This window comes from Mycobacterium persicum (genome assembly GCF_002086675.1).
Classification (GTDB): domain Bacteria; phylum Actinomycetota; class Actinomycetes; order Mycobacteriales; family Mycobacteriaceae; genus Mycobacterium; species Mycobacterium persicum.
Map to the genome: position 1 here is coordinate 1 of NZ_MVIF01000029.1, position 52,968 is coordinate 52,968.

Sequence of the window (52,968 nt, forward strand, 5' to 3'; positions counted from 1 at the left end):
GAGCGGGGAGCACGGGCCAAACAACAACGACCAACCCGGATCCACCTTTACGGGGGTCCCCAACACAGATAAGGGGGATGGGGAACCGGGTCTGCTCTGCGGACACCGCGCCCCTGACTGCCAATGCAGATCCGCCAGCACCTGGGAGATGCGAAAAGCGCCAACAAACCGGCTGTCATCCTGCATCCGTCCGGGACCATCGTGACCTTTGCAGACCTGGAAGCCCGGGCCAATCGACTAGCGCACCGATTCCGTCGGGCGGGGCTGCGGGAAGGCGACGTCGTCGCCATTCTGATGGAGAACAACGAACACATCCACGCGGTCATGTGGGCGGCACGCCGCAGCGGCCTGTACTACGTGCCGGTCAACACCCACCTGGCCCCGGCCGAGGCGGCCTACATCGTCGACAACAGCGGCGCCAAGGCGATCCTCGGGTCCGCGGCGCTTCGCGACACCTGCGCGGGTCTGGCCGGCCATCTTCCCGCAGGCCTGCCGGAGCTGCTGATGATCGCCGACGGCGACCTGGCGGGCTGGGAGCGATACCCGGAATGCGTTGCCGGCCAACCCGGCACACCGATCGACGACGAACGTGAGGGCGACCTGCTGCAGTACTCGTCGGGAACCACTGGCCGGCCCAAGGGAATCAAACGTGAATTACCCCATGTTCCACCGGATCAGGCGCCGGGGATGATGTCGGCGCTGATCGATTACTGGATGGACCGCGATTCGGTCTACCTGAGCCCGGCGCCGCTCTACCATACCGCCCCGTCGGTGTGGTCGATGAGCGCCCAGGCCGGCGGTATCACCACCGTGGTGATGGAGAAGTTCGATCCCGAGTCGGCGCTCGACGCCATTCAGCGCTACCGGGTGACGCACGGCCAGTTCGTACCGGCGATGTTCACCAGAATGCTGAAACTGCCTGATTCGGTGCGTAATTCGTACGACGTGTCCAGCCTGAAGCGGGTGATGCACGCCGCGGCGCCGTGCCCGGTCGAGATCAAGAAGCAGATGATCGACTGGTGGGGACCGATCGTCGACGAGTACTACGCGTCCTCCGAAGCCGTCGGATCCACGCTGATCACCGCCGAGGATTGGCTGGCGCACCCCGGTTCGGTCGGCAAGCCGATGCAGGGCGCGGTTCATATCCTGGGCCCCGACGGCAACGAACTCCCGCCGGGCCAGCCGGGTGAGATCTATTTCGAGGGTGGGTTCTCCTTCGAATACCTCAACGATCCGTCGAAAACCGCTGCGTCGCGCGACAAGCACGGCTGGGTGACGGTGGGCGACATCGGCTATCTCGACGACGAGGGCTACCTGTATCTGACAGACCGGCGCCATCACATGATCATCTCCGGCGGCGTCAACATCTACCCGCAGGAAACCGAAAACGTGTTGGTGACGCACCCGAAAGTGCTCGACGCCGCGGTTTTCGGTGTTCCCGACGGCGAGATGGGACAGCGGGTGATGGCCGCGGTGCAGACCGTCGACCCGGCTGACGCAACCGAGGAATTCGCTGCTGAACTGCTGGCGTGGTTGCGGGATCGCCTGTCGCACTTCAAATGCCCCAAATCCATCGCTTTCGAGGCGAAGTTGCCACGCACCGACACCGGCAAGCTCTACAAGGACGGGCTGATCGAGAAGTATTCGGCCTGACCGATGCTCCGTGTAGTTGACCTGTCGATCCCCGCGGATGAGCGGGACGTGGGTGTGGCGTCGCCACCCGGCGTGATCGTCGCCCACGGCTCGCCTACGGATGAATTCTGGCTGGAAACAGCGACTTTCACGCTGACTGACCAGCCATGTGGCGATCGCCGGGTGGTCACCGTGGCGTCGGTGTCCGAGGCGTTGGCGGACGTGACGCGGCGCTGCCGGCACTGGCCGCAGGCCAGCGCCATGTGCAACGACGTGCTGCGGGCCCTGGATCCCGCCGGTGCGACGCTGGCCGGCGTGGTCACCGAATCACTGGCGTATTCGACCCTGCAGGCCGGACCGGAGTTCGCACGCTGGCTCGACGATCGCGGCCCGGCCGCCGTTCCGGGCACGGCCGACGCGGTGCTCGTGGACCGCGACAAGGACACCCTGCGGATCCGGTTCAACCGGCCACGCCGACACAATGCGTTCTCCACCGATGTGCGCGCCGCGCTGCTGGAGGCGTTGACCGTAGCCCGGCTGGACCCGTCGGTCACCGGAATCGTGTTGAGCGGCAACGGCCCATCGTTTTGCAGTGGTGGCGACCTCGCCGAGTTCGGCGCCTTTGCCGATCCGGTAAGCGCGCACTTTGCCCGCACCCGGCATAGTCCAGCGCTGGTGCTCGACGAACTCAGAGCCAGGCTTGGCCGGGCATGCCGGGCCGAGGTCCACGGGCGGGTGCTGGGCAGCGGGCTGGAGATGGCGGCGTTCTGCGGATGGGTTGTGGCCCGGCCCGATTCGGTGTTCGGGCTGCCCGAACTGAGCCTCGGGCTGATCCCCGGCGCCGGTGGCACCGTCAGCATTACCCGACGGATCGGACGCTGGCGCACGGCATATCTGGTGCTCTCCGGCCGAACCATCGACGCCGCGACCGCCCTGGCCTGGGGCCTGGTGGACGCCATCTCGGCAGCCACCGGTTAGGCGCAAACCCGTTGGCGCACAACGTTGGAACGCCTCGATCAGTAGCCGGAATAGGTGGTGATGGTGGAAGGCATGTTGTGATCGACCGACACCGCCACAGCAATCAGGATCACGTAAATCACCCCGACGATCACACCAATGACCGCCCCGGCGATCGCGCTGATGATGGCCCACTTCTTGGCGTTGGCGGACGCGGCCTGCGCCTCGGCGTAGCGGCCTTGGGCCCACAGCCCGGAGACCTTGGTGGAGTACACGATCGACACGATGCCGAACGGCAGGCAGCACAAGATGGTGGCCAGAATCGCCCAGACGAGGTAGTTGTCCGGCTCGGGTGCGTAACCGGGTTGCGGGGCCGGCCAACCGGGTTGCGGTTGTTGACCCTGCCAGCCCGGCTGCTGGCCCTGCCACTCGGGGGAACCTCCGTACGGCCCTGGCGGATAACTCATGGCTGCCCTCCTTTGGTGCCTACCCTTGGGTTCCCTGGGCGAAGTCAGGCAAATATACAGCACCGGTCGCCGACATATCGGCTAGATGCCGCCCCGGGCCACCAGTTGTCCGGCGATCACATTGCGCTGGATCTCGTTGGTGCCTTCGCCGACGATCATCAGGGGCGCATCGCGAAAATAGCGTTCGACGTCGTATTCGGTTGAGTAGCCGTAGCCGCCGTGAATGCGCACCGCGTTCAACGCGATCTCCATCGCCACCTCGGAGGCGAACAGCTTGGCCATCCCTGCCTCCATGTCGCAGCGCTGGCCGCTGTCGTAGCGCTCGGCGGCGTAGCGGGTCAGTTGGCGTGCCGCGGTGAGTTTGGTTGCCATATCGGCCAGATAGTTGCCGACGGCCTGATGCTTCCAAATCGGCTGACCGAAGCTCTCCCGCTGCTGGGCATAGGCGAGCGCGTCTTCCAGTGCCGCGGTCGCCACCCCCAGGGCGCGGGCCGCCACTTGGATGCGGCCCGTTTCGAGGCCCTTCATCATCTGCGAAAAGCCTTCCCCCATACGGCTTCCCAACACTGCCGACACCGGCACCCGGTAGTCGTCGAAGGACAACTCGCAGGACTCGACGCCCTTGTAGCCCAGCTTGGGCAGGTCCCGCGACACCGTCAGGCCCGGTCCGGGCTGGACCAGCACGATCGAGATCCCCTTATAGCGCGGTAGGGCAGTGGGATCGGTCTTGCACAGCAACGCGATCAGCCCGGAGCGGCGCGCGTTGGTGATCCAGGTCTTGGCGCCGTTGATCCGCAAGCCGCCGGAGCCCTGCGCGGAGCCCTGCGCGGGATCCGGCAGCGCGGTGGTCGACATGTTCTGCAGGTCGGAGCCGCCGCCGGGCTCGGTGAGCGCCATGGTGGCCCGCAGCTCGCCGGTGGCCATCGGCGGCAGATAGGCCGTCTTCTGCTCTTCGGTGCCGAACAGCGTCAGCAGCTTGGCCACGACGGTGTGCCCGCCCATCGCCCCGGCCAGGCTCATCCAGCCCCGGGCCAGCTCCTGGGTGACCTGCACATAGCACGGCATCGACACCGGCGACCCGCCGTACTCTTCGGGGACGGCCAGGCCGAAGATACCGATCCGCTTCATCTGCTCGATCCACGCCTCGGGGTAGGCGTTGGCGTGTTCCACCTCGCGGACGCTCGGTCTCACGTCGCGGTCGATGAAGGCCCGAACGGTGTCGACCAGCATCGCTTCTTCGTGATTCAGCTCATTGCTCACCCGTGCCATATTGACCCTCGCTTTGACCGGCTGCCAGCATGTGGCGTTGTGACATACGCGGACACTCGCCCGGGCGGGCCCTACTTCGACGACCTCTCGCTAGGCCAGACATTCGACTGGGCGCCGGCGATGACGCTGTCGTCGGGGCTGGCCGCGGCCCATCAGGCGATCGTGGGTGACCGGCTGCGGCTGTCCCTGGACGCACAGCTGTGCGCGGCGGTGGTCGGCGCATCCGCACCCCTGGCGCACCCGGGCCTGGTCTGCGACGTGGCGATCGGGCAGTCGACCCTGGTGACGCAGCGGGTCAAAGCCAACCTGTTTTACCGTGGCCTGACGTTTCACCGATTCCCGGTGATCGGCGACACCGTCTACACCCGCACCGAAGTGGTCGGGTTGCGCGCCAATACGGCCAAACCGGGTCGTGCCCCAACCGGACTGGCGGCGCTGCGGATGACGACCGTCGACCAGGCCGATCGGTTGGTGCTCGACTTCTACCGGTGCGCCATGTTGCCGGCCGGCCCGGATTGGCGGCCTGACGGCGCCCCCGACGATGACGTGTCCACCATCGGCGCCGGGGTGACCGGACCGCCCGTCGACCCCACCAGCGGCTGGGACGCCGAGGCGTTCCGCAGTAGGGTGCCCGCTCCGCACTTCGACGACGGCATTGCGGGTTCGGTCCTGCACAGCACCGCCGACCTGGTCAGCAGCGCCCCCGAGCTGGCTCGGCTTACCCTCAATATCGCGGCAACACACCATGATTCGCGGGTCGGCGGGCAACGTCTGGTCTACGGCGGGCACACCATCGGGCTGGCGTTCGCGCAGGCCTGCCGATTGCTGCCGAACCTGGTGACGGTGCTGGGCTGGGAACACTGCGACCACACCGGGCCGGTGCGCGAGGGCGACACCCTCTACAGCGAACTGCACGTCGAGTCCGCCCGGCCCACCGGGAACGGCGGGGTGCTGGGGCTGCGGTCGCTGGTCTACGCCGCCGGCGACGCGGACGAGCCGGACCGGCAGGTGCTGGACTGGCGGTTCACCGCGCTGCAGTTCTGAACCGCCGCGCGCGCATTACGCTCGGCTGGGTGAGCTGCACCCTGGCCAGGTGGGGGAGTAGCGGGCTGGCCTACCTGACCGGTCTGCCCGGCGGGCCGCCCGACTTCTCCCGCGCCAACGTGTTGCGCCGGGCCGAGGCGCTCGCCGCCAATGCGGCCACACTGCTGACCGGGCGGGCCGGGTTGCTGGGACTGACCCGCCGGGGCCGGGTGTCGGCCGGCGGAGCCACCCGGTTGCTCGCGGCCGCCGACGGCTGCCTCGCGATCACGTTGTCGCGCCCCGACGACGTCGCCGCCGTTCCGGCGCTGCTGCAGGTCGATCGGCTGCCCGAAGACCCCTGGCCCGCCATCCAGCGGTGGGCCGCGACGTCGCGCGCGTCCACGATCCTCGAGCGGACCCAGCTCCTCGACATCCCCGCCGCGGGACTCGGTGAGGCAACGGCCGCACCGCCGCGGATTCGTCGCGCCGGGCCGCGCGGCGCTGCGCGCGGACCGGCCGGCCTGCTCGTCGCCGACCTGTCGTCGATGTGGGCCGGTCCGCTCTGCGGGCAGCTGCTGGCCCGAGCGGGCGCGACTGTCGTGAAAATCGAAAGCCCGAGCCGCCGTGACGGCACCCGAGCCGGCGACCGCTCCTTCTTCGACTGGATAAACGGTGAAAAGCTCTCGTACTGCCTCGATTTCGACGAACAGGCTGACGAGCTGCGACAGCTATTGACCGTCGCGGACATCGTGATCGAGGGTTCACGGCCCATTGCGTTGGCGCGACGACGCCTCGGGCCCGACCACATTGCGCCGCGGCCCGGGCGAATCTGGTTGCGCGTCAGCGGCTATGGCGAACAGTCCGGACGGCCGGCCTTCGGTGACGATGCCGCGGTGGCCGGTGGACTCGTCGGATCCGCTGCCGACGGGCCGGTGTTCTGTGGCGACGCCATCGCCGACCCGCTGGCCGGCATCGAGGCAAGCCGGGCGATCACCGAATCGCTGGGGCGCGGCGGCGGCGAACTCATCGACGTATCACTGGCAGCCGTCGCCGCCGGCTACGCCGCACTACCACTGACGGCATCGGCATCGACCTACCCGATTCGGCCACCGTCGCCGCCGCCGCCGTGCGGGGCCGCTGCCGAACTCGGCGCCGACAACGACGCCGTGCGCCGTCTGGTCGATCAAAGACGCGCGCTGCCATGCTGATTCGGCGGGCCACCTTGCTGGACGGGACGAGAGCCGATGTCCGGGTGGACGCCTTGATCGACGAGGTCGGCGACGGCCTGGTCGCGGCGCCGGGTGAACGGGTTCTCGACGCAGCCGGCGGGACGGTGCTGCCCGGCCTGCACGACCACCACGTGCACCTGCGCTCGGCGGCCGCGGCTCTGGATTCGCTACTCGTCGGGCCACCCGCCGTTTGCACCAAAGCGGTTCTGGTACAGGCACTGTCGGAGGCCAGGCCGAGCTCCGACGGGTGGCTCCGCGCGATCGGCTATCACGAATCCGTCGCCGGGCGGTTGGACCGCAACGTGCTCGATGCACTGGTGCCCGATATTCCGGTGCGCATCCAGCATCGCAGTGGTGCCCTGTGGATCCTCAACTCCGCGGCACTGGCCCGCATTGGCCTGGCCGGCCACCCCGATGGTCGGCTGCCCAGCGCCGCTTCCGATTGGCCGGACGGGTTGCCGCGGCGCGAAACCGACCTCGTGCGACTGAGTGACCGGCTCACCTCGATGGGCGTCACCGGAGTCACCGACGCCACCCCGGATCTGGGCGCCGACGACACGGAGTCGCTGCTGACCGCGCATCGCCGCGGCGAATTCCAGCCGCGGGTGCGGTTTTTGGCGCCAGGCAAGAAGATCCTGCACGACGACCGGCTGGATCTGGACGCCCTGACTGCCTGGATCACCGGCTGCCACCACGCCGGCCGCCCGGTGGCCGTGCACTGCGTGACCGCGGCTCAGCTGGTGGTGACCATCGCGGCGCTGCGCGGCGCCGGCAGCCATCCGCTCGATCGGATCGAGCACGCCGCCGTGGTGCCCGACGACAACCTGGCCGACCTGCGCGATCTCGGGGTGACCGTGGTGACTCAGCCCAATTTCGTTGCCGAGCGCGGTGATCAGTACCTTGCCGAGATCCCGGCCGTCGAGCATCATCAGCTCTGGCGAGTCGCGTCGTTCCTGAAAGCGCAAGTGCCGGTGGCATTGTCGACCGATATGCCGTTCGGTCTCGGCGACCCGTGGGCGGCCATGCGCGCCGCGGTGCATCGCGCGACATCCGGCGGGGCGGTGCTCAATCCCGATGAATGCGTTCCGGCGCGAACAGCTTTGACAATGTTTCTGGGTCACCCGGATGAGCCCGGGCGGGTGCGCACGGTTGCGGCGGGGCAACCGGGAGACCTGTGCGTGCTGTCGCAGCCGCCCGCAACGGCGTTGGCTCAGCTGGACGCCGGCCTGGTGACCGCAACCATCATTGGCGGCGAGATCGCCTATACCAGCGGTCCGGATTACCCGCGAGCGTAACGTCGCGGCGAAAATCCAGGATCCCACAACCGATAGCGCGCGTCGGCGGCGGCCGCGGAACTGCGGTCATCGAGCATCGGGTAGGTCAGCAGCTGAAATACCGGCGCGATTTCGCCGCGGTCGCGCGCCAGCAGGGCCAGCGCCGCGGCAAGACCGCCGCCCGCGCTGGCGCCGCCGATAGCGATCCGGCGCGGGTCCACCGCGGGCAGCGCGGCCAGCCAGCGCAGCGCCGAGTAGCAGTCTTCCAACGGCGCGGGGTAGGGGTGCTCGGGTGCCAGCCGGTACTCCACCGAGGCGACGGTGATGCCCAGCGTCCGGGCGAACCGGCGGCACAGCCGGTCATCCTGGGCGGCCTTGCCCAGCACATATCCGCCACCGTGAATCCACAGCAGGGCGGGTGTCGGCTCGGTGACACCGTGCCCCGGTAAAGCCGGACGCCGGCACCCGAGCCCAGCGTGATCACCTCGACATCGCCGGGCGTCGCGCGGCCGGTCAGCGCGATTAGCGCCCGGATTGCCGGCAATGTCCGGGGACCGACCAGTCGTCGTGGTGCGAAGCGGGCGGTTCGGCGCAGATCCGGATGGACGACGTCACCGTTGGCGCGCACCTACCCAGTATGTGCCCGGTCGCGGGCGCACGAGGTGGCGGCGGAGTTTCTGCCAAACGCTGAGTCCTTGCTGACCGTTCGGACACGGCAAGCCGTCGCTCTTGGCGAACTTTGGTGTAGCCGACCGGGGAACCGGGTACTGGTGGAGGTGCTGGCGCATGCGGTTCCTGCCGGCGCGTTTACCGGTCGGTGGAGCCGGCCATGGCCGGGCAGGATGCGAGGAGCGTGGAATGCTGGGGCATCTCTACGATCGGGCGCTCGGCGGCGAGCAATGCTGGATCCGTCATGACGACGGTGAGTTGCGTTTGCTACCGACCCACCGTTGGTTGGGTGGCCGGTCAATCGAGCAGAGCCCCCGCTCCGACGAGGCCTTCGACGAGGCCGTCGCGCAGATGTGCAGCGGGCCGACCATCGAGCTGGGCTGTGGGCCCGGGCGCCTGGTGGCCCGGCTCGTGCAGCGGGGTATCCCAGCGCTGGGCATCGACCGATCCGCGACCGCTATTCGATTAGCCGGCTGCGGCGGCGCCCCGGCCATTCTCGGCGATGTGTTCGAGCCGCTGCCCGGCATGGGCTGCTGGCAGACGGTCCTGCTGGTCGACGGAAATGTCGGCCTCGGCGGGGACCCGCTGCGGATCCTGGGAAGGGCCGCCGAATTGTTGTGCCACGGCGGGTGCTGCGTGGCCGAGTTTGACGCGCAGGCCATCGGTATCGTCGCACGCTGGGTTCGCCTAGAGTCAGCGCGGGAGGTCGGGCCGTGGTTTCGATGGGCATCGGTTGGCGTGGACAGCGCCGCCGCACTGGCCGCGCGGGTGGGTCTCACCCTCACCGGCGTGCGGCTGATCGGCGGGCGGGTGATCGCCACCCTGGCGGCCCGGTAAGCGGTGCCGTCGGCTTTCCCGCCGGCCTGTGGCGCGCCCTGCAGCGTCATCCACCACCGGGTGCTCACCGGCTGAACCGCTTTCGGAGCCCGCTGCGCGGCCCGTGGCTGACCTCGGTGTTCGGACTGGTGCTGTTGGTGACGTTGCCGATCGTGGTCATCACCGGGCTGCTGTCCTATAGCGCCTATGCGCCGCAGTTCGGTCAGGCGATCCCGCGCGACGTCGGGTGGCTGCGGCTGCCCACCTTCGCCTGGCCCACCCATCCGTCGTGGCTGTACCGGCTGACCCAGGGTGTCCACGTGGGGCTGGGTCTGCTGATCATCCCGGTGGTGTTGGCCAAGCTGTGGTCGGTGATCCCGAAACTGTTCGTCTGGCCGCCCGCGCGGTCGATCGCCCAGCTGCTGGAGCGGTTGTCGTTGCTGATGCTGGTCGGCGGGGTGCTGTTCGAGATCGTCACCGGCGTGCTCAACATCCAGTACGACTACATCTTCGGATTCAGCTTCTACACCGGGCACTACTTCGGGGCGTGGGTTTTCATCGCCGGCTTCCTGATGCATATCGCGCTGAAGATTCCGCGCATGATCACCGGGCTGCGGTCGCTGTCGATGCGAGAAGTGCTGCGCACCAACGTGACCGACACCCGGCCCGAACCACCGGATCCCGACGGGCTGGTGGCCGCCGACCCGGCGGAGCCGACAGTGAGCAGGCGCGGCGCCCTGGCCCTGGTGGGCTCCGGTGTGCTGCTAATCGCGGTGCTGACCGTCGGGCAGACCCTCGGCGGGCCGGCGCGCAGCGTGGCACTGCTCTTGCCGCGGGGACGAGGTCGAGATTTCCCGGTCAACAAGACCGCCGTAGCTGCCGGGATCACCCCCGAGAGCGTCGGCGATAACTGGCGCCTGGCGCTGCGCGGCGGTCCGGCGGAGGTGGTACTGGATCGCGCCGCCCTGGCCGGACTGCCGCAGCGCACCGCCAGGCTGCCGATCGCCTGCGTGGAAGGCTGGTCGACCGTGCAGACCTGGACGGGGGTCCGGCTGGCCGACCTGGCCCGAATGGCCGGGGTCCCGGCACCACGCTCGGCGCGAGTGGTATCGCTGCAGCGCGGCGGCGCATTCGGCACGGCGCGCCTGCAGGCCAACCAGATCAACGATCCCGACGCGCTACTTGCACTGCGGGTCAACGGCGACGCCCTACCCCTTGACCACGGCTACCCGGCGCGCATCATCGTTCCCGCGCTACCGGGGGTGCACAACACCAAATGGGTCACCGCCATCGAATTCGAGCCGAGCTGAAATGCTCAGAGCGACAAAGCGGTTTGCCCACTACTACGGCGCTCATCCACTACACCTGCTGACGATGCTGTCCGGCTTCGCGCTGCTCGGCTACCTCCTGGCCACCTTCAAGCCCACCACGCTGTGGAACCCCGGCACCTGGTGGCAGTCGATCGCGGTCTGGCTCGCCGCCGCCGTGATCGCCCACGACCTGCTGCTCTTCCCGCTCTACGCGCTGGCCGACCGCGTCCTGGCGGCCCCTGGGCGCCGGCCGAGCCGCTCTCAGCCAGAAATCCCAGAGATCAGCGCGCACAACCACATTCGCATCCCGGCGCTGGGAGCCGGGCTGACCCTGCTGATCTTTTTGCCCGGCATCATCGAACAGGGCGCACCGACCTACCTGGCGGCGACCGGACAGACTCAGCAGCCGTTTCTGGGCAGATGGCTGCTGCTGACCGCGGCGATGTTCGCCGTCAGCGCCGTCGTTTACGCTGCCCGGCGCGCCGTTGGGCAGCGCAAACGACGGCAGCCCACAGCGCCGCAGCGAACCACCGCAATGTGATCGTGGTTAGCGCGAACCCTGCGGGGTACGCTCCCTCCATGACGGCGAGCGGCCCGACAATGATGTCCCAGGTCAAGTGGTTGCTGCGGGCCCGTCCGGGCGACTATCTGCTGGCATTGAGCGTCGCCGGAGCTTCGCTCCCGGTGGTCGGCAAGCACCTCGAGCCGCTGGGCAGTGTCACCGCAATGAGCGTCTGGGGTGCCCGGCATGCACCGGAATTCGTGTCCACCAGGGCCAAGGACTGGCTCACCCCGGGAACCAGCGGCCTGCGCCGTCGCGACCGCGCCAGCACGAACGAGGTTTCGGCCGCGGCGCTGCGCGGCATCGTGGCGGCCGCCGACCTGGACCTCGAATGGCCGGCGCCGCAGCGCACCCCGCCGGTCTGCGAAGTCCTGCGGCACCGCCGCTACCTGCACCGCCGTGGCGTCCATTACGGCGACAGCCCGGCGCAGTTGCTCGACGTGTGGCGCCGCAAAGAGCTGCCCACCCATCCCGCGCCGGTGCTGCTGTTCGTCCCGGGCGGCGCCTGGATACACGGCAGCCGCACCATTCAGGGGTATGCGCTGCTGTCGCGGATGGCCGAGCAGGGCTGGGTGTGCCTGTCGATCGACTACCGGGTCGCACCGCACCACCGCTGGCCGCGCCACATCCAAGACGTCAAGGCCGCCATCGCCTGGGCGCGGGCCAACGTCGACAAATTCGGCGGCGACCGGGACTTCATCGCGATAGCCGGCTGCTCGGCCGGCGGCCACCTGTCCGCATTGGCCGGGCTCACCGCCAACGACCCCGGCTACCAGGGCGAGTTACCGGAGGGCTCCGACACCTCCGTCGACGCCGCGGTCGGGATCTACGGTCGCTACGACTGGCAGGACCGCTCCACCCCGGAGCGGGTGCGGTTCGTCGACTTCTTGGAGCGGGTCGTGGTCAAACGCAGGATCGCCCGCCACCCGCACGTATACCGGGATGCCTCGCCGATAGCCCGGGTGCACACCAATGCGCCGCCGTTCCTGGTCATTCACGGCAGCCGCGACGGGGTCATCCCGGTGGCGCAGGCACGCAGCTTCGTCGAGCGGCTACGTGCGGCGTCGCGGTCGCTGGTGGCCTACGTGGAGTTGCCCGGCGCCGGCCACGGCTTCGACCTGCTCGACGGCGCTCGCACCGGCCCGACCACCCACGCGATCTCGCTGTTCCTCAACCACGTTCACCGCACCCGGAATCAGTTCGCAAAAGAGGTCATCTAGGCACCGGCCGATTGCGCCGGTTGTAAAGTCGCGCTATGACCAGGGGGCTGCGGTGAAACGGCTCAGCGGCTGGGACGCGGTACTGCTCTACAGCGAGACACCGAATGTGCACATGCACACCATCAAGGTCGCGGTGATCGAGCTGGACCCGGACAGCCGCCAGTTCGGTATCGACGCGTTTCGCGAGGTCATCGGCGGGCGCATGGGCAAGCTGGAGCCGTTGGGCTATCAACTTATCGACGTCCCGCTCAAGTTCCACCATCCGATGTGGCGTGAGCACTGCGAGGTTGATCTCAACTACCACATCCGGCCCTGGAGGCTGCCGGCGCCGGGCGGCCGGCGCGAACTGGACGAGGCGATCGGCCAGATCGCCAGCACCGCGCTGGACCGCAAATACCCGCTGTGGGAGATGTATTTCGTTGAGGGCCTTGCCAATCACCGGGTGGCGGTGGTCGCCAAGATTCACCACGCGCTGGCCGACGGCGTCGCGTCGGCCAACCTGATGGCACGCGGCATGGATCTGCTGCCGGGGCCGGAAGGCAACCCGTACGTGTCGGACCCGGCCCCCGGCAAGGCGGAACTGATGACTTCGGCGTTCGTCGACCACCTGCGCCACCTGGGGCGGGTCCCCGCGACAATGCGCTACACCGCGCAGGGTCTGGCCCGGGTGCGGCGCAGCGCGCGCAAGCTCTCTCCCGAATTGACCCGGCCGTTCACCCCGCCGCCGACCTTCATGAACCACAAGATCACCCCGGAGCGCAGGTTTGCCACCGCCACCCTGGCGCTGGTCGACGTGAAGGAGACGGGGAAAAAGCTCGGGGCGACCATCAACGACATGGTGCTGGCCATGTCCACCGGAGCGCTGCGCAGCCTGCTGCTGCGCTACGACGGCACGGCCGAACCGTTGCTGGCCTCCGTACCGGTGAGCTATGACTTCTCACCGGAGCGGATCTCGGGCAACCACTTCAGCGGCATGCTGGTGGCGCTGCCGACCGACTGCGACGACCCGCTGGAACGGGTGCAGGGCTGTCGCGAGAACGCGTTGTCCGCCAAGGAAAGTCACCAGCTGCTGGGACCGGAACTGATCAGCCGCTGGGCGGCCTACTTTCCACCGGCCGGGGCCGAGGCGATGTTTCGGTGGATGTCCGGCCGTGACGGGCAGAACAAGATCCTCAACCTGAACATCTCGAACGTTCCCGGGCCGCGGGAACGCGGCCGGGTGGGCGGTGCACAGGTGACCGAGATCTATTCGGTGGGGCCGCTGACCGCGGGTAGCGGCCTGAACATCACCGTGTGGAGCTATGTCGACCAGCTCAACATCTCGGTGCTCACCGACGGCGCCACGCTCAAAGATCCGCACGAGGTCACCGAGGCCATGATCGCCGATTTCATCGAGATACGAAGGGCCGCTGGCCTTTCCGAACAGTTGACGGTCGTCGAGCTGGCGCTCGCGCAGGCGTGATCGGCCACCGCATGATCTACATCAGAAGGAGTTGCGAACCACTGTGAGCGAAGAAGCCGGCACCACCGAACCCGAAGTCCTTGTCGAACAGCGCGATCGGATCCTGATCATCACGATCAACCGGCCCAAGGCCAAAAACGCGGTCAACGCCGCGGTCAGCCGGGGCCTGGCCGACGCGATGGATCGCCTCGATTCCGATGCCGGTCTTTCGGTGGGCATCCTGACCGGCGCGGGCGGTTCGTTCTGCGCCGGAATGGATCTCAAGGCCTTCGCTCGCGGCGAGAACGTGGTCGTCGAAGGCCGCGGCCTGGGCTTCACCGAACGTCCACCCGCCAAGCCGCTCATCGCGGCGGTGGAAGGCTACGCGTTGGCCGGCGGCACCGAGTTGGCATTGGCCACCGATCTGATTGTGGCAGCCCGGGATTCGGCATTCGGCATTCCGGAGGTCAAACGTGGCCTGGTCGCCGGCGGTGGGGGACTGCTGCGGCTGCCAGAGCGCATTCCGTACGCGATCGCCATGGAGCTGGCGCTCACCGGTGACAACCTGCCCGCCGAACGCGCCCACGAGCTGGGTCTGGTCAACATCCTGGCCGAGCCGGGCAAGGCGCTCGAGGCAGCTATTGCGCTGGCCGAAAAGATCACCGCCAACGGGCCGCTGGCGGTGGCCGCCACCAAGCGAATCATCACCGAATCACGTGGCTGGAGCCTGGAAAACCGGTTCGCCGAGCAGCTGAAAATCTTCGGTCCGGTGTTCATGTCCAACGACGCCAGGGAAGGCGCGATCGCGTTCGCCGAGAAGCGACCGCCGCGCTGGACCGGCACGTGAGGCCGCGAGCAGACGTAAAATCGCCCGACACGCTCGGCGTGTCGGGCGATTTTGCGTCTGCTCGCGGTAGTTACGGGGCCTCAGCGGTCAGGTAGCGTTGCACGGTCGGTCCCAGCCAGGCGACCAGTTCGTCGATGCCGCTCGACGCGATCGGTTCGATCTTCAGCTGGTAGCGCGCGAACGCCAACCCCGCCAGATGACTGGCCACCAGTTCGGCCCGTAACTGCGCATCGGCGACTCCGAACTCGGCCGTGAGCCGTTCGGCGATCGGGCCGGCGAGGCTGTCGTGCAAGATCTTTCGCGCCTGCGGCTGGATCGCGGCCGAACGCCACAGCGTCAGCAGCGGCTCGAACTTCGCACCTTCGTCCCAGTGCTCCAGGAAACGGCGCACCAGCCGCGGCCCAATCTCATCGATCCCCTCGTCCAGCAGCGTGGCCAGCTGATGCAGCGGGTGCTCGGGACCGGTCAGCGCCGACGCGGTGAACAGCCCCTCCTTGCTGTCGAAGAAGTAATAGACCATCGCGACGTCCACGCCGGCGTCGCCGGCGATCGCCCGGACGGTGGCCCGCTCATAGCCGTCGCGCATGAAACGTTCGCGGGCGGCAGCAATGATGCGCTGCTTGTTCTGTTGGCCGGTGCGCCACCGGCCGCTGCGCCGGGCTTCTGTCATGCCGCAAGCATACTTCAACACCCGTTGATGATCGTGAGCTCGCGGCGTACGCTCATTCTTGAACGGAGGTTGAAGTATCATGACGACGACGCGCGACAGAAGACTCTGGTGGCGGCACCTGATCTCGTTCCTGATCGCTCCGGTGACCATGACCCTGGTGATACCGGCGCTGATCATGGTCACAACGGGGGTACGGGCGCCGGATCTCCATTCGCCGGTGGCAGCGGGGCTGGCCACGGTCGGTGTCCTGTTGATCGCCGTCGGCATCGGACTGTTGATCTGGACGGTGGCGCTGTTCGACCGGGTGGGCCACGGCACCCTCGGGGTGGGCAGCACGCTCGGGGAACCGGTAAAGCTGGTGGTGCGGGGCCCGTATCGACATGTGCGCAACCCGATGATCAGCGGCGTGCTGTGCATCCTGCTCGGTGAGGCGGCGCTGACCGCGTCGGGCTGGTTGCTGCTGTGGTTTGCCACCTTCTGGGCGGTCCAGCTGGTCACCATCCGATTCTGGGAAGAGCCGCATCTGCGACAGCGCTACGGCGCCGAATACGTCGAGTACCGCCGCAACGTTCCCGGTTGGATTCCGCGAATCTCGGCCTGGCGCTAGGCCTTTCACAAGCCCGCGACCTGGTTTGCGTGGTCGCTGCCGGTGTCCTGGAACCCCGACATTCATGGGTTACACTGAAAGCTAGATGTGTAAAGGTCGGGGGATCGGAGAAGGGTCACCGATGAGCGTTTCGCTGCTTCTCGAGATGGCGGCGTCGAGCAACCCTGACCGCACGGCCGTCGTCTCGGGAGACCTGCGGCTGACGACTCAGCAGCTCAGCGATCTCGCCGACGGCGGCGCCGGGGTACTGGCGGCGTCGAACGCCCGGCATGTGGTGTACATCGGCACCGGCGGGGCGATGCTGCCGCTGCTGATCTTCGCCGCGGCCCGCGCCGGGCTGCCCTTCACCCCGATCAACTATCGGCTTTCCGCCGACGGCATCCAGGCGCTGATCCGCCGGCTGCCCGAACCCCTGGTGATCGCCGACGACCGCTATCGGGGGATGCTCGACGATGCGCCGTCGATGAGTGCGGACGAATTCCGGGCGCTGGCCGGCAGCGCCGATCCGGTCTCGGAATTTCCGGACCCCGACGCGGTGGCGATCGTGCTGTTCACCTCGGGCACCACGTCGCAGCCCAAAGCCGTCGAACTCACCCACAACAACCTCACCAGCTACGTCACCGGAACGGTCGAATTCGACTCGGCCGACAGCGGCGACGCCGCGCTGATCTGTGTGCCGCCCTATCACATCGCCGGGGTCGGGGCGGCGCTGTCAAACCTGTACGCTGGCCGAAAGATGGTGTATCTGACCGACTTTGACGCGCACGAATGGGTGCGGCTGGCCAACGCGGAGCAGGTCACCACCGCCACTGTGGTGCCGACCATGCTGGACCGTATCGTCTCGGTGCTGGCGACCGGCGACCACAAGCTGCCCACGCTGCGCAACCTGGCCTACGGCGGCTCGAGGGTGGGCCTGCCGCTGGTCCGCCGTGCCCTGGAACTGCTGCCGGATGTCGGCTTCGTCAACGCCTACGGCCTGACCGAGACCAGCTCGACGATCGCGGTCCTGACCCCCGATGACCACCGCACCGCGCTGTCGGCATCGGACGACGCGCTCGCCCGGCGGTTGGGATCGGTCGGCCGGCCGGTGCCCGGCATCGAGGTGCAGATCCGCGGCGAGGACGGCACCGTCGTGGGGCCCGGCGAAAGCGGCGAGCTGTTTGTCCGCGGCGAGCAGGTGTCCGGACGCTACACCGGAATCGGTTCGGTGCTCGACGACAACGGCTGGTTTCCGACCAAGGACATCGCCATGGTCGACGACGACGGTTACCTGTTCATCGGCGGGCGCAGCGACGACACCATTATCCGCGGCGGTGAGAACATCGCACCCGCCGAACTAGAGGAGGTGCTGATCGAGCACCCGCAGGTGCGTGACGTCGCGGTGGTCGGTGTCGACGACCCGCACTGGGGCCAAGCCATCGTCGCGGTGGTGGTGCCGTCCGCCGGCGCCGACCCGGACCCGCAGGAATTGCGCGACCATGTGCGTAGCAGTTTGCGCGGGTCACGCACCCCGGACCGGGTAGTGTTTCGCGACGAGTTGCCAACCACCGCCACCGGCAAGGTACTTCGCCGGCAGATCATCGAAGAACTAGCAGGAACGGCATCATGATCAAGAACGGAACCCGTCTCGCCAGCCAGGTGTGTGACACCCAGGTCATTGTCGTCAGAACCGCGGATAGCCTCGACGATTTGCGCTGCGGAGGCGTCCCGATGGTGGCGATCGGCGCCGAGCGGTCTGGCCAGCTCGACCCGGCGTTCGCCGACGGCTCGGTGCTGGGCAAACGCTATGTCGACGACAACGGCGCCGAGGTGCTGGTGACCAAGCCGGGCGCCGGAAGCCTGAGCATCGGCGACACCAAGTTGGCACTCAAAGAGGTCAAGCCGCTGCCGGCCAGCGACTGACCGCCGGTCCAGCCGTCGGCGCCACGGTTAATCACCCGGGCCGGCGTGATTGACGGCAGTACCACTACTACGAACGAATTCCCTTGAGGCAACCAGGAATTGGAGCTGGTCGCCAACCGTGCGCAACGGCTCGGTGGTACGCGTCGAGCGGCACAGCATGATGGCCCCCTCCAGCGCGGCCACCGACGTCACCGCCAGCGACGCCGCGTCCGACTCGCCGAAACCGTCGGTGATAAACGCTCGAGTCAATGCGCTACACCAGCCGTTCAGGATCGCGCCGGCCTCCGTGGACAGCTCGAGTCCATCGTCGGCCGAGCCCAACGCGGCCGCAGCCACGGGACAGCCCGCGGTGAAGTCGCCCTCGGTGAGCAGATGTTGCCAATAATCGACGAACTTGCGCAGCAGCACCCGGGCGCCGCGGTCGGCGGCATCGTCGATCACGGCGGTGATCGAATCCCCGGCGTAGCGAAGCGCCTCGGTCAGTATCTGGTTTCGCCCGTCGGGAAAGTGGTGGTAGACCGAGCCGCGTGGGGCGCCGCTGCGGGCGAGCACCGAGTCGATGGTTACGCCGGCCGCGCCACGTTCGCGCAGCACCTGCGCGGCGGTGACCAGCATCTTGTCCCGGGTGCCGCCGCGCTTCTTCGCGGCCGTGCCGGTCGGTGTCATGCGGCGTGTGAGTGCCGGTGTGCCGGCCAGTGCAGCTGGCGTGGGTTGAACCGAAGCGTTCGTCGGCGTCTATCGGGCAGTTCGCGGGTGAATCGGAAGCCGGCGATGTTGAGCTCGATGATCCACATGGTTACTCCCGGTGGAAGGTATTGCCTCATGTACCGGGTCACCGGCCACGATTATGCACCAAAGCATAATACGTCTGCGCCTGTGGGGGAAGAGCCGTCATCGAACTGCTATGCATCACGCCGAACATATTATGCTCTATTGCATAATGCCGTTTCGTGGAGTTCACTGAGCCGATGACCACTGCATCCCAGCCATCCCTGCCCGACCTCGCCACCGTGTCCCTCGAGCGGGACGGCTGCGACGGCCATGTCCTGCTGATCGGCCTGAACCGGCCGCACAAACGCAATGCCTTCGACCGGGCGATGCTCGCCGACCTGTCCCGGGCATACGGGCTGCTGGAATCCGATGACTCGCTACGGGCCGGGGTGTTGTTCGCCCACGGCGACCACTTCACCGCCGGTCTTGATCTGGTCGACGTCGGTCCCGGCATCGCGAGCGGGGAACTGGAGTTCCCCGAGGGGGGACGCGATCCCTGGCGGCTGGACGGCGACTGGACCACACCGCTGGTCGCCGTCGTACACGGCTGGTGCATGACGTTGGGCATCGAACTGCTGCTGGCTGCCGACATCCGCGTTGCCGCCGCCGGGACCCGGTTCACCCAGCTCGAGGTGCAGCGCGGGATCTACCCCTTCGGCGGAGCGACTATCCGGCTGCCGCGCGAGGCCGGGTGGGGCAATGCCATGCGCTGGCTGCTCACCGGCGAGGAATTCGACGCGGCCGAGGCGCACCGAATCGGGCTGGTCCAGGAGGTGGCCGAGGACGCCGCGGCGGCATTGGCCAGGGCGAGAGAGATCGCGCACACCATCGCCGACCGCGCCGCGCCGCTGGGGGTGCGGACCACGCTGGCGTCGGCGCACCTGGCCCGCCGGCACGGCGAGGCGGCGGCCATCGAACGGCTGCGCCCCGACGTCGCGGCCCTATTCGCCACCGCCGACGCCGCCGAGGGCGTCCAGTCGTTCATCGAACGACGGCAGGCCCGCTTTCAGGGACGGTAGTCGGCCGAGTCGCGAATTTCGGGGCGGTTGCGGGTGCTCGCCCTGGTTACTCGACGGTGTAGCCCATCGGCATCAGCACGCTCTTCTGCTGGGTGAAGTGCTCGACACCTTCCGGCCCGTTTTCGCGGCCGATTCCGGAGTTCTTGTAGCCGCCGAAGGGGCAGCAGGGATCGAAGGCGTACCAGTTGATTCCGTAGGTGCCGGTGCGGATCCTTTCGGAGATCTCAATGCCGTGCGGGATATTGGAGGTCCAGACGCTGCCGGCCAGCCCGTACACCGAGTCGTTGGCGATCTTGATCGCCTCCTCTTCGGTGTCGTAGGGGATGATCGACAGCACCGGCCCGAAGATCTCCTCCTGAGCGATCGTCATTTTGTTGTCGACGTCGGCGAAAACTGTTGGCTGCACGAAGAATCCGTTGTCCAGGCCTTCGGGGCGGCCACCGCCGCACACCAGCCGCGCGCCCTCCTCGATGCCCTTGGTGATGTATCCCTCCACCCGGGCGCGCTGTTTCTCCGAGATCAGCGGCCCCACTTGCACCGCCGGGTTCGACGGCGGCCCCACCGGCAGTGCCTGCACGAAAGTGCTTACCGCATCCACGATTTCGTCATACCGGGAACGCGGCGCCAGAATCCGCGTCTGGTTCACACAGCCCTGCCCGGCGTTCATCACGCCGGAGAACACCATCATCGGGACGGCGCTGGCCAGATCGACGTCTTCGAGCATGATGGCCGCCGACTTGCCGCCCAGCTCCAGCGTGCATGGCTTGAGCAGTTCGGCGGCGCGCTTGCCCACCTCCTTGCCGACCGCCGAGCTGCCGGTGAAGGTGAACATATCGACGTCGGGGTTGGAGGTCAGCGCCTGGCCGGTCTCGATACCGCCGGGCACCACCGACAGCACCCCTTCAGGCAGACCGGCCTCGGCCAGCAACTCGGCCAAAGCATTTGCCGTCAAAGGGGTTTCGGCGGCCGGCTTGAGCACTACGGTGCAGCCGGCGAGCAGCGCGGGGCCCAGCTTGTTGATGGCCAGGAACAGCGGCACATTCCACGCGACGATCGCGCCCACCACACCGACGGGCTCGCGATGGACGATGGTCTGGCCGTAGGAGCCGCTGCGGATCTCCCGCCACTTGACCTGGTCGACGGCCTGAGTGGCGAAAAAATTCAGCGCCCCCATCGAACCCATCCAGTGCATCGTCTCGATGATCGTCGGCGGCTGACCGGTCTCGTCGGCGAGCAGTTTGGTGAATAGGCCTTTGCGTTCTTCCAGCAGCTTGGCCGCGGCGGCCAGCACCGCCGCCCGCTCCTTTGGTGGGGTCGCGGGCCACGGTCCGTTGTCGAATGCCGCTCGCGCCGCGGCAACCGCGGCGTCGACGTCGGCGCCGGCCGCCAGCGGCACCTTGCCGACGTACTCGCCGGTGGCCGGGCAGTGCACTTCAATGACTTCGGAGGTCGACGGTTGCGTCCACTTGCCGCCGATGAAGAGTTTGTCGTATTCGGTCGTGTGGCTGTCGCTCATGGCGCCACCCTACCCAAGCCGACCCGAAACGAGAACACGTTCCATTATCGCGGCTGCAGGACCAGCACCAGGTTGCTCACCAAGAACTCCCGGAGCAGCGGCACCGAGGTCAGCCACCACGCCCATCGCGGGTGGTAGCGGGGAAATGCGGCAACCGCGGCACCGGTGCTGGCGGCCCACTTCAGACCATCGGCCACCGAGACCGCAAACAACGACGACCCGTAGTTGTTTTTCGCCGGATGGCCGTGTTTTCGGGCATAGCGCGCGGCGGCGCGGGCACCGCCGAGGTAATGGGTCAGACCCATCTCGTGTCCGCCGAACGGGCCGAGCCAGACGGTATAAGAGAGCACGACCAACCCGCCCGGCCTGGTCACCCGCAGCATCTCGGCGCCGAGCTGCCATGGCCGCGGCACATGTTCGGCGACATTGGAAGACAGGCAGATGTCCACCGAGTCGTCGGCGAATGGCAGAGCCATGCCCGAGGCCCGCACGAAAACGCCCGGCCCGTCGACCTTTGCGGGGCCCGCGGCGTGCATTTCGCCAGGGTCCGGTTCGACCCCGATGTAACGGACTCCGGCATCGGCGAACGCCGCGGCGAAGTATCCGGGACCACCGCCCACATCGAGCAGTGTGCGATCGGTCGGCGGCTCCCCGTGGCCGGCCAGCCAGAGATCACCGACCATCGTCGCGGTGTCGGCTGCCAGGGCGTCGTAGAAGCGTGCCGGGTCGGACTGCTCATAACGGAACTGTGACAGTAACCGCAGTGAGCGGGCCAGCGTCGCCCGGCGCGCTACGACATCGGTGACAGGGGAGGCGACGGCCACCGGCCACACCCTACGCATTCGCGCCCCGGTGCTGCATGATGCGCCAGGGGCTAGTCAAGTCCGCACGAGTGTGCATCTGTGGCTTTCGGTGTGTGCACCCGGCGACCGGCAGGCCGTGGAGTCGCCCTAAGCGCACATCCAAAGCCGCCAGCGCACACTGGGCGCCGCGCGGCGGCGCGCATCGTCGCCAGGTTAGGCTGGCGATTGATGTCTGGACTGCGCTCGGTGTTGCTGCTGTGCTGGCGCGATACCGGGCATCCCCAGGGTGGTGGCAGCGAGACCTATTTGCAGCGCATCGGCGCGCAGCTGGTCGCATCCGGTATCGAGGTCACCTTACGCACCGCCCGCTATCCGGGGGCCCCACGACACGACGTCATCGACGGAGTGCGGATCAGCCGCGCCGGTGGCCGCTATTCCGTCTACGTGTGGGCGCTGGTAGCGCTGGCACTGGCGCGGTTGCGGTTGGGGCCGCTGCGCCGGGTGCGGCCGGACGTGGTCATCGACACCCAGAACGGTCTGCCATTTCTTGCCCGGCTCTTGTATGGGCGTCGCACGGTGGTGCTGGTCCACCACTGCCATCGCGAGCAGTGGCCGGTGGCAGGTCCGGTGCTCGGTCGGCTGGGCTGGTTCGTCGAGTCGACGGTGTCGCCACGGCTCAACCGGCACAACCAGTACGTGACGGTGTCGTTGCCGTCGGCGCGTGATCTGGTCGCCCTGGGTGTGGATAACGGGCGGATCGCGGTGGTCCGCAACGGACTCGACGAGGCGCCGGCGCAGACGTTGTCCGTTCCGCGCGCGGCCACCCCGCGGGTGGTGGTGCTGTCGCGGCTGGTACCGCACAAGCGGATCGAGGATGCGCTGGAAGCCGTGGCGGAGCTACGGCGACGAAACCCGGGAATACCGGGTCTGCACCTCGACGTGGTCGGTGGCGGCTGGTGGCGCCAGCGACTCGTCGACCACGTGAATCGGCTCGGCATTTCCGACGCGGTGACCTTCCATGGTCACGTCGACGACCTCACCAAACACCATGTGCTGCAGAGCTCTTGGGTACACCTGCTGCCGTCGCGCAAGTAGGGGTGGGGTCTGGCGGTGGTCGAGGCGGCCCAGCACAGCGTGCCCACGGTTGGGTATCGATCCTCCGGCGGTCTGTCCGACTCGATCATCGACGGGGTGACCGGCATCCTGGTCGACAGCCACCGCGAACTGGTGGACCGACTCGAACAACTGCTCTCCGAGCCGATATTGCGCGACCAACTCGGCGCCAAGGCGCAAGTGCGTAGCGGCGAATTCTCTTGGCAACAAAGCGCCGAAGCCATGCGCACGGTGCTCGAAACGGTGCTGGTGGGAGACCGCCTCAGCGGCGTGGTGTAAACCGCGAAACCTAATCCGTTGCGATCAGCGGCCTCTCTTCGCCTCTGGTTAGCCTCTGGTCAACTGGCGGCGCACCCAGCAGCCGGCCATGCCCGCCCCGCCCACCAGCAGCAGACAGACCCATACCCAATGCGCGACCATTGTCGCTCGCAGGCGCGCAGCAGTGACACCGTCTGCCTGGCCGCCAACCCGGTAAAGAGCCAATTCGCCGTCACGATACGTCTGTGTCAGCCGGTCGAGAGTGCGCGCGGCCGCACCCATGTCGCCGGCGCTGTCAGATTCGACGACCACCCACCCGACCCCGGCCCGGGCCAACGCCGAGGGGTCGGGCCCGGCCAGGAGCAACTCCTGCACCGCCCGGGCGTGAGCGCCGTCCCCGGGAACCGTCAACCCGGAAATGACCAGATCACCCGTCGTCAGCACATCGGCGCAAACCCAGCGCGGCAGCGGATCGAGCACCGGAGCCGGACCCGACCAGGAAAAGCGCCGCATGGTGCCGGCGGGCAAGACCACCACGGGCGCCGGCTCACGGTTGATCGCCGCCGCGACGGCCGCCCACCCCGACGGGTAGTGCACGGGTGTGACCCTGCCCCACATGCCCCACGCCAGGTCCGGCAACGCCAAGACCAGTGCCACACAGCAGACCGACCCCGCCACGGCAGGCCGCCACCAACGTGCCAGCGTCACCACCGCCCCAGCGCCGCACACCGCGTACCCCGGCACCGCCAGCGCCACCCACTTCTGCCCGTCCCGCAGCACACCCAGCCCGGGTACCGCGTCAACCACCGCGGTCAGCACCTGCAGCCCCGGGCCGGTGGCCAATCCCGCCGGCACCAGCACCGATACCGCCGCCAGCACCAGCAGCGGCGCCGCTGTCGCCCGGCGCAGCGCCACGGGAAGTCCGACCGCTACCACGGTGAGCAGCACCGCGGCCGACGCCACCGCGAAAAGCGTTGTGCGCGAACCAGGTACGGCCTCACCATTCCACATTCCGCCGAGGCTGGCCAGGCTGGCGAGCGTGCCCAGGCCCGGTTCGGCACGCGCCGCGAACGCGCCGACGCCCAGCTCGATCGCCGCGGTGTGGCTGGCCAACGACGAACCCAGGGCCGACGCCGTCAGCCACGGCAGCGCGCCGACCACCGAAAACCCCAATCCCGTTGCGGCGCAAAGCCAACGGGGCCGGCCGGCACCGGGCGCAGCTACACAGGTCAGGGCGACCGTCGCGGCGAGCAGCAGCCCGGTCGGGGTCAGCCCGGCCAGCGCGATCCAGAACGCCAGGGCGAAAAGACCGGACCCGTCCAAGCGCAACCCCAGCATTGCCGTGGCAACCCACGGCAGGCAGCCATAGCCGAGTAGCAGGCTCCAATGCCCCTGCAAGAGTCGTTCAGCGACATAGGGATTCCAAATAGCGATCGTGATCGCGACGAATTGGCCACCGGCTCCGGCCGTCGGCAGCACCGTCGCCACCAGGTGGGCCGCACCCCAGCCCGCGAACCAGAGACCCAGGACCAACAATGCCTTCACCACGATGCCGCCGTCGACCAGTTGCGACGCCAGCGCCACCGCAAAATCCTGCGGCGTCGCCCGGGGCGCCGCGGTCAACCCGAGAGCGGTGTCGGACAGGTACGACCGCGGGGTGGACACCGCGTCGCGCAAGAGCAGATATCCGGGTCGCAGTAGCGGCAGCAGCACCAGCAGCGCCAGAGCCAACGCATAGCCCGGTCGCAACCAGCGCACGTCGGCGCGTTTAAGTCCGTTCCGCGGGCGGAGGTTCAGACGGCCCGGGATCGGGTGGCGGTTCGGTCGAGGACACCGGCGGGGGCGGGGGCGATTCCGACGTGGATGCGGCCGGATCAGCCGGTAATTCGGGCCGCTGGGTAGGCAGTTTCTCGGTCTCGGCTTCGGCTCCGGGCACTGGTTCCTCCAGCCCGGCGCGCCGGAAGTAGTCGGTGTCGTCGCGGTCGAGGCCGGGCTCGGTCAGGGCGCTTTCGGTGCGCAGGCTGAAGGACGCGAGCAGGCCACCACCGACCAGCGCGATCAAGCCGACGGCAGTGAAGGTGATCGGCAACACCCGCGACCACAGCGCCAGCCGGTCGCGCTCGTCGCGTGCGGTGTTGACCTGGGATTCGACGGTCTCTTCGGTGGAGGTGACCTTGTAATCGGCCAGCGTCACCTCGGGCTTCATCGCCTCGCGGGCGTAGTAGTGATAGGCGCGTTCGGTTTCCTTGACGATGGTGCCGGTCACCGGGTCCACCCAGAAGGTTCGCTGCGCGGCGTAGTAGCGGTTCATCGTGATCTGCTCGCCCGGTTCGCCGGGGACACCCCACATCGCCGCGGTGGTGGTGATCTTGCCGTCCTCGTCGCCGGCATACAGCGACGGGTACTTGATCGGTGCCACCAACTTCCCGTCGGAGCCGTAGCCAACGTTCTGCGTGAAGCGGTAGGTGGCTAAGCCGTTGACGTCCTCTTGGCTGTCGTAGTTGGCGTCGAACGCCTTCTGCGCGATCGGATCGAAGTAGGGGTAGGACTTCTTCTCGGTGTGAAACGGGAAACGGTAGGCCAGCCCTTCGTGGCGCAGCGGGATGGCGGTCGGCGGGCTTTCGTCGTTGAGACCGCGCGGCTTCTGGACCGCGCCGCCGGTGTGGGTGTCGTCGGAGACGGCCATCGCCGTCTTGCGGTTGAGGGTGACGGTGTCGACGATCGCCAGCAGCAGACCGGTGTCCTTCTGCTTGTCGGTACGCCGCACCGAGGTGCCGACCTGCAGGGTGACCACGTCGGCGTTGGCCGGCGATTCGACGGTGACCTGCTGTTGGGACACCAGTGGCACGTTCTGGTTGACCACGACGTGATCACCGGACAAAGATGCCGAGTCGAGCGCCGATCCGGTGCCCTGCCTGATCAGCGTGGCATCGATATCCAGCGGGATCTTGGCGATCCTGCTGCTGGTGTAGGTGGACAGCAGCAGCGCGGCCATCAACAGAGCGGCTCCGAGCCCGATCGTCCCTAATGCGGCCATCCGCAACATGACTGCTCGGTTCACGTTGCCGTGACCTCCTTCTCAGACCATGGACTCGTCAGTTGCGATCCGCTCCGACCTGACCATGCAGCGAGGCAAAACCCGTTTGACCCTAACAGCAGAACGCATTGCCCCGGACTGCGTGCCTGTCCCCACTTCGCCGGTGTACCCGGTGTACCCCATTCCCGCCTCGGCACACGGGCACACTGTGGTGGTGACCGATAGCCAGCAGGTGGGCGGGTCGCGCAGCTTCCTGCCCGCCGTCGAGGGTATGCGCGCGTGCGCGGCCATGGGCGTGGTCGTCACCCATGCCGCGTTCCAGACCGGGCATTCGAGTGGTGTCGCCGGCCGGCTGTTCGGCCGGTTCGATCTGGCCGTGGCGGTGTTTTTCGCGCTGTCGGGATTCCTGCTGTGGCGCGGCCACGCGGCCGCGGCGCGAGACGCCGGACCACGCCCGCGTACGGGTCACTATCTGCGATCGCGGGCGGTCCGCATCATGCCGGCCTACGTGGTGGCCGTGGTCGCGATCCTGTCCCTGCTGCCCGACGCCGATCACGCCAGCCCGACGGTGTGGCTGGCCAACCTGACGCTCACCCAGATCTATGTGCCGCTCACCCTGACCGGCGGCCTGACGCAAATGTGGAGCTTGTCCGTCGAGGTCGCCTTCTACCTGGCGCTACCCGTGCTCGCCTTGTTGGCCCGCCGGATACCGGTCGGCGCGCGGGTGCCGGCGATCGGCGCGCTCGGGGTGGTCAGTTGGTCCTGGGCGTGGCTGCCGGTGCACACTGATTCCGGGCTCAACCCGCTGAACTGGCCACCGGCGTTCTTCTCGTGGTTCGCCGCGGGAATGCTGCTGGCCGAGTGGGTCCACAGCCCGGTCGGGTTGCCGCACTGGCTGGCGCGCCGCCGAATATCCATGGCCGTGGTGGCGGTGCTGTCCTATCTGGTGGCGGCGTCACCACTGGCGGGTCCGGCGGGCTTGGTCCAGGGCACGTCGACCCAATTCGCGGTCAAGACCGCAATGGGCGCGCTGGTGGCGTTGACGTTGGTCGCGCCCCTGGTGCTGGACCGGCCCGACACGTCGCACCGGCTGCTCGGCAGTACTGCCATGGTCACGCTGGGGCGCTGGTCCTATGGCTTGTTCATCTGGCACCTGGCCGCCCTGGACATGGTTTTTCCGGTGCTCGGCATCTTTCCGTTCACCGGCCAGCTGCCGGCGGTGCTGGTGTTGACGCTGGTCTTCGGTTTCGCCATCGCGGCGGTGAGCTACGCGCTGGTCGAGTCGCCGTGTCGGGAAGCGTTGCGCCGCTGGGAGAAACGTGCCAAGCACATCGGGCCGCAGGACGTCGACCGGGAAGCGGACGCGATCGCGCCGTAGGGCCAGTCGTAGGGCTAGTCGTAGCGCTAGTCGTAGCCGCCCTGCCGCTCGAAAATGCGGCGCGGATTGTCGACGAGCATGGTGTGCAGCTGCTCGTCGGTGACGCCGCGCTGCTTCAGCGCGGGGATCACGTCGTTGTGGATGTGCAGGTAATGCCAGTTGGGCGCGGCGACCGGCAGCAGCGCTTCCGGCAGCGCGTCGAAGTAGCAGGTCGCGTCATGCGAGAGCACCATCTTGTCGGCGTGCCCGCGCTCGCACATCTGCGCCACGATGGCCACCCGCTCCTCGAACGGCAGGATGACGTCGAGGCCGAACCGGTCCATCCCCAGGTAGGAGCCGGCGGCGATGAGCTCTTCCAGGTAGCCGACGTCGGTGCTGTCGCCGGAGTGTCCGATGACCACCCGGCTCAGGTCGACGCCCTCCTCTTCGAAGATGCGCTGCTGCTCCAGCCCGCGGCGCAACCCGGCGTGGGTGTGGGTGGAAATCGGCACCCCGGTGCGCTTGTGCGCCTGCGCGACGGCGCGCAACACCCGCTCGACTCCGGGGGTGATGCCGGGTTCATCGGTGGCGCATTTGAGAATGCCGGCCTTGATACCGGTGTCGGCGATACCCTGCTCGATGTCGCGGACGAACAGGTCGGTCATGGTCTCCGGGCCGTCGAGCTGCGTGCCCGGCCCGAGATAGTGGAAACAGAACGGCACGTCGTTGTAGGTGTACAGGCCGGTGGCGACGACGATGTTCAGCTCGGTCTGCGCGGCCACCCGGGCGATGCGCGGAACATAGCGGCCCAGGCCGATCACCGTCAGGTCGACGATGGTGTCCACCCCGCGCGACTTCAACTCGTTGAGCCGGGCGACCGCATCTGCCACCCGCCGGTCCTCGTCGCCCCAGGCTTCGGGATAGTTCTGGGCGACTTCGGTGGTCATGATGAACACGTGCTCGTGCATGAGCGTGACGCCGAGATCAGCGGTATCGATCGGCCCGCGGGCGGTATTGAGTTCTGACACGTAGCTGATGCTAAGTCGCCGCGCCGGTCAGCCGACAGTGCCTATTTGCCGGCACCTGCACCAACGACGTTGGTATTGCAGTACCGTCTACCCCCGTCCATTTCCGAACACATTCGAATCGCCCGGGAGCCACCCTCATGCTGCTCAACCCCAACCGCCTGCAACGCAAATATCCCGACCAGCGTTCGGCGGAGATCATGCAGGCCACCGTGGACTTCTTCGAGTCCCGGGGGAAGGCGCGCCTCAAGCACGACGAGCGCGAGCGGGTGTGGTACTCCGACTTTCTGGACCACATCGGGCGGGAACGGATCTTCGCTTCGCTGCTGACCCCGTCCGAATACGGCGCTGAGGACTGTCGCTGGGACACCTACCGGATCAGCGAGTTCGCCGAGATCGTCGGTTTCTACGGGCTGAGCTACTGGTACCCGTTCCAGGTGACGGCGCTGGGCCTGGGCCCGATCTGGATGAGCGACAACGAGGACGCCAAGCGCAAGGCCGCCGCCCAGCTGGAACAGGGCGAGGTGTTCGCCTTCGGGTTGTCGGAGCAGTCCCACGGCGCCGACGTCTACCAGACCGACATGATCCTGACGCCGTCAGAACACGGCTGGGTCGCCAACGGCGAGAAGTACTACATCGGCAACGCCAACGTCGCCCGGATGGTCTCCACCTTCGGCAAGATCGCGGGGTCCTCGGGTAACCCGGACGAATACGTCTTCTTCGCCGCCGACTCGCAGCACGACCGGTACGAGTGCAAGAAGAATGTGGTCAACTCGCAGAACTACGTGGCGAACTACGCGCTGCGTGATTATCCGGTCACCGAGGCCGACCTGCTGCACCGCGGGATGGGCGCCTTCCACGCCGCGCTCAACACCGTCAACGTGTGCAAGTACAACCTGGGCTGGGGTGCCGTCGGCATGTGCACCCACGCCATGTACGAGGCGATCACCCATGCCGCCAACCGCCACCTGTACGGCACCGTCGTCACCGACTTCAGTCACGTGCGCCGGCTGCTGACCGACGCCTACGCGCGGCTGGTCGCGATGCGCCTGGTGGCCACCCGGGCCAGCGATTACATGCGCAGCGCCTCGGCGGACGATCGTCGCTACCTGCTGTACAGCCCGCTGACCAAGGCCAAAGTCACCAGCGAAGGCGAGCGCGTCATCATCGCCCTGTGGGACGTCATCGCGGCCAAGGGCGTGGAGAAGGACACGTTCTTCGAGACCGTGGCCCGCGAAATCGGGTTGCTGCCGCGGCTGGAGGGCACCGTCCACATCAACATCGGGCTGCTCGCCAAGTTCATGCCCAACTACCTGTTCGCTCCCGACGCCGCGCTGCCGCTGATCTCGCGCCGCGATGACGCCGCCGACGACACCTTCCTGTTCAACCAGGGCCCGACCGGCGGCCTGGGCAAGGTGCGCTTCCACAATTGGCGGGCGTCCTTCGACAGCTATGCCCATCTACCCAATGTCGCGCTGCTGCGCGAGCAGGTCGACGTGCTCGCCGAGATGCTGGCGTCGGCCACCCCGGATGCCGTCCAGCAAAAGGACATCGACTTCGCATTCGGGGTGGGACAGCTTTTTGCGACGGTGCCCTACGGCCAGCTCATCCTGGAGGAGGCCCCGCTATCGGGTGTGGACGAGGCGCTGATCGACGAGATCTTCGGCTTGCTGGTCCGCGACTTCAACAGCTATGCCGTTGAGCTCAACGACAAAGCGGCCACCACGGACGAGCAGGCGCGGTTCGCCATGCGGATGATCCGCCGTCCCGTCCATGACCCGGCGCGCTACGACCGGATTTGGAAGGAACACGTGCTACCGCTCAACGGCGCGTACGAGATGCGCCCCTGAGTAGCGGACGCGTCGCTGGGGGCCAGGCGCTTGCCCACATCCCGCTGAGACGGCGGGTCGTGCTGAGCCGGACTCGGCGCGCTTGACTATGACGCACCTCACACTAGAATGACCAGTGGTCATCGATGCGAGGAGGCGTATGCCGACGGTGACATGGGCGCGCGTCGACCCGGCTCGCCGGGCGGCCATCGTCGAGGCCGCCGAGGACGAGTTCGGGGCGCACGGATTTTCCAACGGCAGCCTGAACGTCATCGCACGGCGCGCGCGGGTCGCCAAGGGAAGCCTGTTCCAGTACTTTGCCGACAAGCGGGACCTCTACGCGTTCATCGCCGACATCGGCAGCCAGCGGGTGCGCACCCACATGGAGAACCTCATCCGCGAGCTCGATCCCAGCCGGCCGTTCTTCGAATTTCTCACCGACCTGCTCGACGGCTGGGTCGCCTACTACGCCGAGCATCCCCACGAACGTGCCCTTCATGCCGCGGCGACGCTGGAGGTCGACACCGACGCCCGCATCAGCGTGCGCAGCGTCATCCATCGTCATTACCTGGAAGTGCTGCGGCCGTTGGTGCGCGATGCGCACAACCGTGGTGACCTGCGCGCCGATGCCGACATCGACGTGTTGTTGTCCCTGCTGCTGCTGATTTTTCCGCACTTGGCGCTGGCGCCCTACATGCGCGGCCTGGACCCGGTGCTGGGGCTCGACGAACCCACGCCCGAGCAGCCGGCGCTGGCCGTGCGCCGGCTGGTCGCCGTGCTGGCGGCGGCCTTCTCCCCAAAACTCTGCCCGGAACACGCCTCGGACATTCAGGAGGTCACATGACACGGACAGGATCAGGCTCGCTGGCCGCCGGCGGCCTCAACTGGAACAGCCTGCCGTTGAAGTTGTTCGCCGGCGGCAACGCCAAATTCTGGGATCCGGCCGATATCGACTTCTCCCGCGAGCGCGAGGACTGGGATCGGCTGACCGACACCGAACGTGACTATGCCATCCGGCTGTGCGCCCAGTTCGTCGCCGGTGAGGAAGCGGTGACCGAGGACATTCAGCCGTTCATGGCCGCTATGCGGGCCGAGGGGCGCCTCGCCGACGAGATGTATCTGACCCAGTTCGCGTTCGAGGAGGCCAAGCACACCCAGGTGTTTCGCATGTGGCTGGACTCCGTCGGCGTCACCGGGGACCTGCATGGCTATCTCGAGGACCTGCCGTCCTACCGCCAGATCTTCTACGACGAGCTGCCGGAATGCCTGAGCGCGTTGTCCACCGATCCGTCGCCGGCCGCCCAGGTCCGGGCATCGGTGACCTATAACCACATCGTCGAGGGCATGCTCGCGCTCACCGGTTACTACGCCTGGCACAAGATCTGTGTGGAGCGCGGCATCCTTCCCGGCATGCAGCGGCTGGTACGGCACATCAGCGACGACGAGCGCCGCCACATGGCGTGGGGCACCTTCACCTGCCGTCGCCACGTCGCCGCGAACGATGCCAACTGGACGGTGTTCGAGGAGCGGATGAACGAGCTCATCCCGTTGGCATTGCAACTCACCCAAGACGGCTTCGCCCTCTATGGCGACCCGATGCCCTTCAACCTGTCGGTGGAGGAGTTCATGACCTACTCAAGCGACAAGGGCATGCGGCGCTTCGGGACGATCAGCAGCGCCCGCGGCCGCCCGGTCGGCGAAATCGACCTCGACTACACGCCGGTGCAGCTCGAGGACACCTTCGCCGAGGAGGACCAGCGGGCCCTGGCCGCAGCTTCGGCCTAGCCCCCGCGAGCCGCCCGCGAGCAGCCCGCGAGCCGCCCGCGAGCAGCCGCAGAATCGCACAAATATCGCGGTGCTGATGCGATTCTGCGGCTGCTCGCCCAGCGGAAGGTCAGCCGACCCAGACGGCTTTGGCGTTGCAGAACTCGCGGATCCCGTGGCCGGAAAGTTCCCGACCGTAGCCGGACCGCTTGATCCCGCCGAACGGCAATTCCGGGTAGGACACCGTCATGCCGTTGATGAAGACCTGCCCGGCCTCGATCTCGTCGACGAAGCGCTGTTGCTCGGCCTCGTCTCGGGTCCAGGCGTTGGACCCCAGCCCGAACGTCGTGGCGTTGGCGATCTCGATCGCCTCGTCGATGTCGGTGGCCCGGTACACCGAGGCGACGGGCCCGAAGACCTCCTCGGTGTAGAGCGCCATGTCCTTGGTGATGTCGGTGATCACCGTCGGGGGATAGAACCAGCCCGGTCGGTCCGGGGACTTACCGCCGCAGCGGATCACCGCGCCGGCCGCCGCGGCGTCGTCGACCTGTTTGGCGATCTCGTCGCGGCCCGACTCGGTGGCCAGCGGACCCACGTCGGTGTCCGGGTCGGTCGGGTCACCGACCCGCAAAGCGGACATCCGCTCGACGAACTTGTCGACGAAGGCGTCGTAGATGTCGGCGTGCGCGATGAACCGCTTTGCGGCGATGCAGGATTGGCCGTTGTTCTGCACCCGGGCGGTGACGGCCGTCTTGACCGCCTCGTCCAGGTCGGCCGACGGCATCACGATGAACGGGTCGCTGCCGCCGAGCTCGAGCACGGTCGGTTTGATCTCGTCGCCGGCGATCGCGCCCACCGACTGGCCCGCGGGTTCGCTGCCGGTCAACGTGGCCGCGGCCACCCGCGAATCCCGCAGGATGTGTTCCACCGCGCTGGACGGGACCAGCAACGTCTGGAAGCAGCCGTCGGGGAATCCGCCCCGGGCGATGACGTCGGCGAGATACAACGCGCACTGCGGCACGTTCGACGCGTGCTTCAACAGACCCACGTTGCCGGCCATCAGGGCGGGCGCGGCGAACCGGACCGCCTGCCACAGCGGGAAGTTCCACGGCATCACGGCCAGCACCACCCCCAGCGGCTGGTAGCGGGTGTAGGCCCTGGCGGCCCCGACCTTCGCCGCGTCGATCGGCTCGTCGGCGAGCAGTGCTTCGGTGTTCTCGGCGTAGTAGCGAAATCCCTTGGCGCACTTAAGCACCTCGGCCTTCGCCGAGGCCAGTGTCTTGCCCATCTCGAGCGTCATCACCGCCGCGGTCTGGTCGGCCTCGGCCTCGAGCAGGTCGGCGGTGGCGTTGGCCCATTGGGCGCGCTGCGCGTAGCTGGTGTGGCGGTAGTCGGTGAACCGCTCATAGGCGCGCGCGATCGCGGCGTCGACTTCTTCGCGGGTCGCCGGTGTGAAGGTCTTGACGGTCTCTCCGGTGGCGGGGTTGATCGTGGCGATGGGCACGGTGACATCCTCTGCTGGTGGTCTAGCGGAAGGTTCCCCGCCCAGCCTGCCACTATGGTGGCCAGTGTGACTACCGCTGCCCAGCTCATGGTGAAGTGCCTGGAAAGCGAGGGGGTTTCCGTCGTCTTCGGGATACCGGGCGAGGAGAACATCCGTTTCGTACAGGCGTTGGCCGCATCGGACATCCGCTATGTGCTGACCCGGCACGAGCAGGCGGCGGCGTTCATGGCCGAGATGTACGGCCGGGTCACGGGCCGGGCGGCGGTGGTGTCGACGACGCTGGGCCCGGGCGCGATCAACATGCAACTCGGTGTCGCCGACGCGACCACCAACAGCACCCCGATGGTCGCGATCTCCGCGCAGGTGGGCCACGACCGGCAGTTCAAGGAGTCGCACCAGTACGTCGACCTGGTGTCGATGTTCGCCCCGATCACCCGCTGGGCCGCCGGCGTCCCCACCGCGCGCGCCATACCGGAGATGTTCCGCAAGGCGTTCAAGGTCGCCGAGACCGAACGCCCGGCGGCGGTGTACCTAGCGGTGCCCGAGCATCTGGATACCGACGCAGCCGACTATTGCGGCCTGGCCCCGCTACCGCGCAATGTGGTGCGCGCCGAAGCGCCGGCGGCCGGTCAGGTGGCCCGCGCCGTCGAGATCCTGCGCGCGGCGCGCCGGCCCGTCGTGCTGGCCGGGCACGGCGCCGCCCGGGGCGACGCGACCGCGGCGCTGGTCCGCTTCTCTGACGGGCTCGGCGTGCCGGTGGCCAACACCTTCCACGGCAAGGGCGTGATGCCCGACGACCACCCCAACAGCATCGGCACCATGGGGTTCATGCGGCACGACTACGTCAACTTCGGGTTCGACGACGCCGACGTGGTGATCGCCGTCGGTTACGAGCTGCAGGAATTCGACCCCGTCCAGATCAATCCGGGCGCCGACAAGAAGATCATTCACATCCACCGCTTCCCGGCCGAAGTCGACGCGCACTATCCGGTCGACGTCGGGATCATCGGCGACATCAGCGCGTCCCTGGATGCGTTGACGGACGCGCTGTCCGGGCACCGCTTCGACTGCGGCACCGACGTACCCGGTTCGGGCTTGCTCGAAGAGGAATTCGCTCGGGGACAACAGGATTCGCGTTTTCCCCTGGCGCCGCAACGGGTGGTTGCCGACACCCGATCGGCGCTCGGGCGCAACGACGTGGTACTGGTCGACACCGGGGCCACCAAGATGTGGATGGCCCGGCTGTACCCGACCTACCGGCGCAACACCTGCCTGATATCAAATGGCCTGTCCACCATGGGTTTTGCCCTTCCGGGAGCCATCGGTGTCCGGCTGGCCCGGCCGGAGGCCAAGGTGCTGGCCGTCGTCGGCGACGGCGCGTTTCTGATGAACTCGCAGGAAATCGAGACCGCCGTCCGGGAGCGGATACCGCTGGTGGTGCTGATCTGGGAGGACGGCGGTTACGGGCTCATCGAGTGGAAGATGGACCTCGAACTCGGCGAACACTATTACGTCAAGTTCGGAAACCCTGATGTGGTGAGCTACGCGCAAAGCTTTGGCGCCAAGGGGTATCGCGTCACCAGCGCCGAGGAATTGCTGCCGACACTCAAGGCCGCGCTCGCCGACGACGGTGTCTCGCTGATCTCCTGCCCCGTCGACTACTCCGAGAACCTGCGCCTGACGGACCGGCTTGGACAGTTGGACGGCACACTGTAGCGTCGGTCGGCGCTTCCTGGCTAGGCAGTCTTCCAAACACCTTGCAGCTCTGCAGAACTTGGGGCAGATGCCTCATGCGCGCACATTATCGGCGCCAGCACCATCATATGCATGACCGAGCGGCACCGACTCTCATCCGCGGCGGAATTGCAGGCGGGAGTCGTTGCAAATCATGAGAAAAGGCCAACCTCAAGATCAAACCGGTTGGAGCACAGAAAGGAAAGCCATGACCACCACGAACACTTCCGTCGACAACGGCGTCAACGTCGATGCCCTGCTCGGCGCCCGCACCACATTGGTCGCGGAACCGGAATTGGCCCAATTCGAGTGGCGCGCAAATCACCACTGGGTCAACGGAACCCACAGTCGAGCCACCATCGACACGTTCTATGGCTTGGGGGAGGTACAGCACCACAAGACGCCGTTCACCTACGACATCGATCATCCGGTGGCGTTTGCTGGCCATGACAACGGCGCCGCCCCAGTCGAATACGTACTGGTAGCGCTCGCCGGCTGCCTGACCGCCGGCATCGCATCGATCGCCCAGCGGCGTGGGATTCAGTTACGCTCGGTGCGCGCGACCGTCGAGGCCGGGGAAGACATTCTCGGTATCCTCGGGGCCGATCCCACCGTCCGCAATGGTTTCAGCGGTATCAAGGTGACCTACCGGATCGACGCTGACGCCACCGCCGACGAGATCAGGGCGCTGGTCGCCCAGTCACAGAAGCGATCCGCCGTGTACGACATCGTCACCAACCCAACTGACGTCGTCGTCGACGTCGTCACCTGAAATTCCGAAAGTCTCGAGATCGTGTTCACCGCTTACCTCTTATGCAGTGGTTACGGCCACGGCGGCCGCGCTGCACTGATCATCGGTCCGCAGCCGCCGCGGTCGCGTGGGGCGTCTGCCTCGACTTCGGGCAGCGCGACCGGGGAGCGGTTGCCAGTAAACGGCATCACTCGGCCGAGCCAGTCGGGCCCGGCCCCGGCAGGCACTGGCGCACGGATTGCCGTATCAAGCACGTGGCGGGCCCCGCAGCGCGTTTTCGCTGACCGCAATCGGCGCTAGGGTGTCAATGTCAGCGGAGCTCAACAGCTCCCTGGGGAGGATAGTGACCGGCGATGGTCGACGTCGATTCGCACCCGACGCAGCGGGGTCTGGTTCCCGACATCCCCGCGGAACTTCGCGAGGCGGGATTCGACGAGGTCGGCGAGATCGGGCGCGGAGGTTTCGGCGTCGTATACCGGTGCGCTCAGCCGCTGCTGGACCGCACGGTCGCGGTCAAGGTGCTGACCACCGACCTGGACCCGGAGAACCTCGAGCGCTTCCTGCGTGAGCAGCATGCCATGGGCAAGCTGTCCGGCCATCCGAACATCGTGACCATCCTGCAGGTCGGCACCACGGTGAGCGGCCGGCCGTTCATCGTGATGCCCTACCACGCCAAGAATTCGCTGGAATCGCTGATCCGTAAACACGGGCCGCTGGATTGGGTTGAGACGCTGCGCATCGGCGTGAAGCTCGCGGGTGCGCTCGAGGCCGCCCATCGTGCCGGCATCCTGCACCGTGACGTCAAGCCGGCGAACATCCTGCTGACCGAGTACGGCGAACCGGAGCTGACCGACTTCGGCATCGCCAGGATGTCCGGCGGCTTCCAGACCGCCACCGGGATCATCACCGGCTCGCCGGCGTTCACCGCGCCCGAAGTGCTCGAAGGCAAGGCGCCCACACCGGCATCGGATTTGTATTCCCTTGGCGCTACTCTGTTTTGCGCGCTGACCGGGCACGCCGCGTTCGAGCGCCGCAGCGGTGAGAAGGTCGTCGCTCAGTTCCTGCGCATCACGTCGCAGCCGGTACCGGATCTGCGGGAGCGCGGACTGCCGGCTGACGTGGCCGCGGTCATCGAACGGGCGATGGCGCGCGATCCCGCGGCGCGCCCGCCGGGTGCGGCGGCGTTCGGCGACGAGCTGCGCGAAGTTCAGCGCGCCAGCGGCGTCGCCGTCGACGAGATGGCCCTGCCGGTCGACCTGGGCGTGGAGCGCCGGACGTCGCTGGTGGCTCCCTCGGCGGTGCGGCGGGACACCGGAGCCACGCCGACACCGCCGACGCCGACGACGAAGTACCGACCGCCGGTTCCGACCCGATCGCTGGTTGTCCGTAACCGGCTGCTCGACGTGTTGCGGGCGGGCGGGCGGCGACGGCTGGTCCTCATCCACGCGCCCTCCGGTTTCGGCAAGAGCACGCTGGCGGCCCAGTGGCGCCAGGAGCTTTCGCGGGACCCGGTCGGCGTGGGCTGGCTGACCATCGACGACGACGACAACAACGTGGTGTGGTTTCTGGCGCACCTGCTCGAGTCGATCCGGCAGGTTCGCCCGGCGCTTGCCGCGTCGCTGGGGCAGGTGCTCGACGATCACGGCGACGACGCCGCCCGATATGTGCTGACCGCGCTCATCGACGAGATGCACCGGAATGACGACCGGCTGGTGGTGGTCATCGACGACTGGCACCGGGTGTCGGATACCCAGACGATCGGCGCGCTCGGTTTTCTGCTCGAGCGCGGCTGCCATCATCTGCAAGTCATCGTCACCGGCTGGTCACGTGCCGGGCTGCCGGTGAGCAAAATGCGGATACGCGACGAACTCGTCGAAATCGACTGTGATGCTTTGCGTTTCGACGTCGAGGAGGCGCGATCGCTGCTCAACGATGTCGATGGCCTGCGGCTGCCGGATGGCGACGTGCGGGCACTGACCGCCTCGACCGACGGATGGGTCGCCGCGCTGCAATTGGCGGCGTTGTCGCTGCGCGGCGGCGCCGACGCCGGCAGCCTGGTGAGCCGGATGTCCGGTGCGAGCGAGATGATTGGCGATTTCCTCGCCGAGAACGTGCTGGACAGCCTGGAACCGGAGCTGCTCGACTTCTTGCTGGCGACATCGATCACCGGGCGCATCTGTGGTGGGCTGGCGTCCGCGCTCGCGGAGGTGCCGCGCGGGCAGGCCATGCTGGAGGACATCGAGCAGCGCGGCCTGTTCCTGCAGCGAATCGACAAGGACCCGAACTGGTTTCGCTACCATCACTTGTTCGCCGAATTCCTGCGCCACCGGCTCGAATGTGATCACCCCGACCGGGTAGACCAACTTCATCGCGTGGCTGCGGACTGGTTCGCCGAACACGACCACCTCAACGAAGCCGTCGACCACGCGCTGGCCTCCGGCGACACCGCGCGGGCGGTCGACCTGGTCGAGCAGGACGAGACGAACCTGCTCGAGCAATCGAAGATGACGACGCTGCTGGAAATCGTCAAGAAACTGCCGCCGCGACTAGTGGTTTCGAGAGCGCGGCTACAGCTGACCCTGGCGTGGACCAACGTTCTGCTGCAACGGTTGGCGCCCGCCGCCGCGGCGCTGAAGTCATTCGAGACGGCCCTGGAGCGCGCAGACCTCACCGATGTGGCGCGGGCAGATCTGCGGGTGGAGGCCGACGTGCTGCGCGCAGTCGGCGAGGTCTTCGCCGATAGGGTGGACGCCATCGATCATCTGGTTGCCGAGGCACTGGCACGGCCGGACAGCTTCCATCCGCGGGTGGGCGGCGTGGCGGGAAGCCTGGCAGCGTTCGCCGCGGTCCACCGTTTCGAGTTCGACGCCGCTAATCGGCTGCTCGCGTGGGCGCAGCCCTACCAGGAGATGATGGGCCCCTTCGCGGGTGTGTACGCACAGTGCTTCGGCGGCATCGCGGCCAGGTACACCCTCGACATTCAAGGCGCCCTGAGGAATTTCCGGGAGGCCTACGAGCTGGGCGCGACGGCGGGACCGCACTCCTACGCGGCACGGCTCGCCAGCGCCCTTCTCGGCGAATTGCTCTACCAGACCGGCGAATTAGCCGAGGCCGCCCGTCTGCTGGACGAGGGCTACCAGCTGGAGTCCGAGGGTGCCGGAGTCGACATCATGATCGCCAGATACGTGACCGGTGCAAGAGTCAAGGCACTGCAACGGGATCGGGGGGCCGCGGTCGATCGCCTCACCGATGGGATGGCGGCGGCGGAGCGGCTGCGGCTGCCGCGGCTGGCGGCGGCCGTCAACAACGAGCGAATCCGGCTGGGTATCCCGATCCCACAGGAGGTCGCGGCCCGGTTGCGAGCGCCCCGCACCATTCATCAGCCGCCCCGGGGCGACGGCATCGCCACGATCATCGCCGAACTCGACGAGGACTCCGCTATTCGGCTGTTGTCGGCGAGCGGCTCGGCAGACGATCAGGAGCAGGCATGCCGGCGTGCCGCCGAGCTGCTGGCCGGAATCGACGGTGCGCGACGGCCCTGGGCGGCATTGGGTGCGCAGCTGCTGCTAGTTGAAACCCTCAGGGCGACAGGGAAAATCGACGACGCCGAGGCCCTGGCACCCGCGGTCGTCGCGCGCTGCCGCGAACACGGACTGTCGGGGCTGCTTGCCGACGCCGGGCTCGGCTGACGAACTACGCCGAGCTCAAGGCCGAACTCAAGTCCGAGCGCGCACCGCCGCATGGGCCTGCGGAGTGATCGGGTCGAGGATATCGTCGTAGTCGTCATGTTTGTCGACGTAGGCCGCGACGAACGGGCAGATCGCCACGATGCGCTTTCCCGCGGCGCGGGTGTCTGCCAGCGCCGCGGCGATGAGTCTGTTTGCCAGGCCCCGACCGGCGAACCTGTCGTCGACTTCGGTGTGGTAGAAGATGCGCTGACCGCCGGTGTCGGCGGTGTCGACGTAGGCGGTCAGCCCGGCCCGCACGCCGTCGGCGCTGATCTCGTAACGCTTGTTTTCGGTGACGTTGGTGACGGTCGGTTCGGTCATAACCCCTCTATCCGGTCGGTTGGTGCGGGAATTTCCGATGGCGCAAACTCCAGGGCTGGTAGTACCGACGCTACCGCGGAGCTGCCCCGCGACGGCCGGGCAACCGATATGCAGTTGTCCGCCAAGGAGGAAACGGACCTCGCTGGATCGGCGGTTCGGGACGTCGCCGACAACGTAGACGTGGCCGGATGTGCAGCGACACAACGAATGTCATCGGTCGACCGGATCGATAATCCCGTGACGACGTCGCAAGCCGGGGAGCAGCGCGATGCCTCGTTGTCGCGGATAGATGGGCACAATGGATGTCCACCGACGGAGGAACAGGTGTGGCGCAGGGACTAACCAGATGGTCACATTCGCCATGATGTCATTCGGCGCCTCACCCGGGCGGTGATTTGGCTCTCCCGAGCGACATCGGCCGCACATAGCTACCCACCAGCGTGCGATGCCACCAGGCGTGGTCGCGCCGCAGCTCCTGAAAAGTGGTGAAGCGATACTGATAAATCTGGGCACGCACGTATCGCGGTGGCACATCCGGAAACGGGTTGCACCGCAACAGCTTCAGCGTCGGCCGATCGTTGCGCAACAGCCGCGTCAGCAACGGTGTCATCCAGGGCAGCGCGTAGCCCGGAGATATCGCGGCAAACCACATCAGCCAGTCCAAACGAAGGTGGTAGGGCGCCCATTGCCGCGGCAATCTGCGCACCGAGCCGGGCTTACCCTTGAATTCGTACTCTTGCCACACCGTGTCGCCGGTGATCTCGTCTTCGGCGGTTCCTTCGATCACCACCTCGTGGCGGGTGCGGCTGATGCTGCCGAATGCGCCGTAGGTGTTGATCAAATGAAAGGGGTTGAAGGACATGTTCATCCGCTGCCGGGTGGACAGCATGTTGCGTGCCGGCCAGTAGCTCAGAATCAACACCGCCGCGGCGAGCACGAACACCAGGACGGTGAACCACAGCGGCGGCCCGGCCAGCGCGGGTTGAGCAGGGACCGGCAGCACGGCCGCCAGCGACGCCTGGTCGACGGCGCTGCATGCCAGCAGGATCGTCAGCCAGTTGAGCCAGGAGAAGTTTCCCGACAACACCAACCACAGCTGGGTGACGATGATGACGGCTGCGGCGATGCTGGCGACCGGTTGCGGGGCGAACAATCCGAACGGCACCACGAGTTGCGCAAAGTGGTTGCCCGCCACCTCGATCCGGTGCAGCGGCTTGGGCAGGTGATGGAAGAACCAGCTCAGCGGCCCCGGCATGGGCTGCGTCTCATGGTGGTAGTACAGGCATGTGAGGTTGCGCCAGCACGGGTCACCGCGCATCTTGATCAGTCCCGCGCCGAACTCGACCCGAAACAGCAGCCAACGCAGCAGCCACAACGTCAGAATCGGCGGTGCCACCCGAGCGTTGCCCAGGAAGATCATCAGGAATCCGGTTTCGAGTAGCAATGACTCCCAACCGAATCCGTACCACACCTGGCCCACGTTGACGATCGACAGATACAGCAGCCACAGTGTGAGCCACATCAGCATGGCGGCCCACAACGGGACCAAGTCGGCCAAACCGGTGACGACCGCTGCCGACAGCAGGGCGCCGAACCAGCACGCGGCGGCGAACAATCGGTCGGAATAACGAAGGTGAAAGAGGCTCGGTGTTTGCCAGAAGGACCTTTCGGCCACATATCGCGGCACCGGCAGCATTCCCTGCTCTCCGATGAGCGCCCGGAACTGCAGCGCGGCGGCGACGAACGCCGTCAGGTAGATGACCGCGGTGCCCCGCTCGAGCACCATTCTGCCCAGCCAGTAGTCGGGTGCCGAAAACCATCCCATGGCAGTACTCCTCGGACGGTGACCGCGTATCCAGTTAACCAGTCGGCAAACCGGTAGCCAACAGCTGCCGCGCCGCTACCACTGTCCCCGTGAGGTAAGCACCTCACGGAGCAGGTCCGCACGATCGGTGATGATGCCGTCCACACCGATGTCGAGCAGCGCATGCATGGCCGCGGGGTCGTCGATCGTCCAGGCGTGCACCTGGCGTCCGGAAGCATGCATGGCCCGCAGCAACGCCGGCGTGATCACCGGCACGCCACCTAACCGCGGCGGCAACTGCACGCAGTCGCTGTCGCGCAGCAGCCGCTGCGCATACGCCCGCCGGCCCGCCGACCGGGCCGCCATGAACGCCATGAAAGCACCCGTACCCGCCGCACTGGCGACCCGCCGGGTGAGCAGACGCACGGCCCGCTGGCGACGCCGGTCGGAAAACGACGCGATCAGCACCCGGTCGTGCACCTTCAACCGCTCGATGACCTCGACGGTCGGTTCGATGGCCGACTCTGCCTTGATGTCGATATTGACCCGCGCGTCCGGGAATGTGACAAGTAGTTCTTCGAGTGTCGGAATCGGTTCTCCGGAGCCCAGATCCGCCGCGCTGGCCTGCCGCCAGGATAATTGGTCGATCGCACCCGGGGTTCCGGATGCGAGCGGGAGGCGGCGGTCATGCAGGATCACCGCGACGCCGTCGCGGGTGGCGCGAACGTCTGTCTCGAGGTAGCGAAACCCAAGCTTCACCGCCTCGTGAAACGCCGCCATGCTGTTCTTGGGCAGCCTGAACGAGGTAAAACCCCGGTGCGCCATGGCAATTGGCCCGGGGCTTCGAAAGAACTCCACGTCAAGTCTCCTGTTCGGGGTCCCGTCCGGGACTGCTATCCCAAGCCGGCATCGACACCGATGCGGCCAACACCGCGAGCGAAATCAGCGCCAGCAGTTGGACACTGGCCGAGTGGCCGGCGTAGCCGTCCACCGAGCGCCACGGATGACGGGACAATACTGCCCCCGCGAGAATCAGACCACCCGCGCTCAATCCGACGGTGATCCGGTCGAGCACCCGCTCCCGGTCGCGCAATACATACCGCAGCCCGAACGCTGCGCCTACCACGGCAACTCCCGCCACCCCGGCAATCGCACCCCCGGCCGTCAGCACCGCGACCGCCGCCAACGGCCCGGGTGCCCAAGGGCGTACGGCCGCATGGCCATGGTCCTGGCCTCGTCGCCGCCAGAGCGCGAGCAGGGCCAGCACCGGCAGCAACGTAAGCCCGAAAGCCAGGCCCGATCGATACACCGAGTTGGGCGCGAAGGTGAGGGTGATGGTGCCGGGATCACCGGCGGGCACCACCCAGCCCTGCTGCCAGCCATTGACCGCAACCGCAGTCAGCCTGGCGCCGCTACTGGTATGCGCCACCCAACCGGGGTTGATGCTTTCCGGAATGACCAGCACTCGCGAGGTCGCCGAGGCGGGCGCCCGCACTTCCCGACGGCCCGGGCCCCACACCCCGGTTGCGGCGGGAACCGTTGTGGTGGAGGGTAATTCGGCTGCCTCCGGAGCCGTCAGCTGGGCGCCGTCGACAACGAATTCCGCTCCCGGACCGATCAGCAGCTCCTGTTGGCCGGCCGGCAGCGAGATGGGCTCGCGTTCGCAGGGCAGCGCCGTAGCCGGTTCGCCGTCCAGCAGCGCGCCCACCGTGGTCCGAATCGAGGTGTGTACGAAGCGGCCGGCCACCGCGATGACCGGGCCGTGCGCACAGTCGACGGTGATCTCTCGGGATCGGTTCCGCACGGCATCCGCGGCCGCGATCGGGCTGCCGTCGGTTCCGAGCGCGGTCACCTCGGCCAGCCCGGGAGGCTTGAGTTGGTCGAAGCCCAGCGCATTGCGGTCGATGATGTCTTCCCAGTCGAGCAGGCTGATGGTGACCGTGTCGGTGATGCGGGGGTGTAACGACAGCGTCTGAGGCTCGCCGTCGCGATTGACCGCACGCACCTGGGGCCCGTCGCCCAGGTCGACGGCCACCATCGTCGGATGGGCGGGCAACGCCGACCGGCTGGGCAGCAGCCGCAGTCCGGCCACCTCGGTGGGTCGCGGCAGGCTCACGGTCAGGGTCGGCGGCGACTTGTACTGCACCACCCGCTGCGGTGCGGTCCATGCGGTGGCGGGGTCGCCGTCGGTGGCGGCGTAGGCCGAGCCCGCGACGTCGAGCACATCGGAGTCGCCGTGCGCGCGGGTGGTGTCCGGCTCAGCGATCAGATCGGCAAGTTTGGGCCCCTGCCTGGGCCGCACCCACACCGTCGGGGTCACCGTCGTCGGGCGCGGCACGGTGAGCGTGCGGCTGAAGTTGACGGGCTCCTCGGGCGCCAGGGCCATCGACGCGGCGCAGCGCACGCTGTCGGAGGCGAGCGCGCAACCCGGCCGGCCCAACAATTCGGACCCCAGGTCCCAGCGCGCGATCGTCGAATCCGCCGGCGGCCCGGGTACCGACACGGTGTGGTGCAACTGCACCGGGTGGGCGAACCCGGACGCGTCGTACTGGGTGATCGCCAGATCGGTGATACCGAACTGCACCCCGGCAGACCCGTCGTCGGTGGCGGCCGCGGTGACCCGCACCCACGGCGTTTCGCCGTAGGGCAGCGCCGCGGTGAGCGGCTTGCCTGCCTCGTCGAACCGCAGGGTGGTGCTGCCGGTGGCGGTCTCGACCAGGATGCGCCGGATCTGCGCGCCGACGGCGGTCGCACTCGGTGTCAGGGTGATGACGGCGTTGGCCACCGGATGATCGAAGTCCACCTGCAGCCACTGCCCGACGGCGGCCTGCAGTGCGTTGGACACCCAGGCGGTCGCCGAGTCACCGTCGATCGCGGCCGCCGCCGAGGTGGCCGGGGCCACGTCGGGCATGGCGGTGGAATCCGCCGACGAGCTGGACACCGTGACGCGGCCGCCGGTCCACCCGCCGTACACCACGTCGGCGCCGGGTACCGGATAGTCGGGCACCCGGTTGTAGGTGTGTCGGGCGTCCCCGGGCGCCCGGATCGCCGAGGAGTGCTGATCCACCCGGCCGTAATCGGTTTCGCGGGCCACCGGGGTGTCGGTGACCGTCACCAGCGGAGCCGTCAGACCGGCGGCGACGGCATCGGCCGTCAGCAGCACCGGACCCAGCGCCGGTTGGCCAGACAGCCGCCGCCGTTCGTCGAGACGCAGCAGCACCTCGGGCCCGCCGTCGACGCGGGGCAGCCGGTCGGTGTCGACCAAGTAGGGCGCACCCGCGCCACCCACCTGGTAGATCTCTACCGCGGGATAGCGCGGCCGCAGTCCGCTGTCGCTGACGAACCCGGCCAGCGAGCCGGGACCCACCGGCGCGCCGAACTCCGCCACCTTCGCCAGCCCGGGTGAGCCGGCGATGGCGCGGTGCACCAGGATCGGGCGTGCCGAGCGCGACGTCTCGGGGTCCAGATCGTTACGCAGCACCAGATACGAAATGCCTTGGCGGGCAAGAGTATCCGCCAGGCCGGCGGAGGGGCGTCCGGCGGCGAACAAGCGCTGCACCGAGTCCAGCGCCCGGATGGTCTGCGGCGGGGTCAGGGGAATGGAGTCGCGTACCCCCCACGGGCTGCTGCCCAGCACCTGCAGCGGCTCGTCGTGGCTGGTGCCCCAGACCTGGGTGGCGAACGGCGCCCCGGGCACCACCAGCACCCGCCCCGGCGTCGGTGTCCCGGTGTTGTGCGCGCTGAGCCAGTCGGCGGCCTCCTGCCAGTACCGGGGTATCGCAGTGAAGGTGCCAGGCGGGGTGAGCCGAGCGGTCCAGGCGAGCGAGGTGCTGACCGCCATCGCGGTGAGCACGACGATTCCGACGGCCACCCGCTTGTCGCGCTCGGGGTGCGCAACCGCGCGAAGCCACTGCGACCTGGGCACGCTGCCGGGCAGCGGTATCCGACCCAGCAACCCCGCGATGCCCAAGACCAGCGGCAGCCGGATCACCGGCCCCACCTTGTGCACATTGCGCAGCGGCGTGCCGCCGGCGTCCAAGAACGCCTGCACCTGATGGGCCAGCGGCGAGCCCAGCCCGCCGCCGTACCCGACGGCCAGCAACACCACGCCGACCAGCAGCATCGCCACCAGCCGGCCGCGAGCCGGCATCGCCGGACTGGCCAGCCCGGCCAGCCCGGCCGCCGCCACCAGACAGGTGCCCAGGATCGCGACCGACCCGGTCACCAGCGGCGCCCCCGCGGTTGCGTCGGGCGCCACGAACGGCGTCCAGCTGTCGGTGCCGCGCAACACCTCCACCAGCGAGGACCATTGGGTCGTCACGCCGGAGGATTCGATGAAGTCCAGAAACGGCGGACTGACCCCGCGCAGCTGAGTCAGCGACACCACCCACCACAGCGTCGCCAACACCAGCGCCAGCAGCCACCATGCGGTATAGCGCCACCACAAACGGTTGGGCCGGTGACAAGCCAACCAGATCACCGCGGGCAGACAACCGGCCAGCGTCGCGATGGCGTTCACCGCGCCCATCAGCGCCACCGCCACACCGGCCTGGGCCGCCAGCGCCCGTACCGATCGGCCCGACGTGCCCCGCAGGGCCAAAATCGTCGGCAGCAGCACCCATGGCGCCAGCATCATCGGCAGCGTTTCCGACGAGATCGACCCCAGCGTGGTCAGCACCCGCGGCGACAGCGCAAACGCGGCCGCCCCGATCACCCGCGATGCCGGGCTACCGATGCCCAGCGCCTCGGCGACCCGCAGCAATCCCCAGAAGCCGACCGTCAGCAGCACCGCCCACCACAGCCGCTGGGTGAGCCACCCCGGGACTCCCAGCAGATGGCCGACGAGGAAGAACGTCCCGTGCGGAAACAGGTAGCCATAGGCCTGGTTCTGAGATTGGCCGAACGGCAGCTCGCTGTTCCACAGGTTCGTCGCGCGCGCCAGGAACCGCAGCGGGTTGGCGATGAGATCGAGTTTGGTGTCGGGGGAGACCCGCCCGGGGGATTGGGCGAACGTCAGCGTCAGCGACACCGCCGCGACCAACAGCAGCCACCGCCGGGAGAGGGGCGTCACCAGCGGGTTTGCTGCAAGCGCCGCCGCGCTGACCTTCGAAGCCGACGCCGCCGGGCTAGCTACGGTTGCCGTACTCGACCCGGTTGAGCACCGATGACGACGGATCGCCCCCGGGTAATGGCGGCTTCGTGTCCTGCTGCACCATCAGGGTGATACCGAAGATTGCGGCCGCGCCCAGCAACAGACCAACCACCACGCTCGCGGCGGCGGGCGCGACGATCCGGTTCATCGTGAGCTCCTTGAGGCGTGACGTCGTGGTGAAAGGTGGCTGAAAGAAACGCTGAAAGAAACTTAGCGCCAACCTAGCAGAACGCGATCTCATGGCTGTCGGCAGCGATCATCGGGGCGGGGCGCGACGTCTCGCCCCAGGTCGGTCGACAACGTAACAGTGGTTGCCCCCGAACCCGGCGCCGAAACACCACCGTGACAGCATGTCCGGATGGCTTTTCCGCGCACACTGACGGTGCTTGCGGCCGTATCGGTGCTGGTGGCCGCCTGCAGCCACGGCGGCACCCGGACCGGATCGTCGTCGACGACGGCGTCGAGCACGCCGCCCGGACCGCCCCCGGTCGCCGCTCCGGCACCGCGGGTGTGTGCCGACCCGACGGCGGTGCCGGCCTCGTTGTCCACCCGCGACAAGCTGGCCCAGCTGCTGATGGTGGGGGTGCGCGACGCCGCCGACGCCAAGGCCGTGGTGAGCACCTATCACGTCGGCGGCATCCTGATCGGCAGCGACACCGACCTGTCCATGTTGAACGGCCCGCTGGCCGATCTCGCCGCCGGCGCCGGCCCGCTGCCGCTGGCCGGTGGCGTCGACGAGGAAGGCGGCCGGGTGTCGCGGTTGCATTCGCTGCTCGGCGGCCGGGGTCCGTCGGCCCGGGAACTGGCCCAGACCCAAACCGTCGCCCAGGTCCACGACGTGGCGCTGGAGCGGGGCCGGCAGATGAAGAAGCTCGGTATCACCGTCGACTTCGCGCCGGTGGTCGACGTCACCGACGCGCCCGACGACACGGTGATCGGGGACCGCTCGTTCGGCTCGGATCCGGATAAGGTCACCGCCTACGCCGGCGCCTACGCGCAGGGGCTGCGCGATGCCGAGCTGCTGCCGGTGCTCAAGCACTTCCCGGGCCACGGGCGCGGCTCGGGCGATTCGCACACCGGCGGGGTGACGACGCCGCCGTTGAGCGAGCTGGTGGCCAGCGACCTGGTGCCCTACCGCACCCTGCTGACCCGGACCCCGGTCGCAGTGATGGTGGGGCATCTGCAAGTTCCCGGGTTGACCGGCAGCGAACCGGCCAGCCTGAGCAAGGCCGCGGTGGACCTGCTGCGCACCGGCACCGGATATGGCGGGCCTGCGTTCGGAGGCCCGGTGTTCAGCGACGACCTGTCCAGCATGGCCGCCATCTCGGATCGGTACGGCGTGGCCGAGGCGGTGTTACGCACCTTGCAGGCCGGCACCGATATCGCGTTGTGGGTCACCACCAAAGAGGTGCCCGCCGTCCTGGACCGGTTGGAACAGGCATTGGCCGCCGGCGAATTGCAGATGCCCGCGATCGACGAATCGGTGGTGCGGGTGGCGGCGATGAAGAACGTCTCTCCGCACTGTGGTCATTAGCTGAACCCGCATTGCCTACCCTAGAGTCGGATCGACCGGCTGGAGGGGTGCACGGCAATGGCAGGTGGTACGAAGCGGCTACCGCGTGCTGTCCGCGAGCAGCAGATGCTGGATGCCGCCGTGCAGATGTTCTCGGAAAACGGCTATCACGAGACCTCGATGGACACCATCGCCGCCGCGGCGCAAATCTCCAAGCCGATGCTGTACCTGTACTACGGCTCCAAGGAAGATCTGTTCGGCGCCTGCCTGAACCGTGAGATGAACCGGTTCATCGACGCGCTGCGCGCCGACATCGACTTGACTGTGAGCCCAAAGGACTTGCTGCGCAACGCCATAGTGTCGTTCCTGCGCTACATCGACACCAACCGGGCGTCGTGGATCGTGATGTACACCCAGGCCACCAGCTCGCAAGCGTTCGCCCAGACGGTGCGCGAGGGACGCGAGCAGATCATCGACCTGGTCGCCGGGATGCTGCACGCCGGGACTCGCAGCCCGCGCTCCGACGCCGAAATCGACATGATGGCGGTTGCGCTGGTAGGGGCGGGAGAGGCGGTGGGGACCCGGCTCAGCGTCGGCGACATCGACGTCGACGAGGCGGCCGAGATGATGATCGACTTGTTCTGGCACGGCCTCAAGGGCGCGCCCGCGGAGCGCGACACCGGCCCAAACCTGGGTCCCAACGTCGCCGCAGGCTAGATTCGTGCGGTGCCTAACCGGCCGGCCCGCCCCAACCTCGACTTTTTCTGCGCGGTGATCATCGCCGGCCTGCTGGCCGGGCTCGCCGGTTTGTCGACGACGGTGGTGCTGCGCTTCGTCGAACACCTCACCTACCACTACACTTTCGGCTCACTGCTCGACGGGATCACCGGCAGCAGTCCGGTCCGGCGCGCGGTGGGGCCGATGGTCGGTGCCGCGCTGGCGGGACTGGGCTGGTGGATCTTGCGCCGCAGCGCCAAGGTGCCGCCGCTGGCCGGAACCATCGCGCGGCATGATCCGATACCGCCGGTGTCGTGGAGCATCGACGCCGCGCTGCAGATCGTGCTGGTGGGCTCCGGCGCCTCGCTCGGCCGCGAAGGCGCGCCACGCCAATTCGCCGCGGCCCTCACCGACGTGGGTTGCCGATGGTTGCGGCGGCTGTCACCCGGCGATCGGGAGATCCTGCTGGCATGTGCCGCCGGGGCCGGGCTGGCGGCGGTCTACGCCGTCCCGCTGGCCGGGGCGCTGTTCGCCCTGCGGATCATGCTCAACACCTGGCGGTTGCGGGCGGTGGGGGCGGCGCTGATCACGTCCAGCCTGGCCGTCGCGATCGGTTCGGCCGTCACCCATGACCGCCCCGAACTCGACTGGCCCCGTGCCGAATCGACCTATCTGCTCAGTGCGCACGGATTGTTGCTGGCGCCCTTCGCGCTGGTGGTGGGTTTGACCTTCAACCGGATCATGGCCGCGGCGCGGCCGCGCCCCATGCTGCGGTCTTGGATGCTGATCCCCGCGCTGGCGGCCGCGGGATTGCTGACCGGCATCTGTTCGCATTGGTGGCCCCAGCTGCCCGGAAACGGCAAGAGCATCCTGACGGTCAGTCTGGCCAGCGGGATGACGCTGTCGTCGGCGGCCGTGATCTTGCTGTTGAAGCCGTTGCTGACCGCGCTGTTCCTGCGTGCCGGCGGAGCCGGCGGGCTGCTGACACCGTCGTTGGCCACCGGCGCTGCGGCGGGGTCGCTGCTGGTGTTGACGCTCAACGCGGCGACCGGGACGCACCTGCACGGACCGGTGATCTCGCTGGCCGGTGCCGCCGGGGTGCTTGCGGTCACCCAGGGCTCGCCCACCTGGGCGGCGATCTTCGTCTGGGAGCTGGCCCGGCCACCGATTTGGATGCTGGTGGTCTTTCTGGTCACCGCGGTGGGCGCGGAAGCACTGAAGAGGCTCGCTGTCGGCCGCCGGCTCCCACACCTCGACCATCGCGCGGGCTGATCGCTACAGCGGCCGCAAAGTCCCGGTCAGATGCGGATACCCCTTCGACATGTTGCGCAGCGTCAGGTCCCAGCCGTTATCGGCTTCGTCGATGTAGACGCCGACGCTGGCCGGCAGCAGCACCGGCTTGCCGAACCGCACCGAATAGCGCACCGCGTCCGGCAGCCGGGCCTCGATATTCGCCAAAACCGCTGCGGCGCTGAACATTCCGTGTGCAATGACGGTGGGGAAGCCGAACAACCGGGCCGCGATCGGATTGGTGTGGATGGGGTTGTGATCTCCGCCGACGGCCGCATAGCGACGGATTCGGGCCGGCGTGATCCGCAGCAGGGCAGACGGCGGTGGGAGTTTGGGCTGCTTCTGCGGCGGCGGTTTCGGTTCGCCGGACAAGCTGGTGCGTTGCTGGTGCAGGAACGTCGTCACCTGCTGCCAGGCGAGCTCGTTGCCGACGCTGATCTCGGTCACCAGGTCGACCAGCAGGCCCTTGCGATGCTCCCTGAGGTTTTCGGCGTGCGCCCGCACGCCGACCGTGTCGGTCACCGCGATCGGGCGGTACCGGGTGATGTGGTTCTCGGTGTGTACCGATCCCATTGCGGCGAACGGGAAATCGAAACCGGTGACCAATGCCATCACCGAGGGGAACGCCAACGCGAACGGGTAGGTCAACGGAACGTCGTTGCCGTAGCGCAGACCGGTGACCGCCGCGTAGTCGGCCACGTTGGTGTGGTCGATCCGAAGCTCCTCGACGGTCACCGTGCGGGTGGGCAGCTGGCCGCCGCGCGGCACCATGGGCAACGCTCCCGCCGCCGCGCGGAGCATGTTTCTCAGGCCGCTTGGCTGGTTCACCGAATCCTCCTAACCGCTCAAGCGCCGATCATGGCTTGGCCGCAGACCCGAATTACGTTGCCGGTCACCGCATTTGACGCCGGGCTGGCGAAATAGGCGATGGTCTCGGCCACGTCGACGGGCTGCCCGCCCTGCATCAGCGAGTTCAGCCGCCGGCCCACCTCGCGGGTGGCCAGCGGGATGGCCGCCGTCATCTGGGTTTCGATGAATCCCGGTGCGACGGCGTTGATGGTGATGCGCTTGTCGGCAAGCTCGGGCGCCAGCGCCTGGGTGATGCCGATCATTCCGGCCTTGGTGGCGCCGTAATTGGTCTGCCCGCGATTGCCCGCGATGCCGGCGATCGACGAGAGCCCGATGATTCGTCCGCCCTCTCCGATGCTGCCGTTTCCGACCAGGCCCTCGATCAACCGAAGCGGGGCAAGCAGATTGACGGCGATCACCGAGTCCCAGCGGGCGTCGTCCATATTGGCCAGCAACTTGTCGCGGGTGATACCGGCGTTGTTGACCAGGATGTCGGCCTTGCCGCCGTGGTGGTCGCGCAGGTGCTCGGTGATCTTGTCGACGGCGTCGTCGGCGGTGACGTCCAGCCACAGCGGCGTGCCGCCCACGCTGCTGGCGGTCTCGGCCAAAGCCTCCTCGGCGGACTCCACGTCGATCGCCACCACCCGGGCGCCGTCGCGGGCGAACACCTCGGCGATCGTTTTGCCGATGCCCCGGGCAGCGCCGGTGACGATGGCCACCTTGCCGTCGAGCGGACGGTCCCAGTCGGCCGGCGGCGTGGAATCGGCCGCCCCGACATGGAACACCTGACCGTCGACGTAGGCCGACTTGGCCGACAGGATGAACCGCATGGTCGATTCGAGCCCGGTGGCCGCCGGCTTGGCGTCGGGCGACAGGTACACCAGCGCGACCGTGCTGCCCCGCCGCAACTCCTTGGCCAGGGACCGGGTAAAGCCCTCCAGCGCGCGCTGGGCAATCCGTTCGTGCGTGTCGGCGATCGCCTCGGGACTGGTGCCCACCACCGCCACCCGTGCGCAGGCACCCAGATTGCGCAGCAGCGGCGTGAAGAATTCGTGCAGTTTCTTGAGACCGGCCGGGTCGGTGATGCCGGTGGCATCGAAGACCAGCCCGCCGAACGAATCGGCCCAGCGGCCGCCGAGGTTGTTACTCACCACGTCGTAGTCGTTGTCGAGGGCGGCGCGCAGCGGCTCGACCACCCGGCCCTCCCCCCCGATCAGC

Annotated in this window: 42 protein-coding genes and 2 pseudogenes; 26 read left to right on the plus strand and 18 right to left on the minus strand. The window is 67.8% G+C overall.

The features are described from left to right. Nucleotides 1–123: 123 nt before the first annotated feature. Together fadD4 and BST40_RS11735 are read left to right on the plus strand one after the other, a co-directional pair. The gene (gene fadD4 / locus BST40_RS11730; RefSeq protein WP_075546639.1) at nt 124–1,653 is read left to right on the plus strand and encodes a fatty-acid--CoA ligase FadD4; all 1,530 of its coding nucleotides are present in this window, start codon (nt 124–126) and stop codon (nt 1,651–1,653) included. 3 nt (nt 1,654–1,656) lie between these two features. Further along, on the plus strand, nt 1,657–2,610 hold the full coding sequence (locus BST40_RS11735) for an enoyl-CoA hydratase/isomerase family protein (RefSeq protein WP_075546640.1): 954 nt from the start codon (nt 1,657–1,659) through the stop codon (nt 2,608–2,610). Nucleotides 2,611–2,648: 38 nt separating this feature from the next. Here BST40_RS11735 and BST40_RS11740 read toward each other — a convergent pair whose 3' ends face one another. Together BST40_RS11740 and BST40_RS11745 are read right to left on the minus strand one after the other, a co-directional pair. Further along, a complete protein-coding gene (locus BST40_RS11740; protein ID WP_083154336.1) occupies nt 2,649–3,056 on the minus strand; it encodes a CD225/dispanin family protein in 408 nt (135 codons plus the stop codon). A gap of 81 nt (nt 3,057–3,137) precedes the next feature. Then, on the minus strand, nt 3,138–4,304 hold the full coding sequence (locus tag BST40_RS11745) for an acyl-CoA dehydrogenase family protein (protein ID WP_240316730.1): 1,167 nt from the start codon (nt 4,302–4,304) through the stop codon (nt 3,138–3,140). A gap of 60 nt (nt 4,305–4,364) precedes the next feature. Between BST40_RS11745 and BST40_RS11750 the strand changes: the two genes are divergently transcribed. Genes BST40_RS11750 through BST40_RS11760 form a run of 3 tightly spaced genes read left to right on the plus strand, consistent with a single transcriptional unit; the run spans nt 4,365 to nt 7,872 of the window. After that, the gene (locus BST40_RS11750; RefSeq protein WP_075546643.1) at nt 4,365–5,369 is read left to right on the plus strand and encodes a MaoC family dehydratase; all 1,005 of its coding nucleotides are present in this window, start codon (nt 4,365–4,367) and stop codon (nt 5,367–5,369) included. 29 nt (nt 5,370–5,398) lie between these two features. After that, a complete protein-coding gene (locus BST40_RS11755; RefSeq protein ID WP_089025104.1) occupies nt 5,399–6,556 on the plus strand; it encodes a CoA transferase in 1,158 nt (385 codons plus the stop codon). After that, a complete protein-coding gene (locus tag BST40_RS11760; protein WP_075546645.1) occupies nt 6,550–7,872 on the plus strand; it encodes an amidohydrolase family protein in 1,323 nt (440 codons plus the stop codon). The genes BST40_RS11755 and BST40_RS11760 overlap by 7 nt, the downstream gene beginning before the upstream one ends. 20 nt (nt 7,873–7,892) lie before the next feature. Here the strand turns inward: BST40_RS11760 and BST40_RS11765 are convergent. Next, a pseudogene (locus tag BST40_RS11765) lies at nt 7,893–8,479 on the minus strand (alpha/beta hydrolase); the annotation flags it as partial. Nucleotides 8,480–8,709: 230 nt separating this feature from the next. Between BST40_RS11765 and BST40_RS11770 the strand changes: the two are divergent. Genes BST40_RS11770 through BST40_RS11795 form a run of 6 tightly spaced genes read left to right on the plus strand, consistent with a single transcriptional unit; the run spans nt 8,710 to nt 14,716 of the window. Then, nucleotides 8,710–9,357 carry a class I SAM-dependent methyltransferase gene (locus BST40_RS11770; RefSeq protein WP_075546694.1) on the plus strand — a complete coding sequence of 216 codons (648 nt, stop codon included), beginning with the start codon at nt 8,710–8,712 and terminating at the stop codon, nt 9,355–9,357. Between the two features lie 26 nt (nt 9,358–9,383). Then, a complete protein-coding gene (locus tag BST40_RS11775) occupies nt 9,384–10,646 on the plus strand; it encodes a molybdopterin-dependent oxidoreductase (protein WP_075546693.1) in 1,263 nt (420 codons plus the stop codon). 1 nt (nt 10,647) lies between these two features. Continuing rightward, entirely contained in the window at nt 10,648–11,187 is a 540-nt protein-coding gene (locus BST40_RS11780; RefSeq protein WP_075546646.1) for a hypothetical protein, read from the plus strand. Nucleotides 11,188–11,225: 38 nt separating this feature from the next. After that, on the plus strand, nt 11,226–12,428 hold the full coding sequence (locus BST40_RS11785) for an alpha/beta hydrolase (protein WP_075546647.1): 1,203 nt from the start codon (nt 11,226–11,228) through the stop codon (nt 12,426–12,428). Nucleotides 12,429–12,480: 52 nt separating this feature from the next. Continuing rightward, the gene (locus tag BST40_RS11790) at nt 12,481–13,890 is read left to right on the plus strand and encodes a WS/DGAT/MGAT family O-acyltransferase (RefSeq protein WP_075546648.1); all 1,410 of its coding nucleotides are present in this window, start codon (nt 12,481–12,483) and stop codon (nt 13,888–13,890) included. Between the two features lie 43 nt (nt 13,891–13,933). After that, entirely contained in the window at nt 13,934–14,716 is a 783-nt protein-coding gene (locus BST40_RS11795) for a crotonase/enoyl-CoA hydratase family protein (RefSeq protein ID WP_075546695.1), read from the plus strand. Between the two features lie 70 nt (nt 14,717–14,786). On the opposite strand, the gene BST40_RS11800 is transcribed toward BST40_RS11795, so the two are convergent. Beyond that, complete coding sequence (locus tag BST40_RS11800; RefSeq protein ID WP_075546649.1) at nt 14,787–15,386, minus strand: TetR/AcrR family transcriptional regulator; 600 nt, start codon at nt 15,384–15,386, stop codon at nt 14,787–14,789. 79 nt (nt 15,387–15,465) lie between these two features. Here BST40_RS11800 and BST40_RS11805 point away from each other — a divergent pair, with 79 nt between their 5' ends. The 3 genes from BST40_RS11805 to BST40_RS11815 all read left to right on the plus strand — a co-directional run bounded on the left by BST40_RS11805 (nt 15,466) and on the right by BST40_RS11815 (nt 17,895). Next, nucleotides 15,466–15,993, plus strand: coding sequence for a methyltransferase family protein (locus BST40_RS11805; protein ID WP_075546650.1), 528 nt, complete (start codon nt 15,466–15,468; stop codon nt 15,991–15,993). A gap of 121 nt (nt 15,994–16,114) precedes the next feature. After that, nucleotides 16,115–17,602, plus strand: a complete 1,488-nt coding sequence (locus BST40_RS11810) for a class I adenylate-forming enzyme family protein (RefSeq protein WP_075546651.1) — start codon at nt 16,115–16,117, stop codon at nt 17,600–17,602. Next, nucleotides 17,599–17,895 (plus strand): hypothetical protein, encoded by a 297-nt coding sequence (locus tag BST40_RS11815; RefSeq protein ID WP_075546652.1) that lies wholly within the window; start codon nt 17,599–17,601, stop codon nt 17,893–17,895. Before BST40_RS11810 ends, BST40_RS11815 begins: the two co-directional genes overlap by 4 nt. A gap of 27 nt (nt 17,896–17,922) precedes the next feature. Here the strand turns inward: BST40_RS11815 and BST40_RS11820 are convergent, their stop codons facing one another. Then, nucleotides 17,923–18,561, minus strand: coding sequence for a TetR/AcrR family transcriptional regulator (locus BST40_RS11820; protein WP_075546653.1), 639 nt, complete (start codon nt 18,559–18,561; stop codon nt 17,923–17,925). A 302-nt stretch (nt 18,562–18,863) separates the two neighbouring features. Here BST40_RS11820 and BST40_RS11825 point away from each other — a divergent pair, with 302 nt between their 5' ends. Next, the gene (locus BST40_RS11825; protein WP_075546696.1) at nt 18,864–19,685 is read left to right on the plus strand and encodes a crotonase/enoyl-CoA hydratase family protein; all 822 of its coding nucleotides are present in this window, start codon (nt 18,864–18,866) and stop codon (nt 19,683–19,685) included. 46 nt (nt 19,686–19,731) lie between these two features. Here BST40_RS11825 and BST40_RS11830 read toward each other — a convergent pair whose 3' ends face one another. Further along, nucleotides 19,732–21,201, minus strand: a complete 1,470-nt coding sequence (locus BST40_RS11830; RefSeq protein WP_075546654.1) for an aldehyde dehydrogenase — start codon at nt 21,199–21,201, stop codon at nt 19,732–19,734. A gap of 44 nt (nt 21,202–21,245) precedes the next feature. Further along, nucleotides 21,246–22,043, minus strand: a complete 798-nt coding sequence (locus tag BST40_RS11835; RefSeq protein ID WP_075546655.1) for a class I SAM-dependent methyltransferase — start codon at nt 22,041–22,043, stop codon at nt 21,246–21,248. Nucleotides 22,044–22,232: 189 nt separating this feature from the next. On the opposite strand from BST40_RS11835, the pseudogene BST40_RS11840 reads away from it, so the two are divergent. Then, nucleotides 22,233–23,396 (plus strand): annotated as a pseudogene (locus tag BST40_RS11840) (glycosyltransferase family 4 protein). Nucleotides 23,397–23,444: 48 nt separating this feature from the next. Here the strand turns inward: BST40_RS11840 and BST40_RS11845 are convergent. Together BST40_RS11845 and pgfA are read right to left on the minus strand one after the other, a co-directional pair. Continuing rightward, on the minus strand, nt 23,445–25,133 hold the full coding sequence (locus BST40_RS11845; protein WP_083154340.1) for an MmpA family trehalose lipid delivery protein: 1,689 nt from the start codon (nt 25,131–25,133) through the stop codon (nt 23,445–23,447). A 10-nt stretch (nt 25,134–25,143) separates the two neighbouring features. After that, a complete protein-coding gene (gene pgfA, locus BST40_RS11850) occupies nt 25,144–26,436 on the minus strand; it encodes a cell envelope lipid trafficking protein PgfA (protein WP_075546658.1) in 1,293 nt (430 codons plus the stop codon). A 184-nt stretch (nt 26,437–26,620) separates the two neighbouring features. On the opposite strand from pgfA, the gene BST40_RS11855 reads away from it, so the two are divergent. Next, on the plus strand, nt 26,621–27,790 hold the full coding sequence (locus tag BST40_RS11855; RefSeq protein WP_083154350.1) for an acyltransferase family protein: 1,170 nt from the start codon (nt 26,621–26,623) through the stop codon (nt 27,788–27,790). Nucleotides 27,791–27,816: 26 nt separating this feature from the next. On the opposite strand, the gene BST40_RS11860 is transcribed toward BST40_RS11855, so the two are convergent. After that, nucleotides 27,817–28,797: a phosphotriesterase family protein gene (locus BST40_RS11860; protein WP_075546659.1), complete on the minus strand. Its 981-nt coding sequence runs from the start codon at nt 28,795–28,797 to the stop codon at nt 27,817–27,819. A 137-nt stretch (nt 28,798–28,934) separates the two neighbouring features. Between BST40_RS11860 and BST40_RS11865 the strand changes: the two genes are divergently transcribed. The 3 genes from BST40_RS11865 (at nt 28,935) to BST40_RS11875 (ending at nt 32,408) form a co-directional block, all read left to right on the plus strand. Then, nucleotides 28,935–30,644: an acyl-CoA dehydrogenase family protein gene (locus BST40_RS11865; protein WP_075546660.1), complete on the plus strand. Its 1,710-nt coding sequence runs from the start codon at nt 28,935–28,937 to the stop codon at nt 30,642–30,644. A gap of 139 nt (nt 30,645–30,783) precedes the next feature. Then, nucleotides 30,784–31,467, plus strand: coding sequence for a TetR/AcrR family transcriptional regulator (locus BST40_RS11870; RefSeq protein ID WP_075546661.1), 684 nt, complete (start codon nt 30,784–30,786; stop codon nt 31,465–31,467). Continuing rightward, nucleotides 31,464–32,408 carry a R2-like ligand-binding oxidase gene (locus BST40_RS11875; RefSeq protein ID WP_083154342.1) on the plus strand — a complete coding sequence of 315 codons (945 nt, stop codon included), beginning with the start codon at nt 31,464–31,466 and terminating at the stop codon, nt 32,406–32,408. Before BST40_RS11870 ends, BST40_RS11875 begins: the two co-directional genes overlap by 4 nt. 109 nt (nt 32,409–32,517) lie before the next feature. On the opposite strand, the gene BST40_RS11880 is transcribed toward BST40_RS11875, so the two are convergent. Beyond that, entirely contained in the window at nt 32,518–33,891 is a 1,374-nt protein-coding gene (locus BST40_RS11880) for an NADP-dependent succinic semialdehyde dehydrogenase (RefSeq protein WP_075546662.1), read from the minus strand. Nucleotides 33,892–33,945: 54 nt separating this feature from the next. On the opposite strand from BST40_RS11880, the gene BST40_RS11885 reads away from it, so the two are divergent. From BST40_RS11885 to BST40_RS11895, 3 genes are all read left to right on the plus strand, one after another. Beyond that, nucleotides 33,946–35,607 carry an acetolactate synthase large subunit gene (locus BST40_RS11885; protein ID WP_255245965.1) on the plus strand — a complete coding sequence of 554 codons (1,662 nt, stop codon included), beginning with the start codon at nt 33,946–33,948 and terminating at the stop codon, nt 35,605–35,607. Between the two features lie 226 nt (nt 35,608–35,833). Continuing rightward, complete coding sequence (locus tag BST40_RS11890; protein ID WP_083154344.1) at nt 35,834–36,397, plus strand: OsmC family protein; 564 nt, start codon at nt 35,834–35,836, stop codon at nt 36,395–36,397. A 332-nt stretch (nt 36,398–36,729) separates the two neighbouring features. Beyond that, nucleotides 36,730–40,065 (plus strand): serine/threonine-protein kinase, encoded by a 3,336-nt coding sequence (locus BST40_RS11895; protein ID WP_075546664.1) that lies wholly within the window; start codon nt 36,730–36,732, stop codon nt 40,063–40,065. 27 nt (nt 40,066–40,092) lie between these two features. On the opposite strand, the gene BST40_RS11900 is transcribed toward BST40_RS11895, so the two are convergent. The 5 genes from BST40_RS11900 to BST40_RS11925 all read right to left on the minus strand — a co-directional run bounded on the left by BST40_RS11900 (nt 40,093) and on the right by BST40_RS11925 (nt 47,529). Then, a complete protein-coding gene (locus BST40_RS11900) occupies nt 40,093–40,425 on the minus strand; it encodes a GNAT family N-acetyltransferase (protein ID WP_075546665.1) in 333 nt (110 codons plus the stop codon). Nucleotides 40,426–40,804: 379 nt separating this feature from the next. Next, a complete protein-coding gene (locus tag BST40_RS11910; protein WP_075546667.1) occupies nt 40,805–42,250 on the minus strand; it encodes a lipase maturation factor family protein in 1,446 nt (481 codons plus the stop codon). A gap of 75 nt (nt 42,251–42,325) precedes the next feature. Next, nucleotides 42,326–43,087: a glycerophosphodiester phosphodiesterase family protein gene (locus BST40_RS11915; RefSeq protein WP_183154952.1), complete on the minus strand. Its 762-nt coding sequence runs from the start codon at nt 43,085–43,087 to the stop codon at nt 42,326–42,328. A gap of 1 nt (nt 43,088) precedes the next feature. Continuing rightward, the gene (locus tag BST40_RS11920) at nt 43,089–47,300 is read right to left on the minus strand and encodes an alpha-(1->3)-arabinofuranosyltransferase (protein ID WP_083154346.1); all 4,212 of its coding nucleotides are present in this window, start codon (nt 47,298–47,300) and stop codon (nt 43,089–43,091) included. 55 nt (nt 47,301–47,355) lie between these two features. After that, nucleotides 47,356–47,529, minus strand: coding sequence for a DUF2613 domain-containing protein (locus BST40_RS11925; RefSeq protein WP_023369784.1), 174 nt, complete (start codon nt 47,527–47,529; stop codon nt 47,356–47,358). A gap of 210 nt (nt 47,530–47,739) precedes the next feature. On the opposite strand from BST40_RS11925, the gene BST40_RS11930 reads away from it, so the two are divergent. Genes BST40_RS11930 through BST40_RS11940 form a run of 3 tightly spaced genes read left to right on the plus strand, consistent with a single transcriptional unit; the run spans nt 47,740 to nt 50,883 of the window. Further along, nucleotides 47,740–48,915, plus strand: a complete 1,176-nt coding sequence (locus BST40_RS11930) for a glycoside hydrolase family 3 N-terminal domain-containing protein (RefSeq protein WP_083154348.1) — start codon at nt 47,740–47,742, stop codon at nt 48,913–48,915. Nucleotides 48,916–48,972: 57 nt separating this feature from the next. After that, nucleotides 48,973–49,611, plus strand: coding sequence for a TetR/AcrR family transcriptional regulator (locus tag BST40_RS11935; protein ID WP_075509652.1), 639 nt, complete (start codon nt 48,973–48,975; stop codon nt 49,609–49,611). A gap of 9 nt (nt 49,612–49,620) precedes the next feature. Then, nucleotides 49,621–50,883: a chloride channel protein gene (locus BST40_RS11940; RefSeq protein WP_075546671.1), complete on the plus strand. Its 1,263-nt coding sequence runs from the start codon at nt 49,621–49,623 to the stop codon at nt 50,881–50,883. Between the two features lie 3 nt (nt 50,884–50,886). Here BST40_RS11940 and BST40_RS11945 read toward each other — a convergent pair whose 3' ends face one another. Together BST40_RS11945 and BST40_RS11950 are read right to left on the minus strand one after the other, a co-directional pair. Then, nucleotides 50,887–51,729 (minus strand): MaoC/PaaZ C-terminal domain-containing protein, encoded by an 843-nt coding sequence (locus BST40_RS11945; protein WP_075546672.1) that lies wholly within the window; start codon nt 51,727–51,729, stop codon nt 50,887–50,889. 17 nt (nt 51,730–51,746) lie between these two features. Further along, the coding region (locus tag BST40_RS11950; protein WP_083154354.1) for a 3-oxoacyl-ACP reductase at nt 51,747–52,968 on the minus strand (1,222 nt) is incomplete at its 5' end.

Bases quoted from the DNA above. Each gene is read 5' to 3' on its own strand.
- BST40_RS11890 (WP_083154344.1), top strand. From the start codon at position 35,834: ATGACCACCACGAACACTTCCGTCGACAACGGCGTCAACGTCGATGCC.
- BST40_RS11885 (WP_255245965.1), top strand. From the start codon at position 33,946: ATGGTGGCCAGTGTGACTACCGCTGCCCAGCTCATGGTGAAGTGCCTG.
- BST40_RS11770 (WP_075546694.1), top strand. From the start codon at position 8,710: ATGCTGGGGCATCTCTACGATCGGGCGCTCGGCGGCGAGCAATGCTGG.
- BST40_RS11820 (WP_075546653.1), bottom strand. From the start codon at position 18,561: ATGACACCGACCGGCACGGCCGCGAAGAAGCGCGGCGGCACCCGGGAC.
- BST40_RS11805 (WP_075546650.1), top strand. From the start codon at position 15,466: ATGACGACGACGCGCGACAGAAGACTCTGGTGGCGGCACCTGATCTCG.
- BST40_RS11825 (WP_075546696.1), top strand. From the start codon at position 18,864: ATGACCACTGCATCCCAGCCATCCCTGCCCGACCTCGCCACCGTGTCC.
- BST40_RS11875 (WP_083154342.1), top strand. From the start codon at position 31,464: ATGACACGGACAGGATCAGGCTCGCTGGCCGCCGGCGGCCTCAACTGG.
- BST40_RS11810 (WP_075546651.1), top strand. From the start codon at position 16,115: ATGAGCGTTTCGCTGCTTCTCGAGATGGCGGCGTCGAGCAACCCTGAC.
- BST40_RS11910 (WP_075546667.1), bottom strand. From the start codon at position 42,250: ATGGGATGGTTTTCGGCACCCGACTACTGGCTGGGCAGAATGGTGCTC.
- BST40_RS11800 (WP_075546649.1), bottom strand. From the start codon at position 15,386: ATGACAGAAGCCCGGCGCAGCGGCCGGTGGCGCACCGGCCAACAGAAC.
- BST40_RS11780 (WP_075546646.1), top strand. From the start codon at position 10,648: ATGCTCAGAGCGACAAAGCGGTTTGCCCACTACTACGGCGCTCATCCA.
- BST40_RS11815 (WP_075546652.1), top strand. From the start codon at position 17,599: ATGATCAAGAACGGAACCCGTCTCGCCAGCCAGGTGTGTGACACCCAG.
- BST40_RS11760 (WP_075546645.1), top strand. From the start codon at position 6,550: ATGCTGATTCGGCGGGCCACCTTGCTGGACGGGACGAGAGCCGATGTC.
- BST40_RS11830 (WP_075546654.1), bottom strand. From the start codon at position 21,201: ATGAGCGACAGCCACACGACCGAATACGACAAACTCTTCATCGGCGGC.
- BST40_RS11740 (WP_083154336.1), bottom strand. From the start codon at position 3,056: ATGAGTTATCCGCCAGGGCCGTACGGAGGTTCCCCCGAGTGGCAGGGC.
- BST40_RS11925 (WP_023369784.1), bottom strand. From the start codon at position 47,529: ATGAACCGGATCGTCGCGCCCGCCGCCGCGAGCGTGGTGGTTGGTCTG.
- BST40_RS11930 (WP_083154348.1), top strand. From the start codon at position 47,740: ATGGCTTTTCCGCGCACACTGACGGTGCTTGCGGCCGTATCGGTGCTG.
- BST40_RS11870 (WP_075546661.1), top strand. From the start codon at position 30,784: ATGCCGACGGTGACATGGGCGCGCGTCGACCCGGCTCGCCGGGCGGCC.
- BST40_RS11900 (WP_075546665.1), bottom strand. From the start codon at position 40,425: ATGACCGAACCGACCGTCACCAACGTCACCGAAAACAAGCGTTACGAG.
- BST40_RS11735 (WP_075546640.1), top strand. From the start codon at position 1,657: ATGCTCCGTGTAGTTGACCTGTCGATCCCCGCGGATGAGCGGGACGTG.
- BST40_RS11935 (WP_075509652.1), top strand. From the start codon at position 48,973: ATGGCAGGTGGTACGAAGCGGCTACCGCGTGCTGTCCGCGAGCAGCAG.
- BST40_RS11865 (WP_075546660.1), top strand. From the start codon at position 28,935: ATGCTGCTCAACCCCAACCGCCTGCAACGCAAATATCCCGACCAGCGT.
- BST40_RS11835 (WP_075546655.1), bottom strand. From the start codon at position 22,043: ATGCGTAGGGTGTGGCCGGTGGCCGTCGCCTCCCCTGTCACCGATGTC.
- fadD4 (WP_075546639.1), top strand. From the start codon at position 124: ATGCAGATCCGCCAGCACCTGGGAGATGCGAAAAGCGCCAACAAACCG.
- BST40_RS11785 (WP_075546647.1), top strand. From the start codon at position 11,226: ATGACGGCGAGCGGCCCGACAATGATGTCCCAGGTCAAGTGGTTGCTG.
- BST40_RS11895 (WP_075546664.1), top strand. From the start codon at position 36,730: ATGGTCGACGTCGATTCGCACCCGACGCAGCGGGGTCTGGTTCCCGAC.